The sequence below is a fragment of the Actinomadura craniellae genome, assembly GCF_003289645.1.
In the GTDB taxonomy this organism is placed as follows: Bacteria; Actinomycetota; Actinomycetes; order Streptosporangiales; family Streptosporangiaceae; genus Actinomadura_D; species Actinomadura_D craniellae.
The window spans coordinates 114,052-171,722 of the sequence record NZ_QLYX01000004.1; the positions used below are offsets into that span (position 1 = coordinate 114,052).

The 57,671-nt window shown below is 73.2% G+C and carries 49 protein-coding genes and 1 riboswitch (2 of these 50 only partly in view); of the genes, 16 read left to right on the forward strand and 33 right to left on the reverse strand.

The genetic code is table 11. The features are described from left to right. Both galE and galK read left to right on the forward strand, forming a co-directional pair. Positions 1-904, forward strand: partial view of a UDP-glucose 4-epimerase GalE gene (gene galE, locus DPM19_RS10025; protein ID WP_111865347.1) — the 3' portion only. Its footprint begins 47 nt before the window's first position; the window shows 904 of its 951 coding nt (coding positions 48-951); the start codon falls outside the window, past its left edge; its stop codon occupies positions 902-904. After that, positions 901-2,001, forward strand: coding sequence for a galactokinase (galK, locus tag DPM19_RS10030; RefSeq protein WP_233510020.1), 1,101 nt, complete (start codon positions 901-903; stop codon positions 1,999-2,001). Before galE ends, galK begins: the two co-directional genes overlap by 4 nt. Here the strand turns inward: galK and DPM19_RS10035 are convergent. Further along, positions 1,998-4,655, reverse strand: a complete 2,658-nt coding sequence (locus DPM19_RS10035; RefSeq protein WP_111865349.1) for a tetratricopeptide repeat protein — start codon at positions 4,653-4,655, stop codon at positions 1,998-2,000. The genes galK and DPM19_RS10035 overlap by 4 nt on opposite strands. Beyond that, positions 4,655-6,448 carry an HSP90 family protein gene (locus tag DPM19_RS10040; protein WP_199484973.1) on the reverse strand — a complete coding sequence of 598 codons (1,794 nt, stop codon included), beginning with the start codon at positions 6,446-6,448 and terminating at the stop codon, positions 4,655-4,657. Before DPM19_RS10040 ends, DPM19_RS10035 begins: the two co-directional genes overlap by 1 nt. Before the next feature lie 107 nt (positions 6,449-6,555). On the opposite strand from DPM19_RS10040, the gene DPM19_RS10045 reads away from it, so the two are divergent. Then, entirely contained in the window at positions 6,556-8,070 is a 1,515-nt protein-coding gene (locus DPM19_RS10045) for a hypothetical protein (RefSeq protein WP_111865352.1), read from the forward strand. A 43-nt stretch (positions 8,071-8,113) separates the two neighbouring features. Here the strand turns inward: DPM19_RS10045 and DPM19_RS10050 are convergent, their stop codons facing one another. From DPM19_RS10050 to DPM19_RS10060, 3 genes are all read right to left on the reverse strand, one after another. Next, entirely contained in the window at positions 8,114-9,100 is a 987-nt protein-coding gene (locus DPM19_RS10050) for a malate dehydrogenase (RefSeq protein WP_111865355.1), read from the reverse strand. Positions 9,101-9,346: 246 nt separating this feature from the next. Next, positions 9,347-10,567, reverse strand: coding sequence for an NADP-dependent isocitrate dehydrogenase (locus DPM19_RS10055; RefSeq protein WP_111865357.1), 1,221 nt, complete (start codon positions 10,565-10,567; stop codon positions 9,347-9,349). 113 nt (positions 10,568-10,680) lie between these two features. Continuing rightward, complete coding sequence (locus DPM19_RS10060) at positions 10,681-11,016, reverse strand: DUF3017 domain-containing protein (protein ID WP_111865359.1); 336 nt, start codon at positions 11,014-11,016, stop codon at positions 10,681-10,683. 329 nt (positions 11,017-11,345) lie between these two features. Between DPM19_RS10060 and DPM19_RS10065 the strand changes: the two genes are divergently transcribed. Continuing rightward, positions 11,346-12,050, forward strand: a complete 705-nt coding sequence (locus tag DPM19_RS10065; protein WP_233510053.1) for an FHA domain-containing protein — start codon at positions 11,346-11,348, stop codon at positions 12,048-12,050. Between the two features lie 74 nt (positions 12,051-12,124). Here the strand turns inward: DPM19_RS10065 and DPM19_RS10070 are convergent, their stop codons facing one another. The 4 genes from DPM19_RS10070 to purN all read right to left on the reverse strand — a co-directional run bounded on the left by DPM19_RS10070 (position 12,125) and on the right by purN (position 15,542). Then, a complete protein-coding gene (locus DPM19_RS10070; RefSeq protein WP_111865364.1) occupies positions 12,125-12,973 on the reverse strand; it encodes a bifunctional methylenetetrahydrofolate dehydrogenase/methenyltetrahydrofolate cyclohydrolase in 849 nt (282 codons plus the stop codon). An 83-nt stretch (positions 12,974-13,056) separates the two neighbouring features. Then, positions 13,057-13,233 (reverse strand): hypothetical protein, encoded by a 177-nt coding sequence (locus tag DPM19_RS35195; RefSeq protein ID WP_158566748.1) that lies wholly within the window; start codon positions 13,231-13,233, stop codon positions 13,057-13,059. Between the two features lie 111 nt (positions 13,234-13,344). Then, the gene (gene purH, locus DPM19_RS10075; protein WP_111865367.1) at positions 13,345-14,901 is read right to left on the reverse strand and encodes a bifunctional phosphoribosylaminoimidazolecarboxamide formyltransferase/IMP cyclohydrolase; all 1,557 of its coding nucleotides are present in this window, start codon (positions 14,899-14,901) and stop codon (positions 13,345-13,347) included. After that, positions 14,898-15,542 (reverse strand): phosphoribosylglycinamide formyltransferase, encoded by a 645-nt coding sequence (purN, locus tag DPM19_RS10080; RefSeq protein WP_233510021.1) that lies wholly within the window; start codon positions 15,540-15,542, stop codon positions 14,898-14,900. Before purN ends, purH begins: the two co-directional genes overlap by 4 nt. Before the next feature lie 121 nt (positions 15,543-15,663). On the opposite strand from purN, the gene DPM19_RS10085 reads away from it, so the two are divergent. Then, positions 15,664-16,098 (forward strand): DUF4190 domain-containing protein, encoded by a 435-nt coding sequence (locus tag DPM19_RS10085; protein ID WP_111865373.1) that lies wholly within the window; start codon positions 15,664-15,666, stop codon positions 16,096-16,098. Between the two features lie 4 nt (positions 16,099-16,102). Here the strand turns inward: DPM19_RS10085 and DPM19_RS10095 are convergent, their stop codons facing one another. From DPM19_RS10095 to sucC, 3 genes are all read right to left on the reverse strand, one after another. Further along, positions 16,103-17,887 (reverse strand): cell division protein PerM, encoded by a 1,785-nt coding sequence (locus tag DPM19_RS10095; RefSeq protein WP_233510022.1) that lies wholly within the window; start codon positions 17,885-17,887, stop codon positions 16,103-16,105. A 138-nt stretch (positions 17,888-18,025) separates the two neighbouring features. Then, positions 18,026-18,910: a succinate--CoA ligase subunit alpha gene (gene sucD, locus DPM19_RS10100; protein ID WP_111865375.1), complete on the reverse strand. Its 885-nt coding sequence runs from the start codon at positions 18,908-18,910 to the stop codon at positions 18,026-18,028. Between the two features lie 2 nt (positions 18,911-18,912). Then, complete coding sequence (gene sucC, locus DPM19_RS10105; RefSeq protein WP_111865378.1) at positions 18,913-20,100, reverse strand: ADP-forming succinate--CoA ligase subunit beta; 1,188 nt, start codon at positions 20,098-20,100, stop codon at positions 18,913-18,915. A gap of 230 nt (positions 20,101-20,330) precedes the next feature. Here sucC and DPM19_RS10110 point away from each other — a divergent pair, with 230 nt between their 5' ends. Then, on the forward strand, positions 20,331-21,509 hold the full coding sequence (locus tag DPM19_RS10110) for a glycoside hydrolase family 15 protein (RefSeq protein ID WP_146778803.1): 1,179 nt from the start codon (positions 20,331-20,333) through the stop codon (positions 21,507-21,509). A gap of 126 nt (positions 21,510-21,635) precedes the next feature. Here DPM19_RS10110 and DPM19_RS10115 read toward each other — a convergent pair whose 3' ends face one another. The 5 genes from DPM19_RS10115 to DPM19_RS10135 form a co-directional block, all read right to left on the reverse strand. Beyond that, complete coding sequence (locus DPM19_RS10115; RefSeq protein WP_233510023.1) at positions 21,636-22,664, reverse strand: BtrH N-terminal domain-containing protein; 1,029 nt, start codon at positions 22,662-22,664, stop codon at positions 21,636-21,638. 66 nt (positions 22,665-22,730) lie between these two features. Then, positions 22,731-23,996 carry a serine hydroxymethyltransferase gene (locus DPM19_RS10120; protein ID WP_111865383.1) on the reverse strand — a complete coding sequence of 422 codons (1,266 nt, stop codon included), beginning with the start codon at positions 23,994-23,996 and terminating at the stop codon, positions 22,731-22,733. A gap of 43 nt (positions 23,997-24,039) precedes the next feature. Further along, positions 24,040-24,126, reverse strand: a riboswitch (ZMP/ZTP riboswitch). Between the two features lie 68 nt (positions 24,127-24,194). After that, positions 24,195-26,444 (reverse strand): DNA helicase PcrA, encoded by a 2,250-nt coding sequence (gene pcrA / locus DPM19_RS10125; RefSeq protein ID WP_199484974.1) that lies wholly within the window; start codon positions 26,442-26,444, stop codon positions 24,195-24,197. Positions 26,445-26,529: 85 nt separating this feature from the next. Beyond that, positions 26,530-26,727: a hypothetical protein gene (locus DPM19_RS10130; protein WP_111865386.1), complete on the reverse strand. Its 198-nt coding sequence runs from the start codon at positions 26,725-26,727 to the stop codon at positions 26,530-26,532. Further along, complete coding sequence (locus DPM19_RS10135; protein WP_111865389.1) at positions 26,720-28,051, reverse strand: PspC domain-containing protein; 1,332 nt, start codon at positions 28,049-28,051, stop codon at positions 26,720-26,722. Before DPM19_RS10135 ends, DPM19_RS10130 begins: the two co-directional genes overlap by 8 nt. 195 nt (positions 28,052-28,246) lie before the next feature. Between DPM19_RS10135 and DPM19_RS10140 the strand changes: the two genes are divergently transcribed. Then, entirely contained in the window at positions 28,247-29,419 is a 1,173-nt protein-coding gene (locus DPM19_RS10140; protein WP_111865391.1) for an ATP-binding protein, read from the forward strand. A 55-nt stretch (positions 29,420-29,474) separates the two neighbouring features. After that, entirely contained in the window at positions 29,475-30,104 is a 630-nt protein-coding gene (locus DPM19_RS10145) for a LuxR C-terminal-related transcriptional regulator (protein WP_111865394.1), read from the forward strand. Positions 30,105-30,109: 5 nt separating this feature from the next. Here DPM19_RS10145 and DPM19_RS10150 read toward each other — a convergent pair whose 3' ends face one another. Together DPM19_RS10150 and DPM19_RS10155 are read right to left on the reverse strand one after the other, a co-directional pair. Next, positions 30,110-30,565, reverse strand: coding sequence for an SRPBCC family protein (locus tag DPM19_RS10150; protein WP_111865396.1), 456 nt, complete (start codon positions 30,563-30,565; stop codon positions 30,110-30,112). 142 nt (positions 30,566-30,707) lie between these two features. Continuing rightward, positions 30,708-31,151: a cysteine dioxygenase gene (locus tag DPM19_RS10155; RefSeq protein ID WP_111865399.1), complete on the reverse strand. Its 444-nt coding sequence runs from the start codon at positions 31,149-31,151 to the stop codon at positions 30,708-30,710. A gap of 293 nt (positions 31,152-31,444) precedes the next feature. Here DPM19_RS10155 and DPM19_RS10160 point away from each other — a divergent pair, with 293 nt between their 5' ends. After that, positions 31,445-32,977 (forward strand): alkaline phosphatase D family protein, encoded by a 1,533-nt coding sequence (locus tag DPM19_RS10160; RefSeq protein ID WP_111865401.1) that lies wholly within the window; start codon positions 31,445-31,447, stop codon positions 32,975-32,977. A gap of 143 nt (positions 32,978-33,120) precedes the next feature. Next, positions 33,121-34,440 (forward strand): SRPBCC domain-containing protein, encoded by a 1,320-nt coding sequence (locus tag DPM19_RS10165; RefSeq protein WP_158566749.1) that lies wholly within the window; start codon positions 33,121-33,123, stop codon positions 34,438-34,440. Between the two features lie 383 nt (positions 34,441-34,823). Here DPM19_RS10165 and DPM19_RS35200 read toward each other — a convergent pair whose 3' ends face one another. After that, the gene (locus DPM19_RS35200; RefSeq protein WP_158566750.1) at positions 34,824-34,976 is read right to left on the reverse strand and encodes a hypothetical protein; all 153 of its coding nucleotides are present in this window, start codon (positions 34,974-34,976) and stop codon (positions 34,824-34,826) included. A 176-nt stretch (positions 34,977-35,152) separates the two neighbouring features. Between DPM19_RS35200 and DPM19_RS10170 the strand changes: the two genes are divergently transcribed. Continuing rightward, positions 35,153-35,854, forward strand: coding sequence for a class I SAM-dependent methyltransferase (locus DPM19_RS10170; protein ID WP_111865407.1), 702 nt, complete (start codon positions 35,153-35,155; stop codon positions 35,852-35,854). A 327-nt stretch (positions 35,855-36,181) separates the two neighbouring features. Here the strand turns inward: DPM19_RS10170 and DPM19_RS10175 are convergent, their stop codons facing one another. The 4 genes from DPM19_RS10175 to guaA form a co-directional block, all read right to left on the reverse strand. Continuing rightward, positions 36,182-38,011 (reverse strand): glycosyltransferase family 2 protein, encoded by a 1,830-nt coding sequence (locus DPM19_RS10175; protein ID WP_111865409.1) that lies wholly within the window; start codon positions 38,009-38,011, stop codon positions 36,182-36,184. Positions 38,012-38,021: 10 nt separating this feature from the next. Beyond that, positions 38,022-38,630, reverse strand: coding sequence for a hypothetical protein (locus tag DPM19_RS10180; RefSeq protein ID WP_111865412.1), 609 nt, complete (start codon positions 38,628-38,630; stop codon positions 38,022-38,024). 187 nt (positions 38,631-38,817) lie between these two features. Beyond that, complete coding sequence (locus tag DPM19_RS10185; RefSeq protein WP_158566751.1) at positions 38,818-39,417, reverse strand: Uma2 family endonuclease; 600 nt, start codon at positions 39,415-39,417, stop codon at positions 38,818-38,820. Between the two features lie 66 nt (positions 39,418-39,483). Further along, positions 39,484-41,070: a glutamine-hydrolyzing GMP synthase gene (guaA, locus tag DPM19_RS10190; RefSeq protein WP_111865417.1), complete on the reverse strand. Its 1,587-nt coding sequence runs from the start codon at positions 41,068-41,070 to the stop codon at positions 39,484-39,486. Between the two features lie 167 nt (positions 41,071-41,237). Between guaA and DPM19_RS10195 the strand changes: the two genes are divergently transcribed. Beyond that, positions 41,238-41,456 (forward strand): hypothetical protein, encoded by a 219-nt coding sequence (locus DPM19_RS10195; RefSeq protein WP_111865419.1) that lies wholly within the window; start codon positions 41,238-41,240, stop codon positions 41,454-41,456. 13 nt (positions 41,457-41,469) lie between these two features. Here the strand turns inward: DPM19_RS10195 and DPM19_RS10200 are convergent, their stop codons facing one another. Continuing rightward, positions 41,470-43,215, reverse strand: coding sequence for a GMC oxidoreductase (locus DPM19_RS10200; RefSeq protein ID WP_111865421.1), 1,746 nt, complete (start codon positions 43,213-43,215; stop codon positions 41,470-41,472). 11 nt (positions 43,216-43,226) lie between these two features. Continuing rightward, positions 43,227-44,792: a succinic semialdehyde dehydrogenase gene (locus tag DPM19_RS10205; protein ID WP_111865424.1), complete on the reverse strand. Its 1,566-nt coding sequence runs from the start codon at positions 44,790-44,792 to the stop codon at positions 43,227-43,229. A 202-nt stretch (positions 44,793-44,994) separates the two neighbouring features. Between DPM19_RS10205 and DPM19_RS10210 the strand changes: the two genes are divergently transcribed. After that, entirely contained in the window at positions 44,995-45,666 is a 672-nt protein-coding gene (locus DPM19_RS10210; RefSeq protein ID WP_111865426.1) for a TetR/AcrR family transcriptional regulator, read from the forward strand. Between the two features lie 46 nt (positions 45,667-45,712). On the opposite strand, the gene glpD is transcribed toward DPM19_RS10210, so the two are convergent. From glpD to guaB, 3 genes are all read right to left on the reverse strand, one after another. After that, positions 45,713-47,440 carry a glycerol-3-phosphate dehydrogenase gene (gene glpD / locus DPM19_RS10215; protein WP_111865429.1) on the reverse strand — a complete coding sequence of 576 codons (1,728 nt, stop codon included), beginning with the start codon at positions 47,438-47,440 and terminating at the stop codon, positions 45,713-45,715. 94 nt (positions 47,441-47,534) lie between these two features. Beyond that, positions 47,535-48,635, reverse strand: coding sequence for a GuaB3 family IMP dehydrogenase-related protein (locus DPM19_RS10220; protein WP_111865431.1), 1,101 nt, complete (start codon positions 48,633-48,635; stop codon positions 47,535-47,537). A 155-nt stretch (positions 48,636-48,790) separates the two neighbouring features. Continuing rightward, on the reverse strand, positions 48,791-50,266 hold the full coding sequence (guaB, locus tag DPM19_RS10225; RefSeq protein WP_111865434.1) for an IMP dehydrogenase: 1,476 nt from the start codon (positions 50,264-50,266) through the stop codon (positions 48,791-48,793). Positions 50,267-50,490: 224 nt separating this feature from the next. Between guaB and DPM19_RS10230 the strand changes: the two genes are divergently transcribed. After that, a complete protein-coding gene (locus tag DPM19_RS10230; RefSeq protein WP_111865436.1) occupies positions 50,491-50,880 on the forward strand; it encodes a DUF5319 domain-containing protein in 390 nt (129 codons plus the stop codon). A 3-nt stretch (positions 50,881-50,883) separates the two neighbouring features. Here the strand turns inward: DPM19_RS10230 and DPM19_RS10235 are convergent, their stop codons facing one another. From DPM19_RS10235 to groES, 4 genes are all read right to left on the reverse strand, one after another. Continuing rightward, entirely contained in the window at positions 50,884-51,648 is a 765-nt protein-coding gene (locus tag DPM19_RS10235; RefSeq protein ID WP_111865439.1) for a hypothetical protein, read from the reverse strand. Between the two features lie 61 nt (positions 51,649-51,709). Beyond that, positions 51,710-52,330, reverse strand: coding sequence for a sigma-70 family RNA polymerase sigma factor (locus DPM19_RS10240; RefSeq protein ID WP_233510054.1), 621 nt, complete (start codon positions 52,328-52,330; stop codon positions 51,710-51,712). Positions 52,331-52,595: 265 nt separating this feature from the next. Further along, a complete protein-coding gene (groL, locus tag DPM19_RS10245; RefSeq protein ID WP_111865442.1) occupies positions 52,596-54,218 on the reverse strand; it encodes a chaperonin GroEL in 1,623 nt (540 codons plus the stop codon). Between the two features lie 113 nt (positions 54,219-54,331). Beyond that, the gene (groES, locus tag DPM19_RS10250; protein ID WP_111865444.1) at positions 54,332-54,640 is read right to left on the reverse strand and encodes a co-chaperone GroES; all 309 of its coding nucleotides are present in this window, start codon (positions 54,638-54,640) and stop codon (positions 54,332-54,334) included. A gap of 225 nt (positions 54,641-54,865) precedes the next feature. On the opposite strand from groES, the gene DPM19_RS10255 reads away from it, so the two are divergent. Then, positions 54,866-56,095 carry a THUMP-like domain-containing protein gene (locus DPM19_RS10255; protein ID WP_111866337.1) on the forward strand — a complete coding sequence of 410 codons (1,230 nt, stop codon included), beginning with the start codon at positions 54,866-54,868 and terminating at the stop codon, positions 56,093-56,095. A 227-nt stretch (positions 56,096-56,322) separates the two neighbouring features. After that, on the forward strand, positions 56,323-57,671 hold the 5' portion of the coding sequence (locus DPM19_RS10260) for an apolipoprotein A1/A4/E domain-containing protein (RefSeq protein ID WP_111865446.1). Its footprint extends 226 nt past the window's final position; the window shows 1,349 of its 1,575 coding nt (coding positions 1-1,349); it begins with the start codon at positions 56,323-56,325; its stop codon lies off the right edge, out of view.

Here is a 57,671-nt window from a genome sequence, read left to right on the forward strand (position 1 = left end):
CGGCGCGCAACTGCTGGCGGCGGGGCACCAGGTGGTCGTGCTCGACGACCTGTCCACGGGCCACGCCGACGCGGTGCCCGACGGGGCCGAACTGGTCCGCGGCACGCTGCGCGAGACCGCCTTCGAGGTGCTGGACGGCGCCGGGTTCGACGCGGTGCTGCACTTCGCGGCCAAGTCGCTGGTCGGTGAGTCGGTGCGGCGGCCCGGCCTGTACTGGGACAAGAACCTCGGCGAGTCGCTGGCCCTGCTGGACGCGATGCGCCGGGCGGACGTGCACCGCATCGTGTTCTCCTCCACCGCGGCCGTCTACGGCGAGCCCGAGACCACGCCGATCCTGGAGACCGACCCCACCCGGCCGACCAACCCGTACGGCGCGTCCAAGCTGGCCATCGACACCACCCTGACCGAGTACGCCGCGCTGCACGGGCTGGGCGCGGTGTCGCTGCGCTACTTCAACGTGGCCGGGGCGCACGGCCGGTACGGCGAGCGGCACACCGTGGAGACCCACCTGATCCCCAACGTGCTGGCCGTGGCGCTGGGCCGGGGCGAGTCGGTCCAGATGTTCGGCGGCGACTACCCCACGCCCGACGGCACCTGCGTGCGCGACTACATCCACGTGGTCGACCTGGGCCGGGCGCACCTGCTCGCGCTGGACGCCTGCGCGCCCGGCGAGCACCAGATCTTCAACCTGGGCAACGGCGACGGCTTCTCCGTCCGTGAGGTCGTGGAGGTCTGCCGCACGGTCACCGACCATCCGATCCCGGCCGTGGAGGCCCCGCCCCGGCCCGGCGACCCGGCCGTGCTGGTCGCCTCCTCCGACAAGATCCGCTCGGCGCTGGGCTGGAAGCCCGAACGCGACCTGCCGGCCATGGTCGCTGACGCGTGGGCCTTCCTGCGCCGGTGACGCTCGCGGCGGCCTTCGAAGAGGCGTTCCTGTGCCCGCCCGAGGGGATGTGGCACGCTCCCGGGCGGGTCAACCTGATCGGCGAGCACACCGACCACAACGACGGGCTGGTGCTGCCGTTCGCGCTGGCCCAGGGCGTGACGGCGGCGGTGGCGCGGCGTACGGACGGTGTGCTCGAACTGCGCTCGCTGCAGGCGGCCGGCGAGGGCGTCCGGATCGCGGCCGCCGACCTGGCCCCCGGCGCGGTCGGCGGCTGGGCGGCCTACCCCGCCGGGACGGCCTGGGCGCTGGGGTTCACCGGTGGCGCCTCGATCATGATCGACGCGGACCTGCCCCGGGGGTCGGGGCTGTCGTCGTCGGCGGCGCTGGAGTGCGCGGTGGCGCTGGCCCTCAACGACCTGGGCGGGCTGGGGCTCGACCGGCCCGCGCTGGCCGAGGCCGCCCGGCGGGCCGAGCACGAGTTCGCCGGGGTGCCCTGCGGGATCATGGACCAGTCGGCCGCCCTGCTGTGCTCGGCGGGCCACGCGCTGCTGCTCGACTGCCGCAGCGGGCTGTCCGCGCAGGTCCCGCTGGACCTGACCGGGCTGGACCTGCTGGTGGTCGATACCGGGGTGCGGCACGCCCTGGCCGGCGGCGAATACGCCGCCCGCCGCGCGGAGTGCGCCCGCGCCGCCGCCGCGCTCGGCGTGGCCGCGCTGCGCGACGTCACGGATCTGGGCGCCGCGCTGGGCGCCCTGACCGACCCGGTGCTGCGCCGCCGGGTCCAGCACGTCGTCACCGAGAACCACCGGGTGGAGGCCACGGCCGGGCTGCTGCGCGCGGGCGCCGCCGCCGAACTGGGCGCGCTGCTGACCGCCTCGCACCTGTCGCTGCGCGACCAGTTCGAGGTGTCGTGGCCGGAGGCCGACCTGGTGGTCGACGCCGCGCTGCGGGCCGGCGCCCGGGGCGCCCGGATGGTGGGCGGCGGCTTCGGCGGCTCGGTCATCGCCTTGACTGCGGCCGACCGCACCGCCCGGGTCCGGGAGCGGATCGCCGCGGCGCTGCCCCGGGCCGCCTTCCTGACCGCCGTCCCCTCCCCGGCCGCCCGGCGCCTCTAGCCGGGCGACCCGGCGATCTCGGCGCGGAGCCTGCCGGCGGCCGCGGCGGCGTCGTCCTCACCGAGCGCGGTGAACCCCGCCACCGCCTGATCGACGCTGGCCAGCGCCTCGTCCGGGCGTTCCAGCGCCGCGAGGATGCGGGCCCCGTCGTAGCAGAGCAGCGCGGTCTCCCAGGTGCGCGGCGGCTCGTCCGGCCAGCCGGCAAGAACCTCGTGGGCCGCGGCGATCTCCGCCAGGCCGGCCTCGCCCTGCTGGCTCCACAGCAGGCACATCCCCCGGCGGCGGAGCACCCGCACCGTGCCCTGCTCGTCGCCCGCCGCGCGGAAGGCCTCGGCCGCGGCGGCGAACCGCTCGGCGGCCTGGCCGTCCCGGTCCATGTCGGTGAGCACCTCGGCGGCCGACTCGTGGCACTGGCCGGCCAGGCCGGGGTGCTCCACGTCGCCGGCCAGCGCGGTGAACGCCTCGGCCGCCTCGTCGCCCTCGCCCAGCCCGCGCAGCGCGTTGGCCAGCAGGAAGCGGGCCCGGACGGCGGCCTCGGCGTCGTCCAGTTCGACGAGCACCGGGATGGCCTCCTCCAGCGCCTCCGCCGCGTCCAGCGGGCGCCCGGCGTTGAGGTAGGCGGCGCCCAGATCGACCCGGGCGTAGGCGGCCGGCGGGTACGCGCCGGCCGCGGTGAACCCGGCGACGGCCTCCACCAGGTCGTCGGCGGCCTCGGCGTACCGCTCCCGGGCGAGCAGCAGGGCGCCCCGGACCGCGTGCCCGGTGACGCGCAGCCGCGGGTCGGTCCCGGCGGCCCCGATCGCCTCGGTCAGGCCGGCCAGGGCCTCGGCGGACTCGTCCTCGTCGGAATGGTCCAGCAGCTGGCCGAGCAGCAGCGACGCCTCCGACAGCAGCGCGGCGACGCCGGCCGTGCGGAATCCGGCGCCGGCCCGGCGCAGCGCGCCGAGCGCCCCCTCCCGGTCCTCGCCCACCGCGATCAGGGCCTGGGCGCGGAGCAGGTCCAGTTCGGCCAGTTCGACCGGGTCGCCGGTCTCCGTGCCGTCCAGCACCTTCAGCGCCAGGTCCGGGCGGCCGGTCGCGGTGTGCGCGGTGGCCAGCCGCTGCCGGGCCGACACCGCCCGGAGGGTGCCGGGGAAGTGCTCGGTGAGGTGGTCGGCCGCGGCCTCCAGCTCGCGGAGCGCCTCCGGCGCGCCCTCCTCGTCGGTCTCCACCCGCAGCGCGGCCACCCGGCTGGCCGCCGCCCAGCGCCGCGGCTCGTCGCCGGCGGCGGCGTGCAGCTCGATCGCGCGCTCCCACTCGGTCAGCGCCCCGGCGACGTCGCCGTCGCCCAGCAGCAGTTCCAGCCCCCGCCCGTCGGCGCGGCGCGCCCGCTGGAGCGGGGTCGGCTCGGCCGCCAGCCCGTCGAACCGCCGCCAGGCCGCCAGCGCGGCCTCGCCCGCGCGCCGCCGCCAGTGCTCCTCGGCCAGGTCGAGCAGCGCATCGGGGTCGTCGATCGTGACCGGATCGGGTCCGGCCACGGGAACGGCCGGGGGCGGGGTCGCGGGACGGACGTACGGCGTCAGCGGCAGGTGCTCGACCAGCGGCTCGGCGGCCAGGGTCCGCCGCACGATGTCGCCCTGGTGGGAGGTGCGGTTGCGGGCGTCGAACCGGGCTGCCAGCTCCAGCGCCCGCTCCGCCAGCTCGGCCTGGAGCTCGGCGGCGGGCACCTCGGTCTCGGGCCGGTCGCCGTGCTCGGGCCGGCGGACGGTCACGTGCCCGTGCTCGGTCTCCGTCAGCCTGCGCAGCAGCAGCGCGCCCGCCGCGGCGAAGGACATCGCGGCGTGCGGGGTGGGCGCCCGGTCCAGCCAGCCCAGGTGCCGTTGCAAGATTTCCAGCCCGCGCGCCTCGTTGCCGCTCTGCGCGCAGAACTCCAGGTGCGTGGCGATCGCCCACAGCTCGCTGATCCGCGACCGCTGCGTCCGGTACGCCCGGCGGTGGGCGTCGGCGGCCTGCTCCAACCGGCCCTCCCGCAGGAACACCGGCAGCAGCTCGGTCAGGATCGTCGATGGCTGCTCCGAGCAGGTCAGCTCCCGGTTGAGCACCGGCTCGGCGAGCGCCAGGGCGTCGGCGTCCCGGCCCCGCCAGGCCAGGTAGAGAACCTTCGTGCCCGGGTCGCAGCCCTCGCAGTCCGAGAGCCGGGTGCGGGGGGCCGCGTGCCACATCGCGTACCAGCGGTCGGCCGCCTCGGCGTTGCCGACGTGCTTGGACACCACGCAGCGGTAGGTGTAGACGGGGTGCAGCCCGTGGCCGCCCGCCCGGTACCGGCGCTCCATGTCGTCGAGCACCGCGAGCGTGCGGTCGAGCGGCACCTCGGGGAAGCTGGTCAGCGCGTTGACCGTGCCCTTGAACGCCCACAGCAGCCGGTACTCGTCGCCCTCGTCGAACCGGGTCGGGTCCCGGTCGTACTCGCTGAGGCAGCGGCTGAACGCGGTGAACGCCTTGGCGGTCTCGCCGCCCTGCACGTAGGCGGCGCGCAGTTCCATCCGGACCCGGAAGGTCAGCACCTCGTCGTCGGACGCCTCGGCCAGCCGCAGCGCCTCCTCGACGAGCATCGTCCGCCCGTCGCCCCAGGGCAGTTCCTCGGCCTGGTTCATCAGCTCCAGGACAGTGCTCATCAGGGGGCTCCCGGGTCGTGGACGGCCCAGTCGAGCAGCCCGAGGAACGAGCGGTTGAGGACCGCGGTGTCGGCGGCGCGCAGCGGGTGGTGGCCGAGCAGCAGCGCCTGCCCGTACAGGCCCTGGACCGCCAGCTCGACCAGGTCCTCCTCGGCGAGCGCGGTGATCCGCCGGGTCAGCGGGTTGCGGTGGTTGAGGACCAGTTGCGGCCGGTCCGCGGCGGCCGCGCCGTCGAGCGCGCCGAGCACGTCGGACCACAGGTCGTCGGCGGCCTCCCGGGCCTCCCGCAACCGTGTCTGGTGCTCGGCGGCCCGGCTGGTGAGGTAGAGGGCGGGCAGCGAGGCGGGGTCGAAGTCGCGGACGACCACCTCGCAGCCCAGCCGGTCGACCGCCCGTTGCGCCAGCGCCAGGAACGGCCGCAGCGCCAGTTCCGCGGCCGGGTCGACCACCCCGAAGTGGGTGGTCAGCTCGGTGGCGTCCAGCCGGCGCAGCCGCACGTCCGGGTCGATGTCGGGCAGCCGCTCGATGATGTCGGTGTCGTAGACGTAGCCGCCGTTGACCAGCCCGACCCCCTGCGCGCCCGAGACCGCCGACAGCCGGCGGAACTCGTCGACGTTCGCGGTGTAGCGGCCGCCGGGGTGCCGGCGGCGGAACTCGTGCAGCGTCATCGGCCCGGCCGAGGTCTCGAACTCCAGCCACCGGTCGACGATGCGCAGCATCTCGTCGTCGTGCAGGGCCATCGCCTTGACCCCGAGCTGGTGCAGCCGCAGGAACCCGTTCAGCCGGGCGGGGTCGGTCTCGGCCAGCCGCACCAGCCACTGCCGCAGCCGGTCGCCGATCGCCTGCCGGGTCAGCTCCAGCAGCTCGTCGTCGTAGAGCGCCTCGCGGCTGGCGGTCGGGCGCAGTTCGCCGGAGTCGACCACGCAGCGGACGAAGAACGCCCACTCGGGCAGCAGCCCCTCGATCCCCTCCGACAGCAGCATCCGCTTGAGGTAGACGCGGTGCGCGCCGCGTGCGGACGGCGTCACCGGCCGGGGCAGCACGAACGCCACTCCGGTCAGCCCCGCCTCGGGCACGTCGAGGTCGATCACGTCGTAGGGCTCGAACCCGTACAGCTCCTGGCAGTAGGCGTCCAGCGCCCTGCGGCGGCGGCCGGGGTCGGGGTGCGCGTCCAGCCAGGGCGGGCCGGAGCCGGTGATCTTCACTCCGTCGACGGTCAGCTCGATCGGCAGCAGGGAGCCGTAGGTGCGCGCGAGTGCGGCGACCGTGTCCGGCGCGACCAGGTCGCCGTCACCGGGCCGGGCGCGCAGCGTCACGGTGGTGCCGGGCTCGTCGCGCTCGGCGGGGCCAACCCGGTAGCGGCCGTCCGCGAAGCCCGTCCAGCGGACCGCGTCGCCGCCGCGCGCCGACCGGGTCACGACCTCGATCTCGTCGGCGACGAGGAACGCCGACAGCAGCCCGATGCCGAACTGGCCCAGGAAATCGTGCCGGGCGAAGCCCAGCTCGTCGCGCTTGGAGGAGCGGCCGATGGTGGCCAGCAACTCGTGGACCTCATCGTGAGTCAAGCCGATTCCGGTGTCGTGCACGCGCAGCACGCCGTTCCCGGTCTCGACGCCGACTTCGGCCGGCGCCCCCGGACCGCGGGCGGTGATCGCGTCGACCGCGTTCTGGAGCAGTTCGCGCAGGTAGACCCGGGGGCTGGAGTACAGGTGGCGGCTGAGCAGATCGACCACGCCACGAAGATCGACTTGAAAGGCCTGATCCACCCCGAACGCCCTCCCGAACGGCTGCATATAGACCGCATCACCCTATCGGCCGTCAAACCGCAATCTTCCGGTTTGAGTGTGATGCGACCCGGAACGAGTCGCCGGTCCCCCGGAGCGCTACTAAAGTGCGCGAAATGCTGAGCAGGCTACGGCGGACCCGTTCCTCCGATCCTTCCATCTACGAACACCTCCGGGCGCACCTTCCGGACACCGGCCCCGGGCTGCTCCCCGGCGGGGAGACGCTGCCGGACGACGAGAAGGGCGCGCTCTGGGCGCCCGGCGCGCGCGACGGCGTGCTGACGCACCACTGGGCCGGCTCCGCCGACCCCGGCGAGGTCGACGAGGTCTACACCGCGCTGGTCACGGCCATCGAGAACCGGGCGACGGCTCCCGCGCTGGTGGACACCGTCGCCCCGCTCCGGGTGATCGCCCTGGTCGACCCCCTGATGGGACGGGTGCGCTCCGCCGGGATCGACCCCGACCGCGCCTACCGGCTCGGCCGCTGGCTGGCGCTGAACGCCCGGCGGCGGGAGGCCGTCAAGCTGGGCATCTCGCTGCTCGGCCTGTTCGACGCCGACCACCACCGCGCCGAGCTCATGGTCCTGGGCCGGCACGACGAGTTCACGCTCTTCGCCGCCGTGGCACTGGTCAACCAGCCCGGCGGCGGCGAGGACGAGCTGTGGGAGCTGGCCCGCAGCGTGACCGGCTGGGGCCGCGTCCACCTGGTGGAGCAACTCGCCAACAGCAAGCGCCCCGAGATCCTGGACTGGATCGTCCGGGGCGGCTTCCGCAACGACGTCTCCCACGCCTACCTCGCCGGGATCGCCGCCGAGTCCGGCGGTCTCGCCGGGCGGCTGGCCGTCGCCGACGCGGACGCCGAACTGCTCCACGCCGCCGGCGACATCCTCACCGCGCTCTGCGAGCAGAACGGCCCGATGCGCGGGATGCCCGACTACGCCGACGGCGAGCGCGCCGCCCGGCTGTTCCTGGAGCACCTGCAGACCCGGGCCGAGGACCTGCGGCACTTCCTCGCCGTCGCGGCGCTCCGCGAGTACGCCGCCGAGCACTGGCCGGCGTTGCCGCCCGCCTGCGACGCCGTCCTGGGACAGCCGAACTGGCCCGACCTGGCCCGCGCCGGGCTCGACTCCGCCGACCCGGCCGAATTCCAGCGCGCGGACCGGGCGTGCCGGTTCCTCGGCATCCCCACCCTCCACGTGCACCTGCGGCGGCTGCGCGCCGACCCGTACGACGTCCGTGGCTGGTACTCGGCCATGCATCAGGTCGAGGCCCGCACCATCGACGAGGTGCTGGAACTGGCGATGAAGCTGCTGCCGCTCGCCGAGATCGGCTCCGGCACGGGCGAGGCGACCGGGGTGGGCGAGGAGTACGCCCCGCACCGCTGCCTCGACGCCTTCCTGCCCGCGCTGGGCGACTGGCCCGGCCGGGGCTGGCCGCTGGTCGCCGCCGGGCTCGGCTGCCCGGTGCCCCGGCTGCGCACCATGGCCGCCCGCACCATGTCGGTCTGGGGCCGCGCCACCTGGCCCCCGCCCGCCGAACTGGCGCTGCGCAACGCCTTCGCCGTCGAACCCGACCTGGAACTGCGCGAACTCATGCAACGCGTCCTGGACGACCGCCCTCTGGACGAGTAGTGGCGGGACCCCCGCAGGGGCCCCGCCACGGTACGCGTGCGGCTCAGAGGAGACCGAGGGAGCTGACGGCGTCGCGCTCCTCGGCCAGTTCGGCGACGGAGGCGTCGATCCGCTGGCGGGAGAAGTCGTTGATGTCCAACCCCTGGACGATCTCCCACTCGCCGCCCTTCGCCACCACCGGGAAGGACGAGATCAGGCCCTCGGGCACCCCGTAGGAGCCGTCGGAGACCACGGCCATCGAGGTCCAGTCGCCCTCGGGGGTGCCGTGCACCCAGGTGTGGATGTGGTCGATGGCCGCGTTGGCGGCGGAGGCGGCCGAGGAGGCCCCGCGGGCCTCGATGATGGCCGCGCCGCGCTTGGCGACGGTCGGGATGAACTCGTCGCGCAGCCAGCCGTCCTCCACCTGCTCGGCGGCGATCTTGCCGTTGACCTCGGTGTGGTACAGGTCCGGGTACTGGGTCGCGGAGTGGTTGCCCCAGATCGTCATCTTCCGGATCGCGCTGACCGGCACCGAAAGCTTCGCGGCGAGCTGCGACAGCGCGCGGTTGTGGTCCAGGCGGGTCATCGCGGTGAACCGGGCGGCCGGCACGTCCGGCGCGTGCGCCTGCGCGATCAGCGCGTTGGTGTTGGCCGGGTTGCCGACCACCAGCACCCGGACGTCGTCGGCGGCACCGGCGTTGATAGCCGCGCCCTGCGGCTTGAAGATGCCGCCGTTGGCCTCCAGCAGGTCACCGCGCTCCATGCCCTTGGTCCGCGGCCGGGCGCCGACCAGCAGCGCCACGTTGACGCCGTCGAAGGCCGCCGTCGCGTCGTCGAAGATGTCGACGCCGGCGAGCAGCGGGAACGCGCAGTCGTCGAGTTCCATCGCGGTGCCCTCGGCGGCCTTGACGGCCTGCGGGATCTCCAGCAGGCGCAGCCGTACCGGGGTGTCCGGGCCGAGCAGGTGGCCGGACGCGATGCGGAAGAGCAGCGCGTACCCGATCTGACCGGCGGCACCGGTGACGGTCACGTTGACGGGAGTGCGGGTCATGACGTTCTCCTGGTGGTCCTGGCAGCTTCTTCGGGGCGGCCGGCCGGGCCTCTCGGCCACCCGCCGCCGGAGATGTCTCTCGTTGTCGAGATATCCGCCTGCCAGGCTATCGCGCGGTTCCCGCAGGTGCGCGAACGCACCCCGGAACGCGTTCCGGAGCGAGCCCCGAACAAGCACCCGAACGAGCACCCGAACGAGCAAAGGCCGCCCCGGATCTCCGGGGCGGCCTCCGCGGTGTCGTTCAGGTCAGCCCTGGGCGATGGCCTTCTGCAGATTGACGTCGAGGGCGTGCAGGAACTCCTGCGTGGTCAGCCAGCTCTGGTCGCCGCCCACCAGCAGCGCCAGGTCCTTGGTCATCTGGCCGTTCTCCACCGTCTGGACGCAGACCTGCTCCAGCGTGTGGGCGAACGCGGTGACCGCGGGGGTGTTGTCGAGCTTGCCACGGTGGGCGAGGCCCCGGGTCCAGGCGAAGATCGACGCGATCGGGTTGGTGGAGGTCGGCTTGCCCTGCTGGTGCTGCCGGTAGTGCCGGGTGACCGTGCCGTGCGCGGCCTCGGCCTCGACGGTCTTGCCGTCCGGGGTCATCAGCACCGAGGTCATCAGGCCGAGCGAGCCGAAGCCCTGGGCCACGGTGTCGGACTGGACGTCACCGTCGTAGTTCTTCGCCGCCCAGACGAAGCCGCCCTCCCACTTGAGGGCCGCCGCGACCATGTCGTCGATCAGCCGGTGCTCGTAGGTGAGGTTCGCCGCGTCGTACTCGGCCTTGAACTCGGCCTCGAAGACCTCGGCAAACAGGTCCTTGAAGCGGCCGTCGTAGGCCTTGAGGATCGTGTTCTTGGTCGACATGTACAGGGGGAACCCGCGGTCCAGCGCGTACCGCATGGTCGCGCGGGCGAAGTCGCGGATCGAGTCGTCGAAGTTGTACATCCCCATCGCCACGCCGCCGCCGGGGAACTTCGCGATCTCGATCTCCATCGGCTCGGAGCCGTCGTCGGGCACGTAGGAGATGGTCACCGTGCCGGGGCCGGGGACCACGAAGTCGGAGGCGCGGTACTGGTCGCCGTGGGCGTGCCGGCCGATGATGATCGGCTTCGTCCAGCCCGGCACCAGCCGCGGAATCGTCGAGACCACGATGGGCTCGCGGAACACCACGCCGCCGAGGATGTTACGGATCGTTCCATTGGGAGAGCGCCACATCTTCTTGAGGCCGAACTCCTCCACCCGGGCCTCGTCGGGGGTGATCGTGGCGCATTTGACGCCGACGCCGTACTTCTTGATGGCGTTGGCCGCGTCGATGGTGACCTGGTCGTCGGTCGCGTCCCGGTGCTCGATGCCCAGGTCGTAGTACTTCAGGTCGACATCGAGGTAGGGGAGGATCAACTGGTCCTTGATGAACTGCCAGATGATCCTGGTCATCTCGTCCCCGTCGAGTTCGACGACGGGGCCCGCTACCTTGGTCTTGGGCATGGTTGTGCGTCCCTTTCCTGCACCGGCCAGCAGTCCTTCGTAAGGCTCACTGGGAGGCTATCCGAGCCCGGTAAAAGGTCTAGACCGGGCCCCGGTAGAACCAAAGATTTCCCTTATTTGCTGATGGTCCACGCCACGGTGACGATGGTGACCGCGAAGGCGACCATGGTGAGCACGTCCAGCCACTTCTTGCGGGTGGCGAGCATGCCGACCTGGCTTTCCAGCAGCACCGCCCGGGCCAGCGCGCCGAGCAGCACCGCCGCCGCGACGAGCGCGGACCCGCGCCGGAAGTGGCCGAGGCCGAACATGGTCAGCCCGGCGCCCACGCCCACCAGGACCATGACGTACGGCAACTGCCCCAGCCAGTGCGGCGCCCCGCCGCGGGACTGCGCGGCGGTTCGGCGCCGTCGCGTCAGCGTCCGGGCCGGGTCGTCGCCCTGGGCGGTCATCGGGTCGCCTCCTCGTCGTGCTCCCCGCCGGGAGGGCGGGGTTCCCCACCCGCACCGGACGGCGGATCATCACCCCCGAGTCTAGAACCCGTTCCCGCCCGATGAACCGGCGCGGGATCCCGCCGTTCGGAACAGCGCGGTCGAAAAGCACCCTCCAGGCTCCGGAATCCCTTGTGACATCGGGGCTACCCACTGGTAACAGGTGTGCGACCCACACACCCCCGGGTAACCCGGCAGACAGGGGTCGCTAACTAGCTGGGAGGACTGCCGTGGAGGGGCCGTTCATACGGATCGAAGACAGCGGGCAGGTGGTGCCGCTGCGCCCCGACGTGACGACGGTCGGAAGAGGGAAAGGAGTTGAGGTACGCCTCGATGACCCGAGTGTGTCCCGCCTGCACGCCGAGATCGTCCGGCGGGGCCCGTACGTCTACGTCGTGGACCTGGGCCTGTCACGGAACGGGACGCGTGTCAACGGCCGCCCGATCGCTCGCCGCGTACTGGAGGACGGCGACGTGATCAGCTTCGGCACCGCACGGTGCCGGCTGGGCGGCATCCCCCGAGAGGACGTCGACCCGGACGTCGAGCTGCGGCGCGCCGTCGCCCCGGAGCTCACCAGACGAGAGGTCGACGTGCTGACCTCGCTCTGCCGTCCGGCCCTCTCGGACGCCGCTTTCGTGGCCCCCGCAACGGCGCGGGACATCGCCACCGACCTGGTGGTGACCGAGGCCGCCGTCAAGCAGCACCTGCTGCGCCTGTATCAGAAGTTCCGCATCCCCGAGGGGACCAACCGGCGCACCCGGTTGGCCAACGAGGTGATCGCCATGGGGCTGGTGCGCCCGCTGCCGCCAGTGCACGTGCCCCAGCAGAACCGGGCGCCCGGCGTGGAGAACCGGCCGCCCGCGGAGGGCAGACGCCCGCCGCACGCCGCCGCGGGCCGACCCGGCACCGCCGCCGGACGACCGGCGCCCGCAGCGGGCAGACCAGGGGCCGCCGGGCGGCCGCCCGTCACCGGGGCGAGACGCCGGGCCAGCTAGGGGGCTGGTACGTGACCGTACGGTCGTCCCCGCCGGGCAGCGTTCAGGGACGGCCGTACGGTCGCATCGGCCGATCAGGCTCTCGCCTCGGCCGCCTCGACCACGTTGGCGAGCAGCATCGCGCGGGTCATGGGACCGACGCCCCCGGGGTTGGGCGCCACCCAGCCGGCCACGTCGTGGACGTCCGGGGCGACATCGCCGGTCAGCTTGCCGTCGACCCGGGACACCCCCACGTCGAGCACGGCCGCGCCCGGCTTCACCATGTCGGCCGTGACCAGCCCGGGCACCCCCGCGGCGGCCACCACGATGTCGGCGTTGCGGGTGTGCTCGGCCAGGTTCTTGGTGCCGGTGTGACAGAGCGTGACGGTCGCGTTCTCGCTGCGCCGGGTGAGCAGCAGGCCGAGCGGCCGGCCCGCCGTGACACCGCGCCCGATCACGGTGACCTCGGCGCCGCGCAGCGGGACGTCGTAGCGGCGGAGCAGCGCGACGATCCCCTTGGGGGTGCACGGCAGCGGGCCGTCCTGCATCAGCACCAGCCGGCCGAGGTTGACCGGGTGCAGGCCGTCGGCGTCCTTGTCGGGGTCGATCAGCCCCAGCACCCGCCGCTCGTCCAGCCCCTTCGGCAGTGGCAGCTGCACGATGTAACCGGTGCAGGCCGGGTCGGCGTTGAGCTCGGCCACCGCCTGCTCCACCTCGGCCTGGGTGGCGTCGGCGGGCAGGTCGCGACGGATGCTCTCGATGCCGACCTCGGCGCAGTCGCGGTGCTTCATCGCCACGTACGACCGGCTGCCGGGGTCGTCGCCGACGAGCACGGTGCCCAGCCCGACGCTCAGCCCGCGTTCCTTCAGCGCGGCCACCCGTACCGCGACATCGCGGCGGATCTCCGCCGCGGTCTCCTTGCCGTCCAGAATCCGCGCGCTCATCGGCAGGCCCTCTTCACTCGCGCTCCTCACGAACCGTTACCGGTCCATTGTCGCAGGCGGCCGGGAGGGCTCCGCCGGGACGCTCAGTCCTCGTCGGGGCGCGGACGCTGCCGCCAGGCCATCAGCCGGTCGGTGACGTGCCAGCTGCCGCGGGCGGCCAGCACGGCCGCCAGCACCGCGGCGACGACCCCGATGAGCGCCTGCGCCTGGGTCAGCATCGCGTAGGTGTGGAGGACGAGGACCATGAGCAGATCCACCACGCGGACTCCTTACGATCGATCGCGCCCATGGCAAAGAGGAGATGAGGCGCGGTTAGACCGCCGAGAGTACCAACGCCCGGGGGCGAAACCGCCCATGATCGGCAAAAACACTCAGTGGAAGAAGTGCCGGACCCCGGTGAAGTAGAGGGTGACCCCGGCCTTCTCGGCCGCGGCGATCACCTCGTCGTCACGGACCGAGCCGCCCGGCTCGACGATGGCGCGCACCCCCGCGGCGGTCAGCACCTCAAGGCCGTCGGGGAACGGGAAGAACGCGTCCGAGGCGCCGACCGAACCCACCGCCCGGTCACCGGCCCGCGAGACGGCGAGCCGGGCCGAGTCGACCCGGTTCACCTGCCCCATGCCGACCCCCACCGTGGCGCCGCCGGCGGCCAGCAGGATCGCGTTGGACTTGACCGACCGGCAGGCCCGCCAGGCGAACGCCAGGTCGCGCAGGGTGGCCTCGTCGGCGGCCGGACCGGTCTTGAGCTCCCACTCCGCCGGATCGTCACCGGGCGCATCGACCCGGTCGACGCCCTGCAGCAGCAGCCCGCCGTCGATCCGGCGGAACTCCGTGGCCCCGGACGGCCCCTCGGGGCAGCGCAGCAGCCGGATGTTCTTCTTCCGGGTGAGGATCTCCAGCGCCGCGGCGTCGAAGTCCGGCGCGATGACGACCTCGGTGAAGACGTCGGCCACCTGCCGCGCCATCTCCTCGCTCACCGGCCGGTTGACCGCGATCACGCCACCGAAGGCCGACACCGGGTCGCAGGCGTGCGCCCCGCGGTGCGCCTCGGCCACGTCGCCGCCGATCGCGATCCCGCACGGGTTGGCGTGCTTGATGATCGCCACGCAGGGCTCGGCGAAGTCGTAGGCCGCCCGGCGGGCCGCGTCGGAGTCGACGTAGTTGTTGTAGGACATCTCCTTGCCGTGCAGCTGCTCGGCACCGGCCAGCCCGCCCCGCCCGTCGGTGTACAGGGCGGCGCGCTGGTGCGGGTTCTCGCCGTACCGCAGCACGGCGGCGCGCTCCCAGGTGGCACCGAGGAAGTCCGGCCAGCCGGACTCGGCGGCGGTCTCGTCCGGCGCGTACTCGCCGGCAAACCAGGAGGCGACCGCGGTGTCGTACGCGGCGGTGTGCGCGAACGCGGCGGCGGCCAGCCGGCGGCGCTGCTCCAGGGTGAAGCCGCCCGCCCGGACGGCCTCCAGCAGCGCCCCGTACCCGGCCGGATCGACCACCACGGCCACGCTCGCGTGGTTCTTGGCGGCGGCGCGCACCATGGTGGGGCCGCCGATGTCGATCTGCTCGACGCACTCGTCGGGGGACGCCCCGGAGGCGACCGTGTCGCCGAACGGGTAGAGGTTGACCACCGCCAGGTCGAACGGCTCGACGCCCAGCTCGCCGAGCTGCCGGACGTGGTCGTCCTTACGGCGGTCGGCCAGCAGGCCCGCGTGCACCTTCGGGTGCAGGGTCTTCACCCGGCCGTCCAGGCACTCGGGGAAACCGGTCAGCTCCTCCACCGGCAGCACCGGCACCCCGGCCGCGGCGATGCGCCCGGCGGTGGAGCCGGTGGAGACGATCTCGACGCCCGCCTCGTGCAGCCCCCGGGCGAGCTCTTCCAGGCCCGCCTTGTCGTACACGCTGATCAGTGCCCGCTTGATCGCGATCCGGCTCACTGCTCGGAGCTCCCCTCGTCCGTTCGGCACGTCCTGCACTTGAGCGACACCCGGCGGCCCTTGACGGTCCAACCGTCCCGGGCCAGCCGCCCCACGACCTCGACGAGCATCCGGCGCTCGACCTGCTTGATGCGCTCGTGCAGGGAGTCCTCGTCGTCGTGCCAGCGGACCGGAACCGCCTCCTGGGCGATGACCGGGCCGGTGTCCACGCCCTCGTCGACGAAGTGGACCGTACAGCCCGTCACCTTGACCCCGTACTCCAGGGCGTTCCGCACCGCGTGCGCGCCCTGGAAGGCCGGCAACAGCGCCGGGTGGGTGTTGACCGTGCGCCCCCCGAACCGTTCGAGGAACCGCGCGCCCAGGATCTTCATGAATCCCGCGGACACCACCAGATCGGGCTCGTGCTCGGCGACCGCGGCGGTCAGCGCGACGTCCCAGTCGGCGCGGGTCGGATGGTCCGGCACCCGCTCCACGAACGTGGGCAGCCCGGCGGCACGCGCCCGGTCGAGGCCGGCGATGCCGTGGCGGTCGGCCCCCACGGCCACCACCCGGGCACCGTAGGCCGGATCGGCGCAAGCGTCGAGCAGCGCCTGTAGGTTGGTCCCCGCGCCGGAAACGAGGACGACAAGCCGGGCGGACACCATGACTCCCTGAACGACCTGGTGATGGGTATATGGACGGGGCCGGACTCCGGCCGCTCGAAAAAAGCCTATCGGCATCGTTCCCCCACGCCGACGCGCAGGGCCGACACCAGGAGGAAACGTGAACGAGGACCCGGGCGCCGGGCCGCAGACCGCTCAGCAACAGCCGGGGCCGGACGAATCCGCCAGGCGCAGCGGACTGCGGGCGCTCTGGCTCGGCCTGGGCTCGCTGCTGGGCATCTTCCTGTTCCCCCCGCTGGCGCTGCTCGCCGGGATCGCCGCGATCGTGTTCGGGATCCGGGCCCGGCGGGCCGGGAACCCGCCGGGCGCCATCGCGGGGCTGATCACCGGGGCGATCGGGCTGGTCATCTCGGCCATGGTGGTGGCGATGCTGTTCATCCTGGGGGACGAGCTCAGCGGCTACCAGAAGTGCCTGGACCGCTCGAACACCCGCACCGACCGGGAAGCCTGCCAGAAGGAGTACTTCCCCAAGTTCGAGGACAGGCTCAACCTGCCCCGGGGCAGCATGGACAAGTACGGCCCGCTGATGGGCTGACGGTTCAGTCCTCGGACTCCTCGCGCAGGACGTAGATCGCCCCGCCCTTGTTCTCGGTCCGCGCGGGCTCGTCGCTCGGCGGGGGAACGGGTTCGGGGGTCTCGTCGGCGGGTTCGGGTTCCGGCGCGGGCGCCGGTTCCGGCCCTGGGTCCTGATCCGGTGCGGGCGCGGGGGCCGGCACCGGCTCGATCCAGTCGGCGGCCGGCTCGTCCGGCCGCCGCGGCACGCTCCGGCGGGGCGGGCGGCGGGCGCCGAGGATCGGCTCCGCCTCCTCGAACTCCACTGACGCGCCCGGCTGCGGCACCGGGCGGCGCGGCGTGTCCGGGCGCGCCGCCGGCGGGGCCGGCCTGTCGGCCCGTCCTCCGGCGGGCGCCGCCGGGGGCCGGGGCGCGCGGCGCCACCGGCGCCGGCCCCCGCCCGCCGTCCGGCCCGCGGTACGTCCGGCCGGGGCACCGGCCCCCTCGGCCGGGACGGCGGCGGCCATCTCGGCGGGGTCGGGCGCGGCGGGCGCCCCGGCCCGGGCACGGCGCCACCGGCGGCGCGGCCGGGGCTCTTTCCCCGAGGTGCGCAGCATCCGCCAGTTGGCCACCCAGGCGGCGATCGCCGCGGAGACCCCGACCTCCAGGGCCGCCAGCAACCCGACCTGCCAGGCCGACGGCCCCATGGTGGCCAGCCGGCCGCCGCCCAGCGGCCCGCCCGACAGCGCGGCCAGCACCGCGGTGACGCAACCGGTCAGCGCCCCCGACACGAAGCCCCACAGCGGCGCGGCCTCGTACACCGGGCTGGGCAGGGCGCGGACGGTCAGCACCCCGCCGACGGCCCCGGCCACGAACGGCGCGGCGAGCGCGAACAGCGAGAGGGCGGGAGCCGGGCCGGTCTCCGGCAGCGCGGCCAGCGGCGGGAAGGACGGCACCACGTCGAGGATCACCCCGGTCGGCGAGACGCTGGTCGCCGACCCGACCGCGAAGCCGGGTCCGATCGCGTACGCCATCCCCCAGATCACCGCGTTGGGCAGGAAGACGATCTCCACGAGGAGCAGCAACGGGCCGCCGACGAGGCCGGGGGCCAGCGCGTCGTACAGCGTCCGGGCCTCGGCGAAGTTCATCGCCAGCGCCGCGCCGACGAGCAGCGCGCCGGAGGCCAGCAGCACCGCGGTCGAGGCCGCCACGCCGGTGGCCAGCGAGCGCGGCCGGTCGGGCAGCAGCCGCAGCAGCGCGCCCAGCCCGGAGCGGACCCGGGGCCCCCGGGCCGCCACCACCGCCCGGGCCGCGCCCAGCGCGCCCGCGCAGACCGCCAGCACGAAGCACGCGAACAGCGCCTGCCAGGCCGACGGCCGCACCACCGACGTGCTCGCCGCCAGGGCCAGCGCCCCGGCCAGCAGCGCGTACGGGGCGGCGAGGGCGACGGCGACGCGCATCACCATGGCCCGGGGCGGGCGGCGCGGCTCGATGGACCTGATCATCCAGCCGCCGCTGCGGTAGAGCAGCGCCCCCGGCAGCACCATCAGGCCGATCGGCAGCAGCCCGACCCGGCCGTCCTGCAACGAGAAGCCCGCGTGGTGGGCGACCAGCCAGAAGTTGACCGCGGTGCGGAATACCCCGGCCAGCCCGGGGCCCAGCGCGGCCCGCGGGGCGGCGATCCAGCCGATCAGGGTGATGGTGGTGAGGACGGCGAGCCCGATCCCGACGCACCAGGACGCGCCCACCAGGCCCGTCACCGCGAGCGGCCGCGGCCCGGCGGCCGGGACGGCCGGTTCCTCGGCCCGTCGCCTGGGAGTCGCTTCGGTCATCCGCCCATGCTGGCAGCCGGGACGGGACGGGACGGGGCGCCGCGTCCGGCGTGTCGCCCTTCGCCCCGTGATGTTCGTCAACGCACGCCGGGCGGGCCGCCTCGGCGAGGCGGCCCGCCCGGGCCCGTGCGTCCGCGGTCAGCGGGACATGATCTCCCGCATCAGGCGGGCGGTCTCGCTGGGGGTCTTGCCGACGCGCACGCCGACCTTCTCCAGGGCCTCCTTCTTGGCCTGCGCGGTGCCGGCGGAACCCGACACGATCGCGCCGGCGTGGCCCATGGTCTTGCCCTCGGGCGCGGTGAACCCGGCGACGTAGCCGACGACCGGCTTGGTCACGTGCTGCTCGATGTAGGCCGCGGCCCGCTCCTCGGCGTCGCCGCCGATCTCACCGATCATCACGATCGCGTCGGTCTCCGGGTCGTCCTGGAACGCCTGGAGCGCGTCGATGTGGGTGGTCCCGATGACCGGGTCACCGCCGATGCCGACGCAGGTGGAGAAGCCGATGTCGCGCAGCTCGTACATCATCTGGTACGTCAGCGTGCCCGACTTGGAGACCAGGCCGATCCGGCCCGGCGTGGTGATGTCGGCCGGGATGATGCCCGCGTTGGACTTGCCCGGCGAGGCGATGCCGGGGCAGTTCGGCCCGATGATCCGGGTCGCGTTGCCCTTGGCGGTGGCGTACGCCCAGAAGTAGGCCGTGTCGTGCACCGGGATGCCCTCGGTGATCACCACGCACAGGTCGATCGCGGCGTCGATCGCCTCGACCACGGCGTCCTTGGTGAACTTCGGCGGCACGAACACCACCGACACGTCGGCGCCGGTCGCGGCCATCGCCTCGGCGACGGTGCCGAACACCGGCAGCTCGGTGCCGTCGAAGTCGACGCTCTGCCCGGCCTTGCGGGCGTTCACCCCGCCGACCACGTTCGTGCCGGCCCGCAGCATGCGGGCGGTGTGCTTGGAGCCTTCGGAGCCGGTCATCCCCTGGACGATGACCTTGCTGTTCTCGGTCAACCAGATGGCCATTGTCATGCACCTACCGCGAGCTCGGCGGCCCGCTTGGCCGCGTCATCCATAGTGTCGACCCGCTCGACGCCCGGAAGGGCGGCGTCGGACAGAATCTGGCGGCCGAGCTCGGCGTTGTTGCCGTCCAGCCGGACCACGAGCGGCCGGTCGACGGTCTCGCCGCGGTCGGCGAGCAGCTTGTACGCCGAGACGATGCCGTTGGCGACCGCGTCACAGGCGGTGATGCCACCGAAGACGTTGACGAAGACGCTCTTGACCGAGGGATCGGAGAGCACGATCTCCAGGCCGTTGGCCATCACCTCGGCGGAGGCGCCGCCCCCGATGTCGAGGAAGTTGGCCGGCCGCTGCCCGCCGAACTGCTCGCCCGCGTACGCGACGACGTCCAGCGTCGACATCACCAGGCCCGCGCCGTTGCCGATGATGCCGACCGTGCCGTCGAGCTTGACGTAGTTGAGGTCCTTGGCCTTGGCCGCGGCCTCCAGCGGGTCGGCGGACGCCGCGTCCTCCAGCGCCGCGTGGTCGGGCTGCCGGAACTCGGCGTTGCCGTCGAGGGTGACCTTGCCGTCGAGCGCCTTGACCTGGCCGTCGGCGGTCAGGATCAGCGGGTTGACCTCGACCAGGGTGGCGTCCTCGTCGGTGAAGACGGCCCACAGCCGCTCGACCAGCTCGGCGGCGCCGTCCAGCGCCTCGGCGGGCAGGTGCCCCTGCTCGGCGATCTCGCGGGCCTTGGCCCGGTCGACGCCGGTCTGCGCGTCGATCGGCACCATGGCGACGCGGTCGGGCGTGGTGGCCGCGACCTCCTCGATGTCCATGCCGCCCTCGACGGAGCAGATGGACAGGGAGGTGCGGTTGGCACGGTCGAGCAGGAAGGAGAAGTAGTACTCCTGCGCGATCGCGCTGGCCTCCTCGACGAGGACCTTGTGGACCGTGTGGCCCTTGATGTCCATGCCGAGGATCTGGGTGGCCTTCTCCTCCGCGTCGGCGGGGGAGTCGGCGAGCTTCACGCCGCCGGCCTTGCCGCGGCCACCGGTCTTCACCTGAGCCTTCACCACCACCCGGGAGACCCCGGCGGCGGCGAACTCCTCGGCGATGGCCCGGGCCTCCGCGGGGGTGTGGGCGACCTTGCCGGTGGGCACCGGTATCCCGTATTCGGCGAAGAGTTCCTTCGCCTGATGTTCGAACAGGTCCACGAGGCGTCCTTAACGGATCGACAGCCGATGACCGCTCCCGGTGGCCGCGCCGTCCTCAGGCCAGCCGGACCACCCGGCGGTCCGCTCCGAGCAGGCAGCCTAGTCAACCCCCACCCTTGCCCGGGCGCGCGGGGCCCGTTCGGGCATGAACCGAGCAATGGAAATACCACTCAATCTGGTTAATAGCTGAGTTGACTGGCTAAAGCGGCGGGGTGGTCAAGGTGGTGCGAGTGACCAGACGCACAATCGCGTCCGTCATCCTGGTCGCCCTCGTCGCCGTGCTCGGTGCCGGCGCCCCGCGGGGAGCCGCCGCCCCGGACGACGAGCGCGCCTGGCTGGCGGCGGGCCGGATCCCGGGCGCCGGAACCCCGCACCGCGCCATGGCGGAACGGGCGCTGCTGGACCTGCGGCTGCTCACCCGGCCGGACGGGGCCGCCCTCGCGTCCTGGCGGAAGGAGTGGCGATACGTCTGGCCGCGCGACGCCGCGTTCGCCGCGGTGGCGTTCCAGGCCGCGGAGCACCCCCGGGAGGCCGGCCTGATCCTGGACTTCCTGGCCCGCGTGCAACCGGCCGACGGCCGGTGGGCGGCCCGGTACCGCGAGGACGGCTCCCCCGTCGAGGACGGCCGGCCACCCCAGGGGGACGCCCCCGGCTGGCCGCTGTGGGCCGCCTGGCTCCAGCACCGCGCCGGCCCGCCGGACGCCGACCGGTGGCGGATGGTGCAACGGGCCGCCGACCGGCTGGCCGGGTCGCTGGACCGCGCGGGACTGCCGCCGCCGTCCTCGGACTACTGGGAGCGGAAACCCCGCACCGAGCAGGAGCCGGACCTGCCGACGCTCGGGGTGGCGGCACCCGCGCTGCTGGGGCTGCGGTCGGCCGCGGCGCTCGCCCGCGAGACCGGGCGGCCGGTGCCGGCCCGGCGCTGGCAGGCCGCGGCCTGCCGGCTCGCGGCGGCGATCGACCGGCGGTTCGCGCCGCACGGCTACCCCCGCTCCCCCGTACCGGGCGGGCGGATGGACACCTCGGTGACGTTCCTGGCCCCGCCGTACGCGCCGCGGGACGAGCGGGTGACCGCCGCGGTCGAGCGGGCCGCCCGGCGGCTGGCACTGCCCAACGGGGGCGTGCTCCCGGGCGAGCGGTGGGCCGGGGACCGGAAGACCGCCTGGACCCCGGAGATGGGCCTGTTCGCGCTGGCCGCAGCGGCCGGCGGCCAGCCCGCGGTGGCCGGCGCCCGGCTCGACTGGCTCTCGGCGCACCGCACCCCCCAGGGGAGCCTCCCGGAGAAGGTCGACGCCCGGGGCCGCCCGCGGTCCGTCGCGCCCCTGGGCTGGACGGCCGCCCTGGTCGTCCTCACCCTCGCGGAGGCCGAGCGCCCGCTGCCGGTACCGTCCGCCCGGTGCGCCCGCTGAGCCGGAACGGGACCGCCCGCGCCGACCTCATATCAGCCCGCCTGCCCCGGGCGTTGATCTGGCACCGCACGGTGTCGTCGTCCGCGCCGACCTCGGATCAGACCCGCCGGCGGGCGCCTGCCCGGATCAGCCCTGTTCGGAACCGGCCGCGGCGGCCAGGGACTCGACGGCGGCGCGCTCCAGTGCGGGGAGCGCGAACGCCGTCCGGGTGAGGGCCGCGTGGTCCGTCCCGGGGTCGCGGGCGAGGGCGGCGAGCGCGCTCCAGGCGGCGGCGCAGGCGGCGTAGGCGTCGGCCGCCGCCGCGAAGGGGCGGTCGCCGGTCAGCCGGGCGACGTCGCGGCAGAAGTCCGCCTGCAGGCGGCGGAACATGCCGCCGCCGGTGCCGGCCTTCTCGATGAAGACGGGGAGGGCCGCCCGGGCGGCGGCCAGTTCCCCTGGGTCGAGTGCGTCCGGCCAGGCCGCGACGTCGGCCGCGAAGACCTCGACTCCGGACAGGCCCGTGCCCAGCAGCGTTTCCCCGGGCGGCGGCGGGAGCGCCCCGGTCGTCTGGTCGCCCCGCAGGCCGGCCACGCCGGCGGCGGCCGCGTCGCGGGCCGCGGGCAGCAGGTCGGGCAGCGCGGCCGGGAACCCCATCGGGTAGGTGGCGTGCCGGTTGGGGCCGCCGAAACCGTGGGAGTCGCGGGCCTTCGCCAGCGCGGCCAGCGGCACGCGCTGGACGTCCGCGCGGTCGTTGTCCACCACCCAGGCGGCCTCGTCGTCGTAACCGATCACCACGATGTCGTGCCGGGCGTTGGACAGCCTGACCCGCAGGTAGGGCAGGTCCGCGATGTCGGCCCAGACCATGACCGGCCGGCCCGCGTCCAGTTGCCCGGTGACCCACCGCCAGCCCTCGGCCGGGTCGTCCGTCTGGTCGCGCCGGGTCGCGATGCCGAGCCGGTCGCAGAACCGCAGCTCCAGGTCGGGTCCGCGGCCGACGAAGAACGGGTTCGCCCCGGTCCGGACGTAGGTGAACGCCAGGTCGCCGCCGAGTCCGAACACCAGGCCCTCGTCCGGCGGGCCGTCCCAGCCGAGCCCGGCCCACTCCATCAGGTCCCGCAACGCCCCGGAGCCGCAGTGCCCGCCCAGCCGGTGCGGGTAGTCCTCGATCTTCACCACCGCCCCAGTTGACCAGAATCCGGTTCGGCCCGCCAGCGGGGTCCCCCGGAGGGGACCCCGCGGCGATCAGGGCGTCGGGCTCCAGCCCGGCATCGGGTGACCGGCGAGGAACTCGCGGATCTCGGCGGCGACGGCCGCCAGGACCGCCTCGTCCCGGTGCGCCGCGAGCGCCCGGTCGAGCCAGGCGGCGATCCGGGGCATGTCCGCCGGGGCCAGGCCCCGGGTGGTGATCGCGGCGGTGCCGATCCGCAGGCCGGACGGGTCGAAGGGCGTGCGCGGGTCGAACGGCACGGTGTTGTGGTTCAGCTCGATCCCGGCCCGGTCCAGGGCCTGCGCGGCGGGACGCCCCGGCACCCCCTTCCCGGTGAGGTCGATCAGGATCAGGTGGTTGTCGGTACCGCCGGACACCAGGTCGAACCCGCGGTCCAGCAGCGCCCCGGCCAGCGCCCGCGCGTTGGCCACCACCCGGTGGGCGTAGCCGGCGAACTCCGGCGCAGCGGCCTCGTGCAGGGCCACCGCGATGGCCGCCGTGGTGTGGTCGTGCGGGCCACCCTGCAGGCCCGGGAAGACCGCCTTGTCGATCGCCGCCGCGTGCTCGGCGGTGGACATCACCATGGCGCCGCGCGGGCCGCGCAGGGTCTTGTGCGTGGTGGTGGAGATCACATCGGCATGGCCCACCGGCGAGGGATGCGCGCCCCCCGCGACCAGGCCCGCGATGTGCGCGATGTCGGCGGCCAGCACCGCGCCGACCTCCCGGGCGATCTCGGCGAACGCGGCGAAGTCGATCGTGCGCGGGACCGCGGTGCCGCCACACCAGATCAACCTGGGCCGCTCCTTGCGGGCCAGGTCGCGGACCTCGTCGAGGTCGATCCGGCCGTCCCCGGCACGCACCCCGTACCGCACCGCGTGGAACCAGCGGCCGGTCGCCGACACCGGCCAGCCGTGGGTGAGGTGCCCGCCCATCGGCAGCGACATGCCCAGCACCGTGTCGCCGGGGTTCAGGAACGCCAGGTAGACGGCCAGGTTGGCGGGAGAGCCGGAATAGGGCTGCACGTTGGCGTGCTCGACGCCGAACAGCCGCCGGGCCCGCTCCACCGCCAGCGTCTCGACCAGGTCCACGTTCTGCTGGCCCTCGTAGTACCGGCGCCCCGGGTAACCCTCGGAGTACTTGTTGGTCAGGACGGACCCGGTGGCCTCCAGAACCGCCGGGGAGACGTAGTTCTCCGAGGCGATCAGCCGGACCTTCTCGAACTGGCGCCGGGCCTCGGCCTCGACGAGCCGGGCGATCTCGGGATCGGAGCCGTGCAGGCTGGACAGTGCCGGTCGGTGCATCGCGACCTCCGCGGTGTGCCGGGCTCGGGCGGCCCGGTGAACGGGCCGACACCCAGGCGCGCGGTGTGCGGACGGATTCGCTTCCCGGTGGTGAACTCCACCTCGACTAGCGCCAGTCGCGTCCCCCCACGCTACCCGCCCGGTCTCGGCCTCGCACGGGGGATTCAGCGCTTCCGGGTGCGGGCCCGCGCCTGGGATTCAGAGCTTCTCGACCGAGGCGTAGCGCAGGACGAGGGTCTTGAGGCCGTACTCGCCGCCGAAGTCGATGCTGGCCTTCTCGCCCGCGTCGTAGACCGACACGACCGTGCCGAGGCCGAAGGAGTCGTGGGTGACCTTGTCGCCCGCGGCCAGCGCGGGCACCGGACGGTTGCCCGGGGAGCGCACGCCCGGCCGGGACGCCATCGAGGCCAGCGCCGGGGCGGCGGTGGTGGACGCCGCCGACCGCTCCCAGCTGACCAGCCGGTCGGGGACCTCGCCCAGGAACCGCGACTGCGGGTTGACCTGCGGCGCCCCCCACGAGCTGCGCATCGCGGCCCGGGTGACGTACAGCCGCTGCCGGGCCCGGGTGATGCCCACGTACGCCAGCCGGCGCTCCTCCTCCAGCTCCTTGGGGTTGCTCATCGCGCGCAGGTGCGGGAAGACCCCGTCCTCCATGCCGGTGAGGAAGACCACCGGGAACTCCAGGCCCTTGGCGGTGTGCAGGGTCATCAGCGTGACCACGCCCTGCTCGCTCTCGGGGGCGCGCTCGCCCGGCGGCACCGGGCCGCCCCGGGCGCCGGGGATGGAGTCGGCGTCGGCGACCAGCGAGATCTGCTCCAGGAACTCCACCAGCCGGCCCTCGGCCGGCTCGCCGTCGAGCCGCAACTCGAACTCGCGGGCCACGGCCTCCAGCTCGCGCAGGTTCTCGATGCGGGTCTCGTCCTGCGGGTCCTTGGACGCCTCCAGCTCGGCCAGGTACCCGGACCGGGTCAGGACCGCCTCGACCAGGTCGGCCGGGGTCAGGGTCTCGGCCCGCGCGCGCAGGTCGTCGAGCAGCGCCACGAACTCGCGGATGGAGTTCAGCGACCGGGTGGCCAGGCCGGGCACCTCGCCGGGCTCGCGGAGCGCCTGCCAGAACGAGACGCGATCGCGGGCCGCGTGGGCCTCCACGCACGCCTCGGCCCGGTCGCCGATGCCGCGCTTGGGCACGTTGAGGATGCGCCGCAGCGACACGGTGTCTTCCGGGTTGGCCAGCACCCGCAGGTAGGCCAGCAGGTCGCGGACCTCCTTGCGTTCGTAGAACCGCACCCCGCCGACGACCTTGTAGGGCAGCCCGACCCGGATGAAGACCTCTTCGAAGACCCGGGACTGGGCGTTGGTGCGGTAGAAGACCGCCACGTCGCCGGGCACCACGTCACCCGTGTCGGTGAGCCGGTCGACCTCCTGGGCCACGAACGCGGCCTCGTCGTGCTCGTTGTCGGCGACATAGCCGGTGATCTTCTCGCCCTCGCCCTGGTCGGACCAGAGCCGCTTGGGCTTGCGGCCGGCGTTGCGCTCGATCACCGCGTTGGCCGCCGACAGGATGGTCTGGGTGGAGCGGTAGTTCTGCTCCAGCAGGATCGTGGTGGCCTGCGGGTAGTCGCGCTCGAACTCCAGGATGTTGCGGATCGTGGCGCCCCGGAACGCGTAGATCGACTGGTCGGCGTCGCCCACCACGCACAGCTCCGCGGGGTCCAGGCCCTCGACGGGCAGGGTGAGCTCGCGGATCAGCTCGTACTGGGCGTGGTTGGTGTCCTGGTACTCGTCGACCAGGACGTGCCGGAACCGGCGCCGGTAGTGCTCGGCCGCCTCGGGGAAGATCTGCAGCACGTTGACCGTGGTCATGATCAGGTCGTCGAAGTCCATCGCGCCGGCCTGCCGCAGCCGGGCCTGGTACATCGTGTACGCCTCGGCGAGCGTCTGCTCCATGTGCGTGGACGCCCGCTCCTTGAACGTCTCGTAGTCGATGAGCTCGTTCTTGAGGTTGCTCACCTGGGCCGAGAACGCCTTGGGCGGGTAGCGCTTGGGATCGAGGTCGAGCTCCCGGCAGACCAGCGCCATCAGCCGCTGCGCGTCGGCCTGATCGTAGATCGAGAAGCTGGACGGAAAGCCCAGTCGGGACGCCTCCCGGCGCAGGATGCGCACGCAGGCCGAGTGGAACGTCATCACCCACATGACCCGCGACCGGGGGCCGACCAGCGCGTCTACCCGCTCCTTCATCTCCCCCGCGGCCTTGTTGGTGAAGGTGATCGCCAGGATCTGGCCGGGGTGCACGTCGCGGTCGCCCAGCAGGTGGGCGATGCGGTGCGTGAGGACTCGGGTCTTGCCCGATCCGGCGCCCGCCACGATGAGCAGCGGGCCGCCCGCGTGGACGACGGCGGCGCGCTGCGGCGGGTTGAGACCGTCGAGCAGTGGGTGCGTGGGAGACATCAGGGCGAGTCTACGGCCGCCCACCGACACCCGGGCCCGCACCGCGGGATCCGGGCGGGCCGCGTCCCCCGCGCGGGGGACGCGGTCAGGAATCGCGGCGGCGGGACCGGGACAGCACCCGGACCAGGCCGACCACACCGATGCCGATCACCGCGGTGGGAGCGAGGATTCCCGGCTCCACGACGTTCTCCTCGGTGAGGCCGGTGGCGAGGAAGATCCCGCCCATGGCCAGGAAGTACACGCCCGCGGCCAGCGCCCCGGGGTCGAACCGGTGCCTACGCACGACGGACCTCCACGTTCCCGAGCTTGCCGCGGACGTGCAGCTCGATCACCGGCGGGTCGGCGACCGGCCGTCCTTCGGGTTCGAGCACTCCCTCAAACCGGGCTTTCGGGCCGCTGACCACGCGTTTCTCCACTTCCAGATCGCCCAGCCCCGCCCGCAGGTCGGCCTCCACCCGGGCCCCGGGCGGCAGCGTGACGATCAGCTCGCCGGCCGTCAGCTCGGCCTGGACCCGGACCCGCTGGCCCGGCCGCAGCGGCAGCGCGGTGAGGTCCAGCCGGGCGGCGCCCAGCGCCAGCCGGTAGGTGGGTTCGAGTTTCGTGGCGTCCACCGGCCGCCACTCGACCTCGCCCACCCGGCCGCCGTGCTCGACGCCGGCGGCCGCCGCCGAGGTCACCAGCCCCAGCGAGAGCACCGTGCCGACGGCGACCAGCCCGGTGCTCCGCCCGTACAGGGTGGCGACCACCAGCCCCAGCCCGACGACGAGCAGGCCGGTGGCGGTGATGATCTGCCCCGACGCGAGGCCGGCGTACCCGGAGGCCACCGGGACCACCGCGGCGGCCGCGATCATCGCCAGCAGCAGCGTGACGGGGGCGAGCACCGATTTCGGCTTGGGCGGCACGGGTTTCGGGGGCTGCGGGGGCTTCAGGGGCTGGTCGGGCTTCCCCAGCGAGATCCCGAGGGCGATCCCAGAGTTCCCGCCGGGCTCGCCGAGCCGGGCCAGGTCGATCATGCCGGGCGGCAGCGGCGGGGACGCCTTCTCCTCCGTGGCCGCCGCGCCGGACGCGGGCGGGTGCCCCCGCACCCAGTCCGGCAGCGTCCAGCCCGAGGGCGCCGCCTTCCCGGTGGCGGGGACGGGCGGGTGCCCCTGCAACCGCTCGGGCAGCGTCCGGGCCACCTCCCGCAGGTCGACCCCGCGGGCGTGCGCGACCAGCAGCGCCACCGTGAACACCGTGATCGCGGTCAGCACGTTGCCCGACAGGCCGAGCCCCAGCAGGCCGCTGCCGGTGAGGCCCAGCAGCGCCCCGAAGGCGAGCAGGCCGCCCAGGACCACGAGCACTCCCCCGGCGTCGAAGCGGCGCCGCAGCACCTGCTCGGCCGGCGAGTCGCCGCCGGACGCCGGCGGCATCATCAGCGCCGCGACCACGTACAGCGGCACGCCCAGCCCGCCCATGATGCACAGCAGCGCGAACCCGACCCGGTACACCACCGGGTCGATCCCCGTGTACCGGCCCAGCCCGCCGCACACGCCGACGATCATGCGCCCCTCTTTGACCCGGGGCAGCCGGTGGTACTGGTCCGGCCCGGTTCCGGTCTGCTCTTTCATGGCCACAATCCTGGACCTCCCCGGATGGCCGGGACATCCGGGACGCCCCTGATTCGTCCCCGACCCGCCCTCAGGGTCCGGGCCGGAGACGCCGCCCTCTCGGCCCAGGCAGGGGCCGGGCGACGTCCCTGAGGTGGGAGACCAGGGTTGATCCCTGATGCGCGGTTTGCTGGGACGTGTGACGATCTGAGGGTTATGACGACGTCCGCTCCTTCTTCCGCGCCCCGGCTCGACCGGCGGGCCGACGGCCGGCTGCTGGCCGGGGTCTGCCGCGGGCTGGCCGACCACCTCGGCCTGGACGTGGTGGTCGTCCGGCTGGTCTTCGTGGTGCTGGTGGTGAGCGGCTGGGCCGGCATCGCCGCGTACTGCGCGTTCTGGCTGCTGGTGCCCCGGCGGGAGGAGCCTGCCGGGCGGCGCGACTGGGGCCAGACGCTGGCCTACCTGGCGGTGACGCTGGGTCTGGCCTACCTGTCCTGGGGCAACCAGGCGACGAGCGCCGCGGTCCTGCCGCTGCTGGTGGTCGGCGCGGGGGCGGCGATCCTTTGGCAGCAGGCCGACGGCGACCGGCGGCAGCGCTGGGTGCGCACCACCACCGGCCCGCTGCGCCGGATGTGGCTGCGCAGCCTGTTCGGGCTGGCGCTGGTGGTCTGCGGGATCGGCGGCTTCCTGGTGCAGCAGGTCGACACCGCCCAGGCCCGCGAGGTGCTGATCGCCACGGGCGTGATCCTGAGCGGGGTGGCGATGATCGCCACCCCGTGGCTGCTCCGGCTCTGGCAGGACCTGGAGAGCGAGCGGCACGAGCGGATCCGCTCCCAGGAGCGCGCCGAGCTGGCCGCGCACATCCACGACTCGGTACTGCACACGCTGACGCTGATCCAGCGCAGCGCACACGACCCCCGTGAGGTGCAGCGGCTGGCCCGCTCCCAGGAGCGCACCCTGCGCAACTGGCTCTACCAGCCCCGGTCCGACCCCGACCAGACCCTCGCCGCCGCCGTCCGGGAGGCGGCCGGGGAGGTGGAGGACGACCACGGGGTGGCGATCGAGGTGGTGTGCGTGGGCGACTGCCCGCTGGACGAGCGGCTCGGCGCGATGCTCCAGGCCACCCGGGAAGCCATGGTCAACGCGGCGAAATACGCCGGGACCGGGGCTGTCTCGGTGTACGCGGAGGTCGAGGGCGACCCGGGCGGCGAGCAGGTCACGATCTTCGTCCGGGACCGGGGCGCGGGCTTCGACCTCGACGCCGTCCCGGACGACCGGATGGGCGTCCGGGGGTCCATCATCGGGCGGATGGAACGCCACGGCGGCACGGCGACCGTCCGGACGTCCCCGGGCGAAGGCACCGAAGTCCGGCTGGAGATGAAAAAGTGACCGGGTGGGAGGCCGCCGCGCACCGGCGGCCGCGAACCGCGAGCGGAGTGCGCCGATGACGAGGATCGTGCTGGTCGACGACCACCAGATGTTCCGGACCGGGGTGAAGGCCGAACTCGGCACCGACATCGAGGTGGTCGGCGAGGCCGGCGACGTGGACGAGGCCGTCTCGGTGATCACGGCGGCGAAGCCCGAGGTGGTGCTGCTGGACGTGCACCTGCCGGGCGGCGGCGGCATCGAGGTGCTGCGCCGGCTGCACGGCACGGTCCCGGCCCGGTTCCTGGCGCTGTCGGTGTCGGACGCCGCCGAGGACGTGATCGGCGTCGTCCGCGGCGGCGCGCGCGGCTACGTCACCAAGACGATCTCCGGCCCGGAGCTGACCGACGCGATCGGCCGGGTCGCCGAGGGCGACGCGGTCTTCTCCCCCCGGCTGGCCGGTTTCGTGCTGGACGCGTTCGCCGCCTCCGACCTCCCCGCCGCCGACTCCGAACTGGACCAGCTCACCGCCCGCGAGCGCGAGGTGCTGCGGCTGATCGCCCGCGGCTACGCCTACAAGGAGATCGCCAAGGAACTGTTCATCTCCGTCAAGACCGTCGAGACCCACGTCTCATCCGTCCTGCGCAAGCTCCAGCTCTCCAACCGCCACGAACTCTCCCGCTGGGCCGCCGCCCGCCGCCTCGTCTGACCCGGTCAGGGCGCGGAGTAGGCCGGGCAGTCGGGGCCGCAGGTGGTGGAGTGGGCGGCCACGCCGGTGGCCAGCCTGGTGAGCACCCGGGTGAAGAGCCGGCGGATCAGCGGGGCGGTGCCGGGGATCAGCGGCTCGACCCGGCCCTGCCAGCGGACGAGCGTGCCGCCGCCGTCCCGTGACTCCAGGCGCACGTCGGCCCGGTACTCCCGGACGGGCAGCCCGCGCAGCAGCCGGTACGCGTAGTGCCGGGGCGGGTCGTAGGCCACGACCTCCTCGCGGGCCGGCCAGATGGCCCGGACCGCGCCGACCCCGTCGGGCTCGCCGACACCGGGGCGTTCCCGCCGGGCCTTGCCGGGGAGGCGCCCCCACACGTTCCACGCCTCGGCCACCGCCACGTGCCGGAAGATCGCTTCGGGGGAGGCCGTCGAGGTCGCGGTCGCTTCGATCGATATCGGCATCGTCGAACCGTACGGGCGGCGGTGCGGGCGCCACTACGTCGAGTCGTGACAAAAAACCCGGCGAGGTCGCCGCGGGCGCGGCAGATCTGGCGGTGGGCCACCAGGCTCGACCCCGACGGCCACGAACCGCGGGCGCCCCTGGTCAGGGTTCGCGGCGGGCGTGCAGGCTGATCGCGTAGGCGGGGCCCGGGTTGACGAGCTGGTGGGGGTGGGCACCGCCGTGCACCCGGACCCGGTTGGCGCGCAACGCCCGCTCGGTCACCCCGTCGGCGGTGATCGCGACCTCGGTCAGCTCCCCCGCGACCACCATGGTCACCCCGGTGGAGGCATGGTCGTGGACGCCGGTGCGGTGGCCGGGCGGCCAGGTGGTCAGCCACAGCTCCACCCCGCCGGCCCGCTCGACCAGCACCCGGCCGGTCCGGTCGGGCTCGAACCGGGCCAGCCGCCACCAGTCGGCGGGCCGTCCGGCCAGCCGCCCGACGCGGGCGGCGAGCTGCCCGACGGTGGGCGGGCGCGGGGTCAGGGTGCGGGCGTGCGGGTCGTCCTGGCCACGCATGGTGATGTCGGGAAAGACGTCGATGTCCACGGAGAAAGTCCTCGGTCTGCGGCTGTCGTCGGAACGCTGGAAACGGGTCAGCGACAACAACACGCAGGACACAGCGCGGCGGCCACGGGACGACCCGGGCGGCTGAGGTGGGAGACGCGCGCTGGCATGCCGACAAGGACACACGTGTCACTCTCCGTTGTCAAGTCGAACGGCTGATTTCGGCGCCAGACGATCGCGCCGGATTCACCATCCGGTCACGTTCCGGGCAAGCCGCGTACTGCCGGGAGCTGAAACATGCGCCGAGTACGTGGCATTTGATCAAGGGAGTGACCATGGCGCTCGACCGGCGCGACTTCTTGCGGACCGGGCTCGCCGCCGGGGGCGGCGCCGCCCTCCTCGGCGTGGCCGAACCGGCCCTCGCGGCGCCTGCGCTGCTGCGCCGGGACCGGCCGGCCATCACCCACGGTGTGCAGAGCGGTGACGTGACCGCGACCGAGGCGGTGGTGTGGGCGCGCGCCGACCGGCCGGCCCGGATGTACGTCGACGTGAGCCACCGCCCCGACTTCCGCGGCGCCCGGACGGTCCGCGGCCCGCTGCTGACCCCGGGCACCGACCTGACCGGCAAGGCCCTGCTGCGCGGGCTGCCGCCGGGCCAGGACGTCCACTACCGGGTCCGGCTGGCCGGCCTCGACCGGTCGTGGGTGGAGTCCGCCCCCGTCGCGGGCTCGTTCGGCACGGCGCCCCGGGACCGGCGGGACGTGAGCCTGGTCTGGGGCGGCGACCTGGCCGGGCAGGGCTGGGGCATCAACCCGGACCTGGGCGGTTACCGGATCTTCAACGCGATGGCCGCCGTCCGCCCCGACTTCTTCCTGTGCAGCGGCGACTGGGTGTACGCGGACGGGCCGCTGACCCCGACCGTGGCGCTGCCGGACGGCCGCACCTGGCGCAACCTGGTGATCCCGGAGAAGGAGAAGGTCGCCGAGACGCTGGCCGAGTACCGCGGCCAGTTCCGGTACAACCTGCAGGACGCCGCGCTGCGCGCGTTCAACGCCCGGGTGCCGATGATCTACCAGTGGGACGACCACGAGGTCACCAACAACTGGTACCCCGGCGAGATCCTGGAGGACGCCCGGTACACCGAGAAGCGGGTGGACGTGCTGACCGCGCGGGCCCGCCAGGCGCTGCACGAGTACAACCCGATCCGCGGCGACCGGATCTACCGGAAGATCTCCTACGGGCCCTCGCTGGACGTCTTCGTGCTCGACATGCGCACCCACAAGAACCCCAACACCGCGAACCGCGAGCCGGACTCCCGCTCCGGGGTGCTGGGCGCCGAGCAGCTCGCCTGGCTGAAGCGGGAGCTGCGCCGGTCGGACGCGACCTGGAAGGTGATGGCCGCCGACCTGCCGATCGGCCTCATCGTGCCGGACGGGACCGCCCAGGAGGGCATCGCCCAGGGCGACGGCGGGGCGCCGCTGGGCCGGGAGCGGGAGATCGCGGACCTGCTCTCCTACGCCCGGCGGCACGACGTCGAGAACATGGTGTGGCTGACCGCCGACGTGCACTACACGGCGGCGCACTACTACGACCCGAACAAGGCGGCCTTCTCCGACTTCGACCCGTTCTGGGAGTTCGTCGCGGGCCCGCTGAACGCCGGGGCCTTCGGCCCGAACCAGCTGGAGTCCACGTTCGGCCCCCAGCTGCGCTTCCAGGCGGCTCCGCCGCGGGCGAACACCTCCCCGGCCGAGGGGTTCCAGTTCTTCGGCCAGGTCTCGATCGACGGGCGTAGCCGGGAGCTGACCGTCCACCTGCGCGACCTGGACGGGAAGTCGCTCTACAGCACCACCCTGCGCCCCCGGCGCTGATCTCGCCGCGGGCGTCCCCTGATACGGCTCGGGGACGCCCGCGGCCTCTTTTCGGTCGCCCCTTCCCGGGGAAGCCCTCTGGTCAGGTACGGCGTTACGCCCGTAGGGTCGCAAAGACCATTTACCGGATGGAGGGGGCGCTCATGGAGTTCGATCATGAATTCACCGTTCCGGTACCGGTGGAGCGCGCCTGGCCGGTCCTGCTGGACGCGGAACACCTGACGGCCAGCGTGCCCGGGGCGGTCCCCGGCTCGGGCGAGGACTCCGCCCGGCTCAAGGTCCGGCTCGGCACGACGACCATCACCTACCGGGGTACCGCACGGATCGCGGCGGCCGACGCCGGCACGCGCACCGTCACGATCGAGGCCACCGGCCGGGAGGCCCGGGGCTCCGGCACCGCGAGCGTCACCGTCCAGATCCGGCTGCACGAGGCCGGCGACGCCACCCGGGTCGTCCTGCACGCCAAGCTCAACGTCACGGGGCGCCCCACCCAACTCGACCGCGAGGTCCTCACCGACTCGGCCGCCCGGCTGCTGGGCCGTTTCGCCAAGGCCCTCGCCACGGCGCTGGAGTCGGCCCCCCGCCCCGCTCCCACGCCCATCCGAGGCGTCGTCGACCCCGCTGCCGAGAAGCCGGGCGAGCCCGCCCCGCGAGACGTCCTGGACCAGAACGTCACCGACCGCACCGCCGGACCGCCCGCCGAAGACCACCGGTCCTCCGACCGGCCCTCCGGCCAGGACTCCCTGGGCCAGCAGCCCGCCGCGCAGGGCCTCGCCGCTGCACCGGAGCCAACCGCCGAACAGCGGGAAACCCCCGCAGCCGCAGCCGAACCCCCGCACGGCGCGAACCAGCCGGCCGGCCCCGAAGACCGCCCCGCCACGGACCAGCCGCCGACCACCCCAGGCCCCTCACCCGAGCCCCGGGCCGCCGCGGACCAGCCGCCCGAGCCCGCGGACCGGACCGCCGCGGACCAGCCACCGGCCCCCGCCGACCGCGCACCCGAACCCCGGAACACCGAGGTCCCGCCGACCGAACCCGAAAGCCACGCCGCGGACCGGCCGCCGGCTACCGCCGACCGCGCACCCGAACCCCGGCACGCCAAGGCTCCGCCGACCGAACCCGAAAGCCGCACCGCGGACCGGCCACCCGCAGCCGAGCCCCGGGACGTCGTGGACCAGCAGCGAGCCGCGGCCGAGCCACCGGCCGAGCCCGCCGCCCAGAACGCCGCGGACCGGGGAACGAGCACCGCCCGGCAGCCGATCGACCCCGAGCCACAGGGCGTCGTGGACCAGCAGGGCGCCGCCGAGGCCGCTCTCACCGCACGGGACGCCGAAGACGGAGAGGAACCCGCGGAGAAGGTGTCGGCGGTCGCCAAACGCACCGCCCCGCTGGTGGCGGGCGTCGCGGCCCTGCTCACCGTCCGCTACCTGTTCCGCCGCCGCAGGGGCCGCCACCACCGCTGAGCCACCCACGGCCCCGCCCTGAGCGCCGCCGGGCTCCCCGCCCCCACCGCACCGGGCGGGCGGGCAACCACCGCCCGTGCTCCTTCAGCATCCAGTGCGCTATGGCACACCACAAGCTGAAGGATCTGTGAGTTGTGGTTGCCGTCTCTGGTGATCCTTCAGCTTTCGAGGCGCCATGGCGCACCGAATCCTGAAGGATCACGCGCCGAAGGCAAAGGGCAGGACGGCCTTTCAGCATTTGGTGTGTTACTGCGCCGCCTAAGACCGAAGAACTGTGGATGGAATATCCGAATTGAGGGCCCTTCGTCTTTTTAGGAGGGCTGGACTCTGTAGGGTTATACGGGTAGTTCAGGTGGCTTTCAGGCAGGTCGAGTGGGTGGCGGTCAGCCCTGGCGGACGACTGCGTATGCGCCGAGACTGAAGGCCAGCACGGCCACGGCGAGCATGAACAACGGTGCCATATAGGCCACCGTGCCGAGGACGATCAACGTGCCGCCGCGGCGGGCGAGCCGCCGGCGGAATCCGGGACGAGCCAACGGATCCGCCTCCCTTCTCGAGTTTCCCGTTTGGGTGATTCCCCCCAAATCGGCTGGACAAGGCCACGCCGCTCCGTCGGATCGGCAAAGCCCTGGGCCAGCCCCCGAGCGTCGATCATCACCGAGCGTGGCGGGCTGCTACCTTCCGCGAGTCGGCGGCGAGAGGGGGCGGGGACGTGGACACTGCCGAGCTGCGACGGATCTCCGGGGTTCAGGACACCAGCCGGTGGTACCGGGAACGCCGGTCGGTCCTCGCTCGGGAACTGCGCGGGCTGGGCGGACCGGGGCACGCGATCGACATCGGTCCGGCGGGCTGCCGCACGGGCCGGACGCTACTCGACCGCGGTTGGGCGGTGATGGCCGTGGATGAGTCCGCGGACGCGGTGGAACTCGCCCTCGCCCAGGGTGTCGAGGCCTGTCAGGGCGACGCCCGCCACCTGCCGTTCCCCGAGGCCGACTTCGACCTCGCGGTGGCCTTCGACGTGCTGGCGCGCGTCGAGGACGACCGGGCCGCCGCCGCGGAGATCACCCGGGTACTGCGGCCGGGCGGAACCGCACTGATCTGCGTACCCTGCGACCCGGGCCTGTGGTCGGTGGAGGACCTGCTGCTGGGCCACGTCCGCCGGTACACCCGCCCGGAACTCGCCGACCTGCTGACCGGCGCCGGGCTGCTGACCGACCGGATGTGGAGCTGGAACATCCTGCTCCGCCCCTGGCTGCGGCGGTCCCGGCACCGGCCCACCGGGCACGTCCTCGCGGAGCCGGGCAGGTTCACCGACCTGCTGCACCGGGCCACCCTGGCGGCCGAACGCCGACTGCCGATCAAGGACCGCCCCGGCGCCGCGCTGTTCGCCCGCGCCCACCGCCCCATACCGTGAGCACCGCTCTCCGCCGGGGCTCACCGACCTGATGACCGGCCCCCGCCCACCGGGCATGTGCTCGTTCCAGCCGAGCCCCACCCACCGGCGGGCCGTGCAACCCGCGCTGCCTCCCGACCGGCTTGGCTGAGTCCATGCCGCCCGGCCCGCAGGCTCGCTCCACGGAGCACTCGCCCTGCTTCGCCCCTCGACAGGTTCGGCCGAACCTGTGTCACCTGAACCACGCACTCCCGCACTGGGCAGCCGCCTCGCTCCGGCCCTCGGCCCGTCCAGGCAAGCCCCCGCGAACCACGCGCTCCCTGCGGCCCCGATCCGCCCCCGACCGGTTCAGGCGAGGGCGTGGAGGGGGACTCGGCCGACTCCGTGCAGCAGGCCGGTGCGGGTGCGGGTGAGGACGAACTCGCTGCCGTCGGGCAGCCGGTAGTCGGTCTCGGCGAAGTCGTCGGGCAGCGGTACCTCGATCCCGCCGGCCAGGGTGATCTCCCAGCCGACGTCCCCGCTCTCCCCCGGATCACGGATCAGTTCGGCCAGCGGCAGCCGGGCCCGGAAGTCGAACCACCCGTCGGTGCGCCGGGACGCCTCGATCGGGCCGCGGACCCACCGGCCGCCACGCCCGGTGGTGGCGGTGACCCGGGCCAGCAGCCCGGGGTCGCGTGCCAGCCGGCCGGACAGCTCCAGCTGGTCGCCGGCCCGCCGGTGGCCGGTGAGCTCCACCTCGACCGGGCGGACCCGCAGCAGCAGGCCCCACTCGTCCGGGAGCGCCTGGACCCGCACCCCTCCGGCCAGCTCACGGCCGGTCGCCCGCAGCCCGCCGGCGCCCACCATCCGGCGGCGGCGCAGCCCCTGGTTGGCGACCGCGGCGTACAGCCGCCATTCGGTCGCCGCCCCCAGCCGGGCCGGGTCGATCTCGGCCGTGAAGCCCGAATGGTCGTAGGAGGCCACCGACTGCCCCGAGGCCGCGGTCACATCGGGCCGCAGGACGCGCCGCACCGGTACCCGGATCGGGCGGCGCCACCGGCCACCGGTCAGCCAGAGCCGCAGCCGCGAACCGTCGGCGTCCAGGTAGGGGATGTAAGCGTGGCCCTCGATCCGCAACCGGCCCTCCCGGGTCCAGGACGCCCGGTCGATCCGGGCCTCGGGGACGAGCTCGTCGGTCACGTCGTAGACGCTCCGGGGGACGTCCAGGGCGGCGTCCTCGAAGAAGGGGTGCTCCGCGTACCGCCGGCCGCGCCGGCCGCGCCGCACCACCGGCGTCCCGTCGCGCGGGTCGTACCGCAGCGCCACCAGCAGTTCCGGCAGCATCCGGCGGCCCAGCAGGTGCAGCCGCAGCCGGTCGATCGACGGGAACCGCCGGATCAGCGCCGGGTCGATCTCCGCCAGCAGCTCGGCGCCCAGCCGGGTGAGCAGGACGGCGTCGGGGCTGTCGGGGAGCCGGTCCGGCAGCGCCGCCAGCAGGGCGCGCAGCTCGATGTCGATGAGGACCAGCTCGTCGTAGTCGGGCAGCAGCCGGGGGGCGTGCGCGGCGACCAGCCGCCGCACCGACCGGGCGCCCGCCAGCCGGGGCACCAGCCCGGTGTCCGGGCCCGGCCGCCGGCTCCGGACCGCGTCGGGCAGGACGTCCACGGCGGTGGCCCGCAGCAGGGCCGTCACGGTGACCGGCGGGTCCGGGCACGGGCCGGCGGGGAACTCCAACCCGCAGGAGTCCCAGAACGCCCGGCGGAAGACCTTGGTGCCCAGCGTGCGGTCGCGCAGCAGGCAGGGGTGGCGCTCCAGGCGGGTGCCCTCGGCCACCGGGCCGGACGGCGCGCCGACGGCCAGGTCGGAGCCCGTCAGTTCCAGCGAGCCGGCCAGCAGGTCGTAGGCGCGGCGGGCCATGACGTCGTCCACCTCGGCGAAGGCGAGGTACTCCCCGGTGGCCTCCAGGACGCCGGCGTTGCGGGCCGGCCCCGGGCCCCGGTGGTCCTGCCGGACGAGCCTGAACCTCGGGTCGCGGCGGACGTACGCGTCGGCGAGCACCGCTCCGTCGTCGGTGGACCCGTCGTCCACCACGATCACTTCCAGGTCGTCCAGGGTCTGGGCGGCCAGCGCGTCCAGGCAGCGCGCCAGCCGGGGTTCGGCGTTGTGCAGGGGGACGACGACACTGAGCTTCGGCGACATGCTCGGCTCCCTAGGTCCGGGTGGCCGGTTCCGCCGCGAAGGTCCAGGCCCGGTGCACGGTGGACAGCCCCGAGCAGAGCACCGCGACGGCGGCCACGACGATGACGGGCAGGTACAGGCCGGTCAGCGGACCGGCGATGCAGGCGGCGAAGGCCAGGTCGGCGAGCCCGAACCGGACCGGCACGCTGGCGGGCAACCCTTCGGTCAGCGCCCGGAAGACCAAGTCGGCGCCGACCACGAGCACCGCCAGCAGCGGGTAGACCGGATCCTCGGTGCGGGCGAACTGGCCGAGCAGCGCACCCAGCGCGCAGCCCAGGAAGCAGCAGCGGGTCAGCGCCTCGCGCAGCCAGCGGTAGAAGCGGCCGTCCCGGTCGGCCCGCAGCTCCGCCACAGCCAGCGCCGCCCGGTCGGCCACACCGCCGGCCAGGTACAGCACCGCCCCGATCGCCCACCAGAGCCGGCCGGCCTGCAGGAAGCCGCCCGCGGCGGCCATGCAGAGCAGCGCCGCCACCGCGGTGAGCTGGGCGGGGGTGACCGGGGTGCGGTCGACCACGGCCCGGGCGAGCGGCCCGGCGAGCGGGTCGATGGCCCGCGCCGACCACCAGCCGTCACGTGTCATGCGCCCTAGCATGAGCACCCGCCGCACCGGAGCGAGCGCGTACCGCGCCCTGCTGACGGAGACTTGACCCCCGGAACGGTTACGATCTACCCGCCGGTCACGCGGCCCGAACTCAGCCACCCGCGGGGACGAGCGAACCGCGTGGCCGCTACGGATCGATCCTCACGGTGAAGGACGGGGGCCCTGCTCAGCCGGGCCTTTCGGCATCTCGGGGCCGGCGCTTCAACAGATCCGCCGGATCGATCGAGCCGAGCGGTTCGGGAAGTTCCAGAACCTCCCCGCAGGTGGCTTCGGCGTGCCGCTCGTAACTCCCGCTGTCGAGCCGGTGGAGCGCCAAGCTCGGGCGGCCCTCTCCGTCTTGCTGAACGAGGAGGTACCAGGGGATCCCCGCCCGGGCGTACAGTTCGCGTTTGTACTCCCACTCCGCCGCGGGTGGGATCTCCGCGACCAGCGGCACCTGCGCCGGGTCGTGGACCAGCACGTCGTCCACTTCGTAGGTCGCCACCACATCCGGTATGAGGATCTTGCTGGCGTCGACGCGCACGTTGAGCTGCACGCAGACGGCGAGCCGGTCAGGAGCCCCGGCCTCCAGTTCCTCGGCCAGCCGCCGCAGCAGCCGCTGATGCCCCTGTCCGGGCGATCCGCTCACGACGAGCCGCCCGTCGATGAGTTCGATCTTCGGCGCTCCGGCGGGCAGGGCGAAGAAGTCCTGCTCCGTCCACTCACCGGGGTGATTCCACAGGCTCGTGTACTCGTCGAGCGTGCTCTCAGGGCGCCAGATCGTCACATGCGGAACCGTAGACGCCGATGCGCACGCATCGCAGGCGTTTCGGTGCATGGAGTCACCTGGAGGTCACTCCCACTCGATGGTGCCGGGGGGCTTGCTGGTGACGTCGACCACCACGCGGTTGATCTCGCGGACCTCGTTGGTAATGCGGGTGGAGATCTTCTGCAGGACGTCGTAGGGCAGCCGGGCCCAGTCGGCGGTCATCGCGTCCTCGCTGGTGACGGGGCGAAGGACGACCGGGTGGCCGTAGGTGCGGCCGTCGCCCTGGACGCCGACCGAACGGACGTCGGCCAGCAGGACCACCGGGAACTGCCAGATGTCGCGGTCGAGACCGGCGGCGGTCAACTCTTCCCGGGCGATGGCGTCGGCCTCGCGCAGGATGGCGAGGCGGTCGCGGTCGACCGCGCCGATGATGCGGATGGCCAGGCCAGGGCCGGGGAACGGGTGCCGCCAGACGATCTCGGCGGGCAGGCCGAGTTGCTCGCCCAGGGCGCGCACCTCGTCCTTGAAGAGGGTGCGCAGCGGCTCGACCAGGCCGAACTGCAGGTCCTCGGGGAGGCCGCCGACGTTGTGGTGCGACTTGATGTTGGCGGCGCCGGTGCCGCCGCCGGACTCGACCACGTCCGGGTAGAGGGTGCCCTGGACCAGGAACTCGACCGGGCCCTCGCGCTCGGCGACGATGTCGCGGGCGGCCGACTCGAAGGCCCGGATGAACTCCCGACCGATGATCTTCCGCTTGGTCTCCGGGTCGGTGACCCCGGCGAGCTCCGCCAGGAACCGGTCGGCGGCGTCCACCACCACCAGGTCCACCCCGGTGGCGGCCACGAAGTCCTTCTCGACCTGTTCGGCCTCGCCCTTGCGCAGCAGCCCGTGGTCGACGAACACGCAGGTCAGCCGGTCGCCGATGGCCCGCTGGACGAGCGCCGCGGCGACCGCCGAGTCGACGCCGCCGCTCAGCCCGCAGATCGCCCGCCCGGTCTCGCCGACCCGGGCGCGGACGGCCTCGATCGCCTCCTCAGCAATGTTGACCATCGTCCAGCCCGGACGGCAGCCCGCGGCGTCGTACAGGAAGTGCCGCAGTACGTCCATGCCGTGCTCGGTGTGCAGCACCTCGGGGTGGAACTGCACCCCGTACAGGCCGCGCTCGGCGTCCTCCATCGCCGCGACCGGGATGACGTCCGTGCGGGCGGTCACCGTGAACCCGGCCGGGGCGGCGCTGGTGTGGTCGCGGTGGGACATCCACACCGCCTGGGTCGCGGGCAGGCCGGCCAGCAGCGTGCCCGGCGCCAGCACCGAGACGGTGGTGCCGCCGTACTCGGCGACGTCGGAGTTCTCGACCGTCCCGCCCAGCGCCCGCGCCATCACCTGGTGGCCGTAGCAGATGCCGAGGGTCGGCACCCCGGTCTCGAACAGCCCGGCCGGGGCGGCGGGGGCGCCCTCGGCGTAGACCGACGCCGGGCCGCCGGACAGGATGATCGCCTTGGGGTTCTTGGCCAGCATCTCCGCGACCGACATGGTCGAGGGGACGATCTCGCTGTACACCTGGCACTCGCGCACCCGCCGCGCGATCAACTGCGCGTACTGCGCGCCGAAGTCGACGACCAGCACGGTGTCACCGTGGTGGGGGGTTCGCTGGGACTGCTCGACGGACACCGGCAACGCCTTTCGAGTGCGTGGGACGGGCACCGGGAGCGCCGCGCACGGGGCCGCTCGCCGGGCGCCCCCAGTCTAGGCGCCCCCGGCCTGCGCCGATGCCGCCCCGGTCACCCGCTCTTCCCCGCGGAAGGTACAAAGGTAAGTAATCCGACAAAGGGGGCGCCATGGCACGCGGGCTCAAATCGACCATGCTCCGCGGGTTCAAACCGCTCGAACAGCAGATCGCGGAACGCCAGGCCGAGGTGGCCGCCAAGCCCGCCAAGGACCCGGGAAACCACTTCGAGCACCGCACCGCGGCCTACGTCTTCTTCGGCACCCTGTTCATCGTCATCGTCACCCACGTCATCGCCCTGATCTGGATGATGTACAAGGACGTCTTCTGATCCCCGGGGCGGGTCAGGTGATGCCGACGATCGGCAGGCGGAGGGCGGCGGGGGCCGCCTCGGGAACCATCGGGTTCTTGGGGGCCACCGCGGGAATGCGCCGGTAGGGCGTGCCCAGGGTGGGGCGGGAGTCGGTGTCGCCCCGGTTGGGCCAGAACGCCATGGCGCGCTCGGCCTGGGCGGTGATGGTGAGGGACGGGTTGACGCCCAGGTTCGCCGAGATGGTGGAACCGTCCACCACGTGCAGGCCGGGGTGGCCGTAGAGCCGGTGGTAGGGGTCGATCACGCCCTCCCCGGGAGACGCGCCGATCGCGCAGCCGCCGATGAAGTGCGCGGTGGTGGGGATGTTGAACAGGTCGAGCCAGGAACCGCCCGCCAGCCCGCCGATCTCCTCGGCGAGCAGCCGGGTGGCGCGGTGCCCCTGCGGGATCCAGGTCGGGCTGGGCTCGCCGTGCCCCCGCCGGGCGCGCAGCCCCCGGCCGAACGGGCCCCGGCGCATGCGGACGGTGATCGAGTTGTCCCGCACCTGCATGACCAGCGCGATGACGGTCCGCTCGGACCAGCGCCGCAGGTTGAACAGCTGGGGCAGCCGCCACGGCTGCCGGGCGGCCTCGCCGAGAAACTTCAGCCAGCGCGGCGCCCGTCCCGAGCCGTCCTCGCCGGGACCGTCGATCAGCAACGTGCGGATCAGCCCCATCGCGTTGGAGCCCTTGCCGTAGCGGACCGGCTCGACATGGGTGTGCTCGTCCGGGTGGAACGAGGAGGTGATGGCCAGGCCCCGGGAGTGGTCGTCGCCCTTGCGGCGCATCCGCTCGGCGCCCAGGATCGCCTCGGAGTTGGTCCGGGTGAGCACGCCCAGCCGGTCGGAGATCCCGGGCAGCTCGCCGGTCGCCTTGAGCCGGTGCAGCAGCTTCTGGGTGCCGTAGGTGCCCGCCGAGAAGACCACCTGCTCGACGATCAGGGTGCGCCGGCGCCGGCCGAACGAACCCGTCCGGACGAGCCGCACCTCGTAGCCGCCCGCGGCGCGGGGCCGCACCGAGACGACCCGGGTCAGCGGCAGCACCTCGGCTCCGGCCTTCTCGGCCAGGTAGAGGTAGTTCTCGGTGAGCATGTTCTTGGAGCCGCGGCGGCAGCCCGTCATGCACGAGCCGCACTCGTCGCAGCCCCGGCGCCGCGGCCCGACCCCGCCGAAGTAGGGGTCGGCGGCCTCCTCGCCGGGCCCGCCGCCGAAGTACACCCCGACCGGGGTCAGGTGGAAGGTGTCGCCGCGGTCCATCCGCTCGGCTATCCGCCGCATCGCCTGGTCGGCGGGGGTCATGGTGGGGTTGGTCACCACGCCCAGCATCCGCTTGGCCTGGTCGTAGTAGGGGGCCAGCTCGGATCGCCAGTCGGTGATGCCGCTCCACTGCGGGTCGTCGTAGAACGGCTGCAGCGGCTCGTACAGCGTGTTGGCGTACACCAGGGAACCGCCGCCCACCCCGGCGCCGGCCAGGATCAGCACCCGGCTGCCTTTCTGGCCGCGCAGCAGGTGGATCCGCTGGATTCCGGTCATCCCCAGGGCGGGCGCCCACAGGTAGCGGAAGGTCCGCCAGGACGTCTTGGGCAGGTCGTGGTGCCGCGCACCGGGCGCGCCGCCGGGGTCGTCGAACCGGCGGCCGGCCTCGGCCACCGCGACCTTGTACCCCTTCTCGGTCAGCCGCAGCGCGGACACGCTGCCGCCGAATCCCGAGCCCACCACCAGAACGTCGTAGTCGTACATGAGGCATGTCCCTACTTGATGTGGAGCCGCTTCATGAGCTTGATGGCCATGGCCAGGCCGTTGGCGTACTTGCCGTACTCGATGCGGGCGGGCGGCTCCAGTTCCACGAGGTGCTGGCTGGAGACCGTCTGCGCCTCGGTGTACTTCAGCAGTCCCTCGGCGCCGTGCCGGCGGCCGACGCCCGACTGCTTCATGCCGCCCATCGGGGCGTCGTAGGAGGCGAACGCCGCCCCGTACCCCTCGTTGACGTTGACCGTCCCGGCCTGGATGCGGGCGGCGACCCGGCGGCCCCGGGCCACGTCCTTGGTCCAGATGGAGGCGTTCAGGCCGTAGGCGGTGTCGTTGGCCAGGGCGATCGCCTCCTCCTCGTCCCGGTACCGGTAGACGCTCACCACCGGGCCGAAGGTCTCGCCCGCGCACAGGTCCATTTCGCCGGTCACGTCGGCGAGCACGGTGGGTTCGAAGAACAGCGGGCCGATGTCGGGCCGGGGCTTGCCGCCGGCCAGCAGGGTGGCTCCCCGCTCCACCGCCTGGTCCACCTGGGCGGCGACGGCGTCGAGCTGGCGCTGGTAGGTCATCGACCCCATCTCGACGTCGTAGCCGAACCCGGTGCCGAGTTTCATCTTCCCGACCCGCTCGGCGAACTTCGGTACGAACGTGTCGTAGACGTCCTCGTGGACGTACAGCCGCTCGATCGAGATGCAGAGCTGGCCGGAGTTGGTGAAGCACGCCCGGACGGCGCCGCGCACGGTGCGGTCGATGTCGGCGTCCGGCAGCACGATCATCGGGTTCTTGCCGCCCAGCTCCAGCGAGTAGCCGACCAGCCGGGGTGCGGCCTTCTCGGCGACGGCCCGGCCGCCCCGGGTGGAGCCGGTGAACGCGACGTAGTCGGCGTTGTCCAGCAGCGGGTCGCCGATCTCGGCGGGCTCGCCGAGCACGATCTGCCAGATGTCGGCGGGCATGCCCAGGGAGACCAGCAGGTCGAGCGCCCACAGGCTGGACAGCGCGGTCTGGGTGTCGGGCTTGTGCACCACCGCGTTGCCGGCCAGCAGCGCCGGGACGATGTCGCTGACCCCGAGGCTGAACGGGTAGTTCCACGGCGAGATCAGGCCGATCACGCCCTTGGGCCGGCGCAGCTCGCGGGTCCGGGTGGCCAGCGGGAAGGCGCCCTGCCGGCGGCGGGGCCGCAGTAGCCGGCGTGCCCGGCGCGCGTAGTACAGCGAGCACAACGCCACGTCGAGGAACTCCTCGTAGGCGTGCCGGCGGGCTTTGCCCGTTTCGAGCTGGATGATGTCGAGGATCTCGTCGCGGCGGTCGACGAGTTCGTCGACCATCCGCAGGAACGGCCGGGCCCGCTCCGACACGGGCACCTCGGCCCAGGCGCGCTGCGCCTCCCTGGCCCGGGCGTACGCGGCGTGCACGTCGTCGGGGCCGGAAATGGGAAGGGTGGCCAGCGGTTCACCGGTGGCGGGCGCGGAAATGGCCGCGGAGGCATCTCCATCGGCGGTGACTCGGGCGGCCAGCCGCTCGGCGATCGTGGGGGAAAATATCCGCTCGTCGGCAGTGGGGATTGCCATGAACGCACTCTAGGGCCGCCGGAAAGCTGTGGCTACCCACAAGTAACTGAGGATTCTTGGTGACATCTCCCTCTCTAAACCGAGTTGCACCGTTCCAAGGGATGACTTCCTCTGCAACTCTCATCATGATCATGCAATTGCGGTGTATCCGTTGAGGGAGGATCGCCGCCCCGACGGCGATCGGGGTGAGAGGGGAACGCACATGATCAACGTCCAGGGGGGGTCGCTGGATCTGGCGGACGGGCAGGCGGACGTGGGGCCGGGGGGGCCACCACGTACGCCTGCCGGGCGCCCCGAACGGCGCGAACAGACCCGCACCGCGCTGCTGGCCGCCGCCCGGCGGCTGTGGGCCGAGCGGGGCATCCACGGCGCGTCGCTCGACGACGTCGCCGCGGCCGCCGGCCTGACCAAGGGCGCCGTCTACAGCAACTTCTCCGGCAAGACCGACCTGCTGCTGGCGCTCCTCGAACAGCGGATCCAGGCCATGGTGGGTGTCGAGGCCGAGATCTACGGCGCGCTGCACGCCGACGGTACGCCGCCGCAGGAGCGGCTGGAGCAGGCGGGCGAGGCCTACTCCCGGCACCTCGGCAGCGACGAGGCCCGGCTGCTCTCCCTGCTGATGGGAGAGCTCTGGCTGTACGGGATGCGCCACCGCGCACCGGGCCGGCGGCTCGCCGACTGGTACGAGGGACGGCGCGACGGCCTGGCCGAGGGGCTGGAGGAGGTCGACGGCCTGCTCCCCGAGGAGCGGGCGACCCTGGCCCTGGCGGTGGACCTCGGGCTGGCGCTCCAGCACCTGCTCGACCCCGAGCGGGTGCCCGCCGACCTGTACTCCGCCGGCCTGCGCCTCATCCTCGGGCCGGCGATGCGGTGACGGGGCGGTGACGGGGGCGGTGACGGGGCACTGATCCCGCCGTGGCTCAGGCGGGAGACGTGGTGGGGACGATGTCGGGCGCGCCCCGGCGGCGGGCGTCGGCCTCCTGGTCGCCGCTCTGGCTCTGCGAAGCGCGCTCGGCCTCGACCCGCTTGAGGTAGTACTCGACCTCCCGGTCGGTCTGCTTCTTCGACCAGCCGAGCACCGGCGCGATCAGCTCCGCGGTCTCTCGCGCCACGCCGACCCCCCGGTCCCAGGCCTCGATCGAGATCCGGGTCCGGCGGGCGAGCACGTCGTTGAGGTGCCGCGCGCCCTCGTGCGAGGCCGCGTACACGATCTCGGCGCGCAGGTAGTCGTCGGCCCCGCCCAGCGGCCGGCCCAGGTCGGGCCGCTCGGCGATCAGGTCGAGCAGATCATCGACCAGGGTGCCGTACCGGTACAGCAGGTGCTCGATCCGGGCCACGTGCAGCCCCGAGGACGCCGCCAGCCGCTGCCGGCCGTTCCACAGCGCCTGGAAGCCCTCGCCGCCGACCAGCGCGATCCGGTCGGTGCACGACTCGGCGACCTTGCCGTCCAAGCCATGCGCCACCGCGTCGATGGCGTCCTTGGCCATCACCCGGTAGGTGGTGTACTTCCCGCCGGCCACCAGCACCAGGCCCGGCACCGGGTGCGCCACCACGTGCTCCCGCGAGAGCGCGGACGTCTCGGCCGACTCGCCCGACAGCAGCGGGCGCAGCCCCGCGTACACCCCCTCCACGTCGTCCGGGGTGAGCGGGACGTTCAGCACGGAGTTCACGTGCGCCAGCACGTAGTCGATGTCGACCTTGGACGCGGCCGGGTGCACCTTGTCCAGGTCCCACGGGGTGTCGGTGGTGCCGATGATCCAGTGCCGGCCCCACGGGATCACGAACAGCACCGACTTCTCGGTGCGCAGGATGATCCCGGTGGCCGAGTGGATCCGGTCCCGGGGCACCACCAGGTGCACGCCCTTGGACGCCCGGACGTGGATCTGCCCGCGCCCGCCCACCAGCTCCTGGATGTCGTCGGTCCACACCCCGGTGGCGTTCACCACCTGCTTGGCGCGCACCGCGGCGTCGGTGCCGGTCTCCAGATCCCGGATCCGCACCCCGGTGACCCGCTCGCCCTCCCGCAGGAAACCCACGCACTGGCAGCGCGACGCCACCCGGGCGCCGTACTCGGCGGCCGTGCGCAGCGCCATCATCACGAAGCGCGCGTCGTCGACCTGGGCGTCCCAGTACTGCACCGCCCCGGTGAAGCTGTCCTTGCGGAGCGCCGGCGCCAGCCGCAGCGCGCGCCGCCGGGTGAGGTGCCGGTGGTGCGGCAGGCCCCGGGCGTTGCCCATCTGGAAGGCCAGCGCGTCGTACAGCGCCACCCCGGCCCCGACGTACCCCCGCTCCCAGACCCGGTGGGTCATCGGGAACAGGAACGGCACCGGGCGGACCAGGTGCGGCGCGATCCGCTGGAGCAGCAGCCCCCGCTCGGTCAGCGCCTCGCGCACCAGGTCGAAGTTGAACTGCTCCAGGTAGCGCAGCCCGCCGTGGATCAGTTTGGACGAGCGCGACGACGTGCCCGAGGCGAAGTCGCGCGCCTCCACCACGGCCACCGTCAGGCCGCGGGTCGCGGCGTCGAGGGCCGCGCCCGCGCCCACGATCCCGCCGCCCACGACCACGACGTCGAACTCCTGCCGCTCCATCGCCTCCAGTGCGGCCGCCCGTTCGGCGGGCCCCAGGCGCGAGGTTCCCAGTCCGGTCATACGCGTCGCCTCCCCCGGATACGGCTGGATCCGACCGTTACTTACCCAACAGTAGGGACAGCGTACGCACGTGATCCACTGTTCCTTCGCGCGACTAGGGCGCCACCACGACCTGGACGCGCTGGAACTCCTTGAGGTCGCTGTAACCCGCGGTGGCCATCGCCCGGCGCAGCGCCCCGATCAGGTTCATCGACCCGTCCGGGACGTGCGAGGGGCCGTGCAGGATCTGCTCCAGCCCGCCGATCGTGCCCAGGTCCACCCGGGCGCCCCGGGGCACCTCACCGTGGTGCGCCTCGCTCCCCCAGTGGAAGCCGCGGCCGGGCGCCTCGGCCGCGCGGGCGAACGGCGAGCCCACCATCACCGCGTCGGAGCCGCAGGCGAACGCCTTCGCGACGTCACCGCTGTTGGTCATGCCACCGTCGGCGATCACGTGCACGTACCGGCCGCCCGACTCGTCCATGTAGTCACGCCGGGCCGCGGCCACGTCGGCGACCGCGGTCGCCATCGGCACCGCCACGCCCAGGACGGTGCGGGTGGTGTGCCCCGAGCCGCCGCCGAACCCGACCAGCACCCCGGCCGCACCGGTCCGCATCAGGTGCAGCGCCGCAGTGTATGTCGAGCAGCCGCCGACGATCACCGGCACGTCGAGGTCGTAGATGAACTGCTTGAGGTTGAGCGGCTCGGCCCGGCCGGAGACGTGCTCGGCCGAGACGGTCGTACCACGGATCACGAACAGGTCGACCCCGGCGTCGATCACCGTCTTGTGGAACTGGGCGGTGCGCTGCGGCGACAGCCGCGCCGCCACCGTCACCCCCGCGTCGCGGACCTCCTGGATCCGGCGGCCGATCAGCTCCTCCTGGATCGGCCGGGTGTAGACCTCCTGCAACCGGCGGGTCGCGGTGCCCTCGTCCAGCGTGGCGATCTCGGCCAGCAGCGGCTCGGGGTCCTCGTACCGGGTCCACAGCCCTTCCAGGTCGAGCACCGCCAGCCCGCCCAGCCTGCCCATCTGGATGGCGAGGGCCGGGCTGACCACGCTGTCCATCGGGGCGACCAGCAGCGGGATCTCGAACCGGTAGGCGTCGATCTGCCAGGCGACGCTGACCTCCTCGGGGTCGCGCGTCCGCCGGGACGGGACGATGCCGATGTCGTCGAACGCGTACGCCCGGCGGCCGCTCTTGCCCCGCCCGATCTCCACCTCAGCCAACGGTCTTCCTCTCGATCTAGAAACCGCCCGGCGGCGCGCAGGCACGAACGCGACACGGCGGTACGCGAACATGGTGCACTGCCATCCGGCCCGGAACCATCACCGCCCTGGTAGTTGCTCCGGGACCCGCGCCGGCAAACGCGGTGTCACCGCCCCTGGTAGTTGGGGGCCTCGACGGTCATCTGGATGTCGTGCGGGTGGCTCTCGACCAGGCCCGCCCCGGTGATCTGCATCAGCGTGCCGTTCTCCTGGAGCTCCGGGACCGTCCGGGCGCCGGAGTACCACATCGCCTGCCGCAGCCCGCCGACGAGCTGGTGGGCCACGTTGGACAGCGGGCCGCGGTAGGGCACCTGGCCCTCCACGCCCTCGGGGATCAGCTTCTCCTCGCTGGTCACGTCGGCCTGCGAGTAGCGGTCCTTGGAGAACGAGCCGCCGCGCTCCCGGTTGCGCATCGCGCCCAGCGAGCCCATTCCCCGGTACGACTTGTACTGCTTGCCGTGCACGAAGATCAGCTCGCCGGGGCTCTCCTCGACGCCGGCCAGCAGGCTGCCCAGCATGACCGTGTCGGCACCGGCCGCGATGGCCTTGGCGATGTCGCCGGAGTACTTCAGGCCACCGTCACCGATCACCGGCACCCCGGCCGGGCGGGCCGCCCGGGCCGCCTCGTTGATCGCGGTGACCTGCGGCACGCCGACCCCGGCCACCACCCGGGTGGTGCATATCGAGCCGGGGCCCACCCCGACCTTCACCGCGTCGGCCCCGGCCTCGACCAGGGACAGCGCGCCCTCGTAGGTCGCGACGTTGCCGCCCACGACCTCGACCCGGGAGCCGGCCTTGATCGCGGCGATGGTGTCGGCGACGCCCTTGGAGTGGCCGTGCGCGGTGTCGACCACGATCACGTCGGTGCCGGCCTCGACCAGCGCCCGCGCCCGCTCGATGGCGTCCGCGCCGACGCCCACGGCCGCCGCGACCACCAGCCGGCCGTCGGCGTCCTTGGTGGCGTCGGGGTACTGCTCGCTCTTGGTGAAGTCCTTGACGGTGATCAGACCGCGCAGCCGGCCGGAACCGTCGATCAGCGGCAGCTTCTCGATCTTGTGCTGGGCCAGCAGCCGGAACGCCTCGTCGCGCGACACGTCCACCGGCGCGGTCACCAGCGGCATCGGCGTCATGACCGCGCGCACCGGGCGGGCGGGGTCGGTCTCGAACCGGGTGTCGCGGTTGGTCACGATGCCCAGCAGCACCCCGGCCTCGTCGATCACCGGCACCCCGGAGATCCGGTACCGCGCGCACAGCTCCTCGACCTCGCCCAGGGTGGCGTCGGGCCCGCAGGTCACCGGATTGGTGATCATGCCGGCCTCGGATCGCTTGACCATGTCGGCCTGCTGCGCCTGGTCCTCGATCGGCAGGTTGCGGTGCAGCACTCCGATGCCGCCCAGGCGCGCCATCGCCACCGCCATCCGGGCCTCGGTGACCGTGTCCATGGCCGACGACACCAGCGGCATCCGCAGCGAGATGCCCCGGGTGAGCCGGGTCGCGGTGTCGGCCTCGCCCGGCTGCAGGTCCGAGTAGGCCGGCAGCAGCAGCACGTCGTCAAAGGTGAGGCCCTGTGGTGCGAACTTCACGGTTAGGTGCCTTCCGTTGGGTGAGTGATCGGCATTCGGCCTGGTCACGGGAGCCTGGTTTCATGGTAGGCGGTGCTCAGCGCCTCGACGTCGGCTTTGCTCACCGCCGGGACGTGGCGCTGCCAACACTCCGCCGGCACGCGCGGAACGCCGTTCACGGCTCCGGACGGCCCTCTCGGCGATGGGCTTGCGTCCCCACTCGGCTAGAGCAGTAGCGTGGGGGTGTGCACGATGACGCCCCGCTCGACCCGTTCGCCGGCGACCCGGATGACCCGGCCGCCGCGCTCGGCGATCCCGACGAGGAGATCGCCCCGCTGAGCGTGGCCGAGCGCGAGGACGTGCTCGCCGACCTCGCCGACCTGGAGGTCTTCCGGGCGCTGCTCGAACCGCTCGGGGTGCGCGGGCTGACCGTCGACTGCGGCGACTGCGGCAAGCTGCACTACATCGACTGGGACCTACTGCACGGCAACCTGCGCCAGCTGCTCGACGAGGGGCTGCCCCGGGTGCACGAGCCCGCCCTGGCCCCCGATCCCGTCGACTACGTGAGCTGGGAGTACGCGCGGGGCTACGTCGACGGGGTCATCGACAGCGAGGACGGTTCCGACCCCTCCTGAGGTTCACTCCGCCGGCGGCGGGTCCGTGGGGGCCGGCTCCGGCGGCTCGGCCGGGCCGACGAGGGTCTGCGGCGGGGCGTCCGGCTCGGTCGGCGGGGGTTCCGCACCACCAGAACCCGGCGGCGGCTCCGTCGGGGGCGGCTCCTCGCCGCCGTAGGTCTGGTCGGGTTCCTTCGGCTCGTCCGTCCCCGGCGGCGGGTCCACGGGATCGGGGGACGGCGAACTCACCGGCACGGACGGCGTGACCGGGCGGGGCGCCGGCCGGCGCGGGCTCGCAGGCGGGGGCGACGTCTTCTCCGGCTCCAGGGCCGCGGCCGGCCGGACGGGCTCGGTCCGGGCCGGCGGCCGGATCGGGAGGGGGTCCTCCAGCGGGGCCGGAACCGTCAGCTCCGCCCGGGAGCGGACGGCGGAGCCGTCCGGCGGTTCCTCGGCCCGCGGCCCGGTCACCAGGCGCTCGACCAGACCGCCGCCGGCGGCGGCCACCCCGGTGCTGGTCAGCATGACGGTCACCACACTGATCGCCACCACCGTGCGCGCGCCGCGGCGGCGCGGCCCACGCGGGGCCGGCGGGGACAGGCGGGTTTCGGGCAGGGCGGGAGCGCCCTCATCGACGTCGGAGGCCAGCGCGACGAGCAGCCGGAGCGAGGAGTCGGAATCGGCCAGGGAGTCGGCCAGGGCGCCGCCGCGCCGTGTCGAGAGCGCTTCGATGAGCGCGTCCGTCTCGCGGACGGCGTTCAGGTCGGCTGGCCCGGCGTCGTCGATGCTCATGGCGCGGCGCTGCGGCGGCGTTGGCACGCCACGCCAGGGGGCGGAACCCGGCGTACTGGCGTCAAGCGATCGACTCCTCTCGCGCCATCACCCGGAGTCGGGCGAGAGCCCTGTGCTGCGCGACCCGTACCGCGCCTGCGGTCATGCCCAGCACATTACCGGTCTCCTCAGCCGACAGTCCGGCCACCACCCGGAGGAGAACCAGCTCACGCTGGTGGTCCGGCAACCGGTCGAGCAGGTCACGGGCCCGCTCGGCCTCGATGTAGCGGACGACGGTCTCTTCGGGCCCCGGCCGGTCGTCCGGCCCGTCGGGCAGGTCCTCGGTGGGCACGGCGGCCCGGATCGAGCTGCGCAGCGCGTCCGCGATCTTGTGTGAGGCGATGCCGAACACGAACGACGCGAACGGACGGCCCATGTCCCGGTAGCGGGGCAGCGCCGACAGGACGGCGATGCAGACCTCCTGCGCCACGTCGTCGGCGATGTGGTACTGGCCGGAGATCCGGCCCAGCCGCGCCCGGCAGTAGCGCACCACCATCGGACGCACTTCTGCGATCAATACCTCGATCGCGTCGGAATCCCCCTGAACCGCACGGCTCGTCAGCTCCCGGAGGTCCCCGTCATCCGGCCTCGGCCCCCGGACCGCCCTCGGCCGCCGCACCGGGACGGCGGTGGACGCTGTCATGGCCCCGGCGATGCTTCCCTCGGTCACGTTCAGCATGATGCCCAGCAATATCGGGCCTGTCTCCATGGTTAATGACAACGGAATGGTCACAGTGCACGGGCAGGTCACGATATGTACCCGATCGCCGGTTTCCGCGGCAGGGCGTGACCGAAAACGGCCGGAAAAGGGTAAGCCCCCCGTCCCGGAACGGAACGGAGGGCTTACCTTCAGGCAATGTGTCAGGGGCTGCTGGATCCCCTGACCGCGCCCGGATCGGCGAATTCGGTCAGTGGCCGTGACCGTGGCCGTGACCGCCGGCCGCGGCGGGCTCCTCCTCCTCGGGCTTGTCGACCACCAGCGCCTCGGTGGTCAGCAGCATGCCCGCGATGGAGGCGGCGTTGGTGACCGCCGAGCGGGTCACCTTCACCGGGTCGATGACGCCCTGGGCGATCAGGTCGCCGTACTCGCCGGTCGCGGCGTTGTAGCCGTGACCCGGAGACAGGTCCTGGATCTTGGAGGTGACGACGTAGCCCTCCTGGCCCGCGTTCTCGGCGATCCAGCGGGCCGGCTCGACCAGCGCGCGCCGGACGGCCTCGGCCCCGGTGGCCTCGTCGCCGCTCAGCCCGAGGGCCTCGAAGCCCTCCTTGGAGACGTGCACCAGGGCGCTGCCGCCGCCGGAGACGATGCCCTCCTCGATCGCGGCCCGGGTCGCGGAGATGGCGTCCTCAAGGCGGTGCTTCTTCTCCTTGAGTTCCACCTCGGTGGCCGCGCCGACGCGCAGCACGCAGACGCCGCCGGACAGCTTGGCCAGCCGCTCCTGCAGCTTCTCGCGGTCCCAGTCGGAGTCGCTGTTGGCGATCTCGACCTTGATCTGGTTGACCCGGCCCTCGATGTCGGCGGCGTCGCCGGCACCGTCCACGATCGTGGTCGTGTCCTTGGTGACGGTGATCCGGCGGGCCTGGCCCAGCACCTCCACGCCCACGCTGTCGAGCTTGAGGCCGATGGCCTCGCTGACGACCTCGCCGCCGGTCAGGGCCGCCATGTCGCCCAGCATCGCCTTGCGGCGGTCGCCGAAGCCGGGGGCCTTGACCGCCACCGACAGGAACGTGCCGCGGATCTTGTTGGCGATCAGCAGCGCCAGGGCCTCGCCCTCGACGTCCTCGGCCACCACGAGCAGCGGCTTCTTGGTCTGCGCGACCTTCTCGGCCAGCGGCAGGAACTCGGAGACGTTGGAGATCTTGCCCTCGACGATCAGCACGTAGGCGTCTTCGAGGACCGCCTCCATGCGGTCGTGGTCGGTCACCATGTGCGGGGACAGGTAACCCTTGTCGAACTGGAGCCCCTCGGTGAACTCCAGCTCCAGGCCCATGGTGTGGGCCTCCTCGACGGTGATGACGCCGTCCTTGCCGACCTTCTCGAACGCCTCGGCGATCAGCTCGCCGATCTTGGCGTCCTGGGCCGAGATGGTCGCCACGTGCGCGATCTCGGCCTTCTCCTCGACCTCGCGGGCCGACTTGAGGAGCTGGTCGGAGACGTACCGGGCGGCCGTGTCGATGCCGCGCTTGAGGCTGAGCGGCGACGCGCCGGCGGCGACGTTGCGCAGCCCCTCGCGGACCAGCGCCTGGGCCAGCACCGTCGCGGTGGTGGTGCCGTCACCCGCGATGTCGTTGGTCTTGGTCGCCACCTCCTTGGCGAGCTGGGCGCCCAGGTTCTCGTACGGGTCCTCCAGCTCCACCTCGCGGGCGATCGTCACGCCGTCGTTGGTGATGGTGGGAGCACCGAACTTCTTGTCGATGACGACGTTGCGGCCGCGCGGGCCGATCGTCACCTTCACGGCGTCCGCGAGGGCGTTGACGCCGCGCTCAAGAGCCCGGCGAGCGTCCTCGTCGAACTCCAGGATCTTCGCCATGAGAGTCCTCTCGGGTTGGGATGACGCAGGGCTCGCGGGTCCCGCGAGCGCGACCGCCCCGGCCATGCCCCACCAGGGGAGCCGGACCGGGGCGGTGCATCACGTACGGGTGATTACTTCTCGATGACCGCGAGAACGTCGCGCGCCGAGAGAACGAGGTACTCCTCGTTGTTGTACTTCACCTCGGTGCCGCCGTACTTGCTGTACAGCACGACGTCGCCGACGGCGACGTCGAGCGGGATCCGCGCCCCCTTGTCGTCGACCCGCCCCGGGCCCACGGCCAGGACGGTGCCCTCCTGGGGCTTCTCCTTGGCCGTGTCGGGAATGACGAGCCCAGACGCGGTGGTCTGCTCGGCCTCAAGCGGCTGGACGACGATGCGGTCCTCGAGCGGCTTGAGAACAACCTTGGTGGCGGTCGTCACGATCGGACCTCCCCTTCGATTGCGATCTTCGGCCGGCTCGTCCGAGCCGGCCGCACATGTGACAGAGAAGGCGACCCTGGACCGGCCTGTCGTCGCGGGTGCCAGACCGACCTTGTCGCTTTTATTGGCACTCTCGACAGGAGAGTGCCAGTCATGGAGACTATGCCGGTCTCCCGGAACCCGTCAACACGAACGACCCGGATGAACGGCAGATACGGTTTGCAGGTGGACGTGGGGGGGTTCGAGGCACTGCTGACCGACCGGGGACGGGCCGTCCTCGCCGAGGCCGCCACGGCCGACACCGGCGAGGGAGCGCTGCTCGCGACGGCGACCCGGCTGCGCGAGCGGCATCCACCCGAACTGGTCGCGGCGGCGCTGACCCAGGTCCGGCTGCGGGTACGGGCGCGGGCCAAGTTCGGCGCCGACGCAGATCGAATGTACTTCACCCCGGCGGGGCTCGAGCAGGCGACCCGGGCCGTCGTCGCCGACCACCGGGCCGCCCGGTTCGCGGCCCGGCTGGGAGCCGGTGCGGCCGTGCTGGAGCTGTGCTGCGGGATCGGCGCCGACCTCGTCGCCCGCGCCCGGGCCGGGCTGCCCGGCACGGGGATCGAGCGCGATCCGCTGACCGCGGCGGTCGCCCGGGCCAACGTGGCCGCCCTGGCGCCGGCCGCGCCGGCGTCCGTCCGCGAGGGCGACGCGACCGCGGCGGACCCGGCCGGGTACGCGGCGGTGTTCGCCGACCCGGGCCGCCGCACCGCCCGCGGCCGGGTGTTCGACCCCCGGGCCTACGAGCCGCCACTGGACGTGGTGCTGGCACTGGCCGGGCGCGCCCCGGCCGGTTGCGTCAAGGTCGCCCCCGGCCTGCCGCACGAGGCCGTCCCGGAGGGCGCCGAGGCCGAGTGGATCTCGGTGGGCGGCGAGGTCAAGGAGGCCGCCCTCTGGCTGGGCGGGCTGGCCGGGCCGGTCGCCCGGCGGGCCACCCTGTTGCCCGGCGCGCCGGGCGGTGCGCCGGCCACGCTCGTCCCCGCCACGGCGGAGCCGCCGCCGGTGCGCGGGTGGGGGCGCTACCTGTACGAGCCGGACGGCGCGGTGATCCGGGCGGGGCTGGTCGCCGAGGTGGCCGCGGCGGTGGACGGCGGGCTGGCCGACCCCCGGATCGCGTACGTCACGGGTGACGCCCTCGCCGCCACGCCGTTCGCCGCCGCCTACGAGATCGAGGACGTGCTGCCGTTCTCGGTCAAGCGGCTGCGCGGGGAACTGCGCCGGCGCGGCACGAGCGTGCTGACGATCAAGAAGCGCGGATCGGCGGTCGACATCGAACGGCTCCGCCGCGATCTCGGCTTCGGCGGCCGGCGCAGGCCCGGTGACGCCGAGATGACGGTGGTGCTGACCCGGGTCGGCGAGGCTCCCGTCGCGCTGCTCGCCCAGCCGGTCTCTGGGCGAAACGTCCGATAGCCGATCAGCAACGATCTCCCCTCGGGCGGGAACGCCAAGCGGTGCCGTGCGGCACGCCATGAAATGGCAAACACCGCAGTTTTCACCGGACCCGCAGCCGTATTCCGTATTACCAGGCCTTTTACTTCTGGCCTTAATCGCCATGGTGATCAAGCACTACAGTGAGCCTTTCAAGATTCACTGCCGCCGCTTTTTACCGAGCGATCCGGCACACGAAGGGGCATCGGGTGGAAACGAATCACAACTTCCTGCAGACAGGGGGTCAACCGGTCTCGGACCGGATGCGGGAGTTGCTCGCCCGTGCGGCGCAGGACCACGTCTACGAAGAGCGCTCCCAAGGGCAGGTACTGGACGAGATACGCCAGCGCCTGGAGGGGATGGAGTGGCTGCTTCGTGAGGTGCGCGAGCGCGAGCTCAGCGGTCTGACGGGACAGCTGGACAGCGTACGGGGTCAGGTCGACGGCCTTTCCAGCACTGTCCCCGAGTGGGCGGTGGGGCTGGCCGAGCACATCGAGGCGATGGGCGAGCGGGTCAGGCCCGTCGCCGAACTCCCCGCGCTCTGGGCGGACGTCGGGGTCGTCGCCGAGAACATCGACGAGAGCCTGACGCGAATCCAGGCCGTCCTCGACTCCGCGCGGCACATCACGGACGCGACCGACCAGGTCAACCAGCGGATGGAGGAGATGGGCCGGCGCCTGGACAAGCTCCAGGGCAGCATGGAGGCCGCCTCCGTCCGGTTCAACCGCCTCGACAAGTCGCTGGCCGAGCAGGGACACCGCACGGAGCAGCTCGAACGTTCGATCCACGAGGTCGGCGCCCGGATCGACCAGTCGCTGGGCGAGGCGGCCGAGCGGGTCGAGCAGGGGCTGCACGCGGTCAACGGCCGGGTCGAGGGCGTGAGCGGCCGGCTGGACGGGCTCGACGGGCGGCTGGCCGGCCTCTCCGGCAAGCTGGACGGGATGGACGGCCGGTTCGAGGGCCTCGACGACCGGATCGGCTCGGTCAACGACCGCATCGCGCAACTCCCCGCCTCCCTGGGCTCCAACGAGCTGCACCGCAAGCTGACCGACCTGACCCAGCGCCCGGCGATCGACCACACCGACCGCTTCGACGCCCTGGAGAAGCGGCTGGCCGACGCGATCGACCCGCTGTTCGACGAGTTGCGCGCCCGCCCCGACCGGGACGAGGTCAGGACCGTCATGGCCAAGATCGCAGAAGCGGCCTACGGCGACGTCACCAAGCGGATGGACGAATTCTCCCGCCGTTTCGAGAACGTCCACGAGGACGTACGGAAGCGCATCGAGGGCATCCACGACGAGGTCACCAAAAAGGTCGACTCCGCGCTGGAGGAGTTCACCACCCAGGTCGACATCGTCTCCCGGCGGGTCGAGTCGGTGAACAACGACGTGACCAAACAGGTCGATTCGATGCATCACGAGTTCAGCCGCCAGGTGAACGGCATCCACGACGACATGGCCACCCGGATCGACGGGTTCCGGGAGAACGTCGCCCGGCGGGTCGAGAGCGTCCAGGAGGAGTTCTCCCGGCGCGTCGAGGTGGTGCAGGACGAGGTGGC

Bases quoted from the DNA above. Each gene is read 5' to 3' on its own strand.
- DPM19_RS10040 (WP_199484973.1), bottom strand. From the start codon at position 6,448: ATGCAGCCGTTCGGGAGGGCGTTCGGGGTGGATCAGGCCTTTCAAGTC.
- DPM19_RS10095 (WP_233510022.1), bottom strand. From the start codon at position 17,887: ATGACCGAAGCGACTCCCAGGCGACGGGCCGAGGAACCGGCCGTCCCG.
- DPM19_RS10070 (WP_111865364.1), bottom strand. From the start codon at position 12,973: ATGAGCGCGCGGATTCTGGACGGCAAGGAGACCGCGGCGGAGATCCGC.
- DPM19_RS10055 (WP_111865357.1), bottom strand. From the start codon at position 10,567: ATGCCCAAGACCAAGGTAGCGGGCCCCGTCGTCGAACTCGACGGGGAC.
- DPM19_RS10120 (WP_111865383.1), bottom strand. From the start codon at position 23,996: ATGCACCGACCGGCACTGTCCAGCCTGCACGGCTCCGATCCCGAGATC.
- DPM19_RS10145 (WP_111865394.1), top strand. From the start codon at position 29,475: ATGACGAGGATCGTGCTGGTCGACGACCACCAGATGTTCCGGACCGGG.
- DPM19_RS10050 (WP_111865355.1), bottom strand. From the start codon at position 9,100: ATGACCCGCACTCCCGTCAACGTGACCGTCACCGGTGCCGCCGGTCAG.
- DPM19_RS10060 (WP_111865359.1), bottom strand. From the start codon at position 11,016: ATGACCGCCCAGGGCGACGACCCGGCCCGGACGCTGACGCGACGGCGC.
- sucD (WP_111865375.1), bottom strand. From the start codon at position 18,910: ATGGCCATCTGGTTGACCGAGAACAGCAAGGTCATCGTCCAGGGGATG.
- DPM19_RS10160 (WP_111865401.1), top strand. From the start codon at position 31,445: ATGGCGCTCGACCGGCGCGACTTCTTGCGGACCGGGCTCGCCGCCGGG.
- glpD (WP_111865429.1), bottom strand. From the start codon at position 47,440: ATGACCGGACTGGGAACCTCGCGCCTGGGGCCCGCCGAACGGGCGGCC.
- DPM19_RS10180 (WP_111865412.1), bottom strand. From the start codon at position 38,630: ATGACACGTGACGGCTGGTGGTCGGCGCGGGCCATCGACCCGCTCGCC.
- DPM19_RS10205 (WP_111865424.1), bottom strand. From the start codon at position 44,792: ATGGCAATCCCCACTGCCGACGAGCGGATATTTTCCCCCACGATCGCC.
- DPM19_RS10235 (WP_111865439.1), bottom strand. From the start codon at position 51,648: ATGAGCATCGACGACGCCGGGCCAGCCGACCTGAACGCCGTCCGCGAG.
- DPM19_RS10200 (WP_111865421.1), bottom strand. From the start codon at position 43,215: ATGTACGACTACGACGTTCTGGTGGTGGGCTCGGGATTCGGCGGCAGC.
- DPM19_RS10135 (WP_111865389.1), bottom strand. From the start codon at position 28,051: ATGAAAGAGCAGACCGGAACCGGGCCGGACCAGTACCACCGGCTGCCC.
- DPM19_RS10140 (WP_111865391.1), top strand. From the start codon at position 28,247: ATGACGACGTCCGCTCCTTCTTCCGCGCCCCGGCTCGACCGGCGGGCC.
- DPM19_RS10175 (WP_111865409.1), bottom strand. From the start codon at position 38,011: ATGTCGCCGAAGCTCAGTGTCGTCGTCCCCCTGCACAACGCCGAACCC.
- DPM19_RS10045 (WP_111865352.1), top strand. From the start codon at position 6,556: ATGCTGAGCAGGCTACGGCGGACCCGTTCCTCCGATCCTTCCATCTAC.
- DPM19_RS10240 (WP_233510054.1), bottom strand. From the start codon at position 52,330: ATGACAGCGTCCACCGCCGTCCCGGTGCGGCGGCCGAGGGCGGTCCGG.
- DPM19_RS10210 (WP_111865426.1), top strand. From the start codon at position 44,995: ATGATCAACGTCCAGGGGGGGTCGCTGGATCTGGCGGACGGGCAGGCG.
- DPM19_RS10195 (WP_111865419.1), top strand. From the start codon at position 41,238: ATGGCACGCGGGCTCAAATCGACCATGCTCCGCGGGTTCAAACCGCTC.
- groL (WP_111865442.1), bottom strand. From the start codon at position 54,218: ATGGCGAAGATCCTGGAGTTCGACGAGGACGCTCGCCGGGCTCTTGAG.
- DPM19_RS10035 (WP_111865349.1), bottom strand. From the start codon at position 4,655: ATGAGCACTGTCCTGGAGCTGATGAACCAGGCCGAGGAACTGCCCTGG.
- pcrA (WP_199484974.1), bottom strand. From the start codon at position 26,444: ATGTCTCCCACGCACCCACTGCTCGACGGTCTCAACCCGCCGCAGCGC.
- DPM19_RS10165 (WP_158566749.1), top strand. From the start codon at position 33,121: ATGGAGTTCGATCATGAATTCACCGTTCCGGTACCGGTGGAGCGCGCC.
- DPM19_RS10150 (WP_111865396.1), bottom strand. From the start codon at position 30,565: ATGCCGATATCGATCGAAGCGACCGCGACCTCGACGGCCTCCCCCGAA.